Origin of the sequence: Metallosphaera javensis (ex Sakai et al. 2022), from assembly GCA_021654415.1 — an archaeon.
Classification (GTDB): Archaea; Thermoproteota; Thermoprotei_A; order Sulfolobales; family Sulfolobaceae; genus Metallosphaera; species Metallosphaera javensis.
The window spans coordinates 112,461-169,120 of record AP024487.1; the positions used below are offsets into that span (position 1 = coordinate 112,461).

Annotated in this window: 58 protein-coding genes, 1 tRNA gene and 5 pseudogenes (2 of these 64 cut by a window edge); 42 read left to right on the forward strand and 22 right to left on the reverse strand. The window is 48.2% G+C overall.

Going from position 1 to position 56,660, the window contains the following annotated elements; genetic code table 11:
- A protein-coding gene (locus QVC96_RS00670; RefSeq protein WP_238027104.1) for an AAA family ATPase crosses the window boundary here: on the reverse strand, window positions 1-768 show its 5' portion. It extends 366 nt beyond the left edge of the window; the window shows 768 of its 1,134 coding nt (coding positions 1-768); it begins with the start codon at window positions 766-768; the stop codon falls past the left edge of the window.
- A 63-nt stretch (window positions 769-831) separates the two neighbouring features.
- Between QVC96_RS00670 and QVC96_RS00675 the strand changes: the two are divergent.
- Window positions 832-1,086 (forward strand): annotated as a pseudogene (locus QVC96_RS00675) (transposase); the annotation flags it as partial.
- Between the two features lie 226 nt (window positions 1,087-1,312).
- Here the strand turns inward: QVC96_RS00675 and QVC96_RS00680 are convergent.
- Both QVC96_RS00680 and QVC96_RS00685 read right to left on the reverse strand, forming a co-directional pair.
- A pseudogene (locus QVC96_RS00680) lies at window positions 1,313-1,606 on the reverse strand (hypothetical protein).
- Between the two features lie 174 nt (window positions 1,607-1,780).
- Window positions 1,781-2,133: pseudogene (locus QVC96_RS00685) on the reverse strand (IS1/IS1595 family N-terminal zinc-binding domain-containing protein); the annotation flags it as partial.
- A gap of 201 nt (window positions 2,134-2,334) precedes the next feature.
- On the opposite strand from QVC96_RS00685, the gene QVC96_RS00690 reads away from it, so the two are divergent.
- The 4 genes and pseudogenes from QVC96_RS00690 to QVC96_RS00705 all read left to right on the forward strand — a co-directional run bounded on the left by QVC96_RS00690 (window position 2,335) and on the right by QVC96_RS00705 (window position 4,982).
- Window positions 2,335-2,694: a PaREP1 family protein gene (locus tag QVC96_RS00690; protein ID WP_238027105.1), complete on the forward strand. Its 360-nt coding sequence runs from the start codon at window positions 2,335-2,337 to the stop codon at window positions 2,692-2,694.
- Complete coding sequence (locus QVC96_RS00695) at window positions 2,660-3,085, forward strand: PaREP1 family protein (RefSeq protein WP_287689668.1); 426 nt, start codon at window positions 2,660-2,662, stop codon at window positions 3,083-3,085. The genes QVC96_RS00690 and QVC96_RS00695 overlap by 35 nt, the downstream gene beginning before the upstream one ends.
- Before the next feature lie 65 nt (window positions 3,086-3,150).
- A pseudogene (locus QVC96_RS00700) lies at window positions 3,151-3,730 on the forward strand (IS607 family transposase).
- Window positions 3,708-4,982, forward strand: coding sequence for an RNA-guided endonuclease InsQ/TnpB family protein (locus QVC96_RS00705; protein ID WP_287689669.1), 1,275 nt, complete (start codon window positions 3,708-3,710; stop codon window positions 4,980-4,982). Before QVC96_RS00700 ends, QVC96_RS00705 begins: the two are co-directional and overlap by 23 nt.
- 145 nt (window positions 4,983-5,127) lie before the next feature.
- Here the strand turns inward: QVC96_RS00705 and QVC96_RS00710 are convergent.
- The 6 genes and pseudogenes from QVC96_RS00710 to QVC96_RS00735 form a co-directional block, all read right to left on the reverse strand.
- Window positions 5,128-6,163 (reverse strand): annotated as a pseudogene (locus QVC96_RS00710) (ISH3 family transposase).
- A gap of 416 nt (window positions 6,164-6,579) precedes the next feature.
- On the reverse strand, window positions 6,580-7,962 hold the full coding sequence (locus QVC96_RS00715; protein WP_287689670.1) for a hypothetical protein: 1,383 nt from the start codon (window positions 7,960-7,962) through the stop codon (window positions 6,580-6,582).
- 32 nt (window positions 7,963-7,994) lie between these two features.
- Entirely contained in the window at window positions 7,995-9,065 is a 1,071-nt protein-coding gene (locus QVC96_RS00720) for a transposase (protein ID WP_287689671.1), read from the reverse strand.
- Window positions 9,066-9,138: 73 nt separating this feature from the next.
- On the reverse strand, window positions 9,139-9,525 hold the full coding sequence (locus QVC96_RS00725) for a hypothetical protein (RefSeq protein ID WP_287689672.1): 387 nt from the start codon (window positions 9,523-9,525) through the stop codon (window positions 9,139-9,141).
- A gap of 92 nt (window positions 9,526-9,617) precedes the next feature.
- On the reverse strand, window positions 9,618-10,154 hold the full coding sequence (locus QVC96_RS00730; protein WP_287688834.1) for an IS630 family transposase: 537 nt from the start codon (window positions 10,152-10,154) through the stop codon (window positions 9,618-9,620).
- Window positions 10,126-10,614: a helix-turn-helix domain-containing protein gene (locus QVC96_RS00735; RefSeq protein ID WP_238027283.1), complete on the reverse strand. Its 489-nt coding sequence runs from the start codon at window positions 10,612-10,614 to the stop codon at window positions 10,126-10,128. Before QVC96_RS00735 ends, QVC96_RS00730 begins: the two co-directional genes overlap by 29 nt.
- Window positions 10,615-10,772: 158 nt before the next feature.
- On the opposite strand from QVC96_RS00735, the gene QVC96_RS13860 reads away from it, so the two are divergent.
- From QVC96_RS13860 to QVC96_RS00755, 6 genes are all read left to right on the forward strand, one after another.
- Window positions 10,773-11,000: a hypothetical protein gene (locus QVC96_RS13860; protein ID WP_425597967.1), complete on the forward strand. Its 228-nt coding sequence runs from the start codon at window positions 10,773-10,775 to the stop codon at window positions 10,998-11,000.
- A 30-nt stretch (window positions 11,001-11,030) separates the two neighbouring features.
- On the forward strand, window positions 11,031-11,441 hold the full coding sequence (locus tag QVC96_RS13865) for a hypothetical protein (RefSeq protein WP_425597968.1): 411 nt from the start codon (window positions 11,031-11,033) through the stop codon (window positions 11,439-11,441).
- Window positions 11,363-11,818 carry a hypothetical protein gene (locus QVC96_RS13870; protein WP_425597969.1) on the forward strand — a complete coding sequence of 152 codons (456 nt, stop codon included), beginning with the start codon at window positions 11,363-11,365 and terminating at the stop codon, window positions 11,816-11,818. The genes QVC96_RS13865 and QVC96_RS13870 overlap by 79 nt, the downstream gene beginning before the upstream one ends.
- 610 nt (window positions 11,819-12,428) lie before the next feature.
- On the forward strand, window positions 12,429-13,061 hold the full coding sequence (locus QVC96_RS00745) for a superoxide dismutase (RefSeq protein WP_238025861.1): 633 nt from the start codon (window positions 12,429-12,431) through the stop codon (window positions 13,059-13,061).
- 38 nt (window positions 13,062-13,099) lie between these two features.
- Complete coding sequence (locus QVC96_RS00750; protein ID WP_287689673.1) at window positions 13,100-14,173, forward strand: NDP-sugar synthase; 1,074 nt, start codon at window positions 13,100-13,102, stop codon at window positions 14,171-14,173.
- A complete protein-coding gene (locus QVC96_RS00755) occupies window positions 14,170-14,853 on the forward strand; it encodes a Rossmann-like domain-containing protein (protein ID WP_287689674.1) in 684 nt (227 codons plus the stop codon). The genes QVC96_RS00750 and QVC96_RS00755 overlap by 4 nt, the downstream gene beginning before the upstream one ends.
- On the opposite strand, the gene QVC96_RS00760 is transcribed toward QVC96_RS00755, so the two are convergent.
- Window positions 14,850-15,986 (reverse strand): hypothetical protein, encoded by a 1,137-nt coding sequence (locus tag QVC96_RS00760; protein ID WP_287689675.1) that lies wholly within the window; start codon window positions 15,984-15,986, stop codon window positions 14,850-14,852. The genes QVC96_RS00755 and QVC96_RS00760 overlap by 4 nt on opposite strands.
- A gap of 44 nt (window positions 15,987-16,030) precedes the next feature.
- Here QVC96_RS00760 and QVC96_RS00765 point away from each other — a divergent pair, with 44 nt between their 5' ends.
- From QVC96_RS00765 to QVC96_RS00830, 14 genes are all read left to right on the forward strand, one after another.
- A complete protein-coding gene (locus QVC96_RS00765; protein ID WP_238025855.1) occupies window positions 16,031-16,366 on the forward strand; it encodes a DUF2175 domain-containing protein in 336 nt (111 codons plus the stop codon).
- An 85-nt stretch (window positions 16,367-16,451) separates the two neighbouring features.
- A complete protein-coding gene (gene thyX / locus QVC96_RS00770; RefSeq protein WP_287689676.1) occupies window positions 16,452-17,216 on the forward strand; it encodes an FAD-dependent thymidylate synthase in 765 nt (254 codons plus the stop codon).
- Window positions 17,217-17,314: 98 nt separating this feature from the next.
- Window positions 17,315-17,704, forward strand: a complete 390-nt coding sequence (gene ndhC, locus QVC96_RS00775; RefSeq protein WP_287689677.1) for an NADH-quinone oxidoreductase subunit A — start codon at window positions 17,315-17,317, stop codon at window positions 17,702-17,704.
- Window positions 17,701-18,183 (forward strand): NADH-quinone oxidoreductase subunit C, encoded by a 483-nt coding sequence (locus tag QVC96_RS00780; protein ID WP_287689678.1) that lies wholly within the window; start codon window positions 17,701-17,703, stop codon window positions 18,181-18,183. The genes ndhC and QVC96_RS00780 overlap by 4 nt, the downstream gene beginning before the upstream one ends.
- Window positions 18,167-19,384 (forward strand): NADH-quinone oxidoreductase subunit D, encoded by a 1,218-nt coding sequence (locus QVC96_RS00785; protein WP_425597970.1) that lies wholly within the window; start codon window positions 18,167-18,169, stop codon window positions 19,382-19,384. Before QVC96_RS00780 ends, QVC96_RS00785 begins: the two co-directional genes overlap by 17 nt.
- Window positions 19,384-20,442, forward strand: coding sequence for an NADH-quinone oxidoreductase subunit NuoH (nuoH, locus tag QVC96_RS00790; protein ID WP_287689679.1), 1,059 nt, complete (start codon window positions 19,384-19,386; stop codon window positions 20,440-20,442). Before QVC96_RS00785 ends, nuoH begins: the two co-directional genes overlap by 1 nt.
- The gene (gene nuoI, locus QVC96_RS00795; protein WP_238025849.1) at window positions 20,430-20,939 is read left to right on the forward strand and encodes an NADH-quinone oxidoreductase subunit NuoI; all 510 of its coding nucleotides are present in this window, start codon (window positions 20,430-20,432) and stop codon (window positions 20,937-20,939) included. The genes nuoH and nuoI overlap by 13 nt, the downstream gene beginning before the upstream one ends.
- Window positions 20,920-21,420, forward strand: coding sequence for an NADH-quinone oxidoreductase subunit J family protein (locus QVC96_RS00800; protein WP_238025848.1), 501 nt, complete (start codon window positions 20,920-20,922; stop codon window positions 21,418-21,420). The genes nuoI and QVC96_RS00800 overlap by 20 nt, the downstream gene beginning before the upstream one ends.
- Before the next feature lies 1 nt (window position 21,421).
- Window positions 21,422-21,712: an NADH-quinone oxidoreductase subunit NuoK gene (nuoK, locus tag QVC96_RS00805; protein WP_238025847.1), complete on the forward strand. Its 291-nt coding sequence runs from the start codon at window positions 21,422-21,424 to the stop codon at window positions 21,710-21,712.
- Window positions 21,713-25,171 carry a proton-conducting transporter membrane subunit gene (locus tag QVC96_RS00810; protein WP_287689680.1) on the forward strand — a complete coding sequence of 1,153 codons (3,459 nt, stop codon included), beginning with the start codon at window positions 21,713-21,715 and terminating at the stop codon, window positions 25,169-25,171.
- A complete protein-coding gene (gene nuoN, locus QVC96_RS00815) occupies window positions 25,171-26,562 on the forward strand; it encodes an NADH-quinone oxidoreductase subunit NuoN (protein WP_287689681.1) in 1,392 nt (463 codons plus the stop codon). Before QVC96_RS00810 ends, nuoN begins: the two co-directional genes overlap by 1 nt.
- A complete protein-coding gene (locus QVC96_RS00820) occupies window positions 26,559-27,584 on the forward strand; it encodes an inositol-3-phosphate synthase (protein ID WP_287689682.1) in 1,026 nt (341 codons plus the stop codon). Before nuoN ends, QVC96_RS00820 begins: the two co-directional genes overlap by 4 nt.
- 148 nt (window positions 27,585-27,732) lie before the next feature.
- A complete protein-coding gene (locus QVC96_RS00825) occupies window positions 27,733-30,063 on the forward strand; it encodes a hypothetical protein (protein ID WP_287689683.1) in 2,331 nt (776 codons plus the stop codon).
- 122 nt (window positions 30,064-30,185) lie between these two features.
- On the forward strand, window positions 30,186-30,494 hold the full coding sequence (locus QVC96_RS00830; protein WP_287689684.1) for a GYD domain-containing protein: 309 nt from the start codon (window positions 30,186-30,188) through the stop codon (window positions 30,492-30,494).
- 141 nt (window positions 30,495-30,635) lie between these two features.
- On the opposite strand, the gene QVC96_RS00835 is transcribed toward QVC96_RS00830, so the two are convergent.
- Window positions 30,636-31,106: an STK_08120 family protein gene (locus QVC96_RS00835; RefSeq protein WP_287689685.1), complete on the reverse strand. Its 471-nt coding sequence runs from the start codon at window positions 31,104-31,106 to the stop codon at window positions 30,636-30,638.
- A gap of 419 nt (window positions 31,107-31,525) precedes the next feature.
- Here QVC96_RS00835 and QVC96_RS00840 point away from each other — a divergent pair.
- Together QVC96_RS00840 and QVC96_RS00845 are read left to right on the forward strand one after the other, a co-directional pair.
- Window positions 31,526-31,600 (forward strand) — tRNA-Arg (locus QVC96_RS00840).
- 173 nt (window positions 31,601-31,773) lie between these two features.
- Window positions 31,774-34,392 carry a DNA-directed DNA polymerase I gene (locus QVC96_RS00845; protein WP_287689686.1) on the forward strand — a complete coding sequence of 873 codons (2,619 nt, stop codon included), beginning with the start codon at window positions 31,774-31,776 and terminating at the stop codon, window positions 34,390-34,392.
- A gap of 76 nt (window positions 34,393-34,468) precedes the next feature.
- Here QVC96_RS00845 and QVC96_RS00850 read toward each other — a convergent pair whose 3' ends face one another.
- The 3 genes from QVC96_RS00850 to QVC96_RS00860 form a co-directional block, all read right to left on the reverse strand.
- A complete protein-coding gene (locus QVC96_RS00850; RefSeq protein WP_238025839.1) occupies window positions 34,469-34,912 on the reverse strand; it encodes a DUF2286 domain-containing protein in 444 nt (147 codons plus the stop codon).
- Window positions 34,909-35,337, reverse strand: coding sequence for a protein-lysine N-methyltransferase (locus tag QVC96_RS00855; protein ID WP_287690528.1), 429 nt, complete (start codon window positions 35,335-35,337; stop codon window positions 34,909-34,911). The genes QVC96_RS00850 and QVC96_RS00855 overlap by 4 nt, the downstream gene beginning before the upstream one ends.
- 89 nt (window positions 35,338-35,426) lie before the next feature.
- Window positions 35,427-35,741: a hypothetical protein gene (locus tag QVC96_RS00860; RefSeq protein ID WP_012021837.1), complete on the reverse strand. Its 315-nt coding sequence runs from the start codon at window positions 35,739-35,741 to the stop codon at window positions 35,427-35,429.
- A 48-nt stretch (window positions 35,742-35,789) separates the two neighbouring features.
- On the opposite strand from QVC96_RS00860, the gene pgsA reads away from it, so the two are divergent.
- The gene (pgsA, locus tag QVC96_RS00865) at window positions 35,790-36,365 is read left to right on the forward strand and encodes an archaetidylinositol phosphate synthase (RefSeq protein ID WP_287689687.1); all 576 of its coding nucleotides are present in this window, start codon (window positions 35,790-35,792) and stop codon (window positions 36,363-36,365) included.
- Here the strand turns inward: pgsA and priL are convergent.
- Window positions 36,338-37,261, reverse strand: coding sequence for a DNA primase regulatory subunit PriL (gene priL / locus QVC96_RS00870; protein ID WP_287690529.1), 924 nt, complete (start codon window positions 37,259-37,261; stop codon window positions 36,338-36,340). The genes pgsA and priL overlap by 28 nt on opposite strands.
- Before the next feature lie 66 nt (window positions 37,262-37,327).
- Between priL and metG the strand changes: the two genes are divergently transcribed.
- A complete protein-coding gene (gene metG / locus QVC96_RS00875; RefSeq protein ID WP_287689688.1) occupies window positions 37,328-39,034 on the forward strand; it encodes a methionine--tRNA ligase in 1,707 nt (568 codons plus the stop codon).
- Here the strand turns inward: metG and QVC96_RS00880 are convergent.
- Window positions 39,027-41,144, reverse strand: coding sequence for a V-type ATP synthase subunit I (locus tag QVC96_RS00880; RefSeq protein WP_287689689.1), 2,118 nt, complete (start codon window positions 41,142-41,144; stop codon window positions 39,027-39,029). The two genes, metG and QVC96_RS00880, sit on opposite strands and share 8 nt — an antisense overlap.
- Before the next feature lie 69 nt (window positions 41,145-41,213).
- Between QVC96_RS00880 and QVC96_RS00885 the strand changes: the two genes are divergently transcribed.
- From QVC96_RS00885 to QVC96_RS00940, 12 genes are read left to right on the forward strand one after another with little or no spacing between them, the layout of a single operon-like run.
- Window positions 41,214-41,516, forward strand: a complete 303-nt coding sequence (locus QVC96_RS00885; protein ID WP_238025834.1) for a V-type ATP synthase subunit F — start codon at window positions 41,214-41,216, stop codon at window positions 41,514-41,516.
- Window positions 41,517-41,520: 4 nt separating this feature from the next.
- A complete protein-coding gene (locus tag QVC96_RS00890) occupies window positions 41,521-42,099 on the forward strand; it encodes a V-type ATP synthase subunit E (protein WP_287689690.1) in 579 nt (192 codons plus the stop codon).
- Window position 42,100: 1 nt separating this feature from the next.
- Window positions 42,101-43,876 (forward strand): ATP synthase subunit A, encoded by a 1,776-nt coding sequence (locus QVC96_RS00895; protein WP_287689691.1) that lies wholly within the window; start codon window positions 42,101-42,103, stop codon window positions 43,874-43,876.
- Window positions 43,876-45,276, forward strand: coding sequence for a V-type ATP synthase subunit B (locus QVC96_RS00900; protein ID WP_238025830.1), 1,401 nt, complete (start codon window positions 43,876-43,878; stop codon window positions 45,274-45,276). Before QVC96_RS00895 ends, QVC96_RS00900 begins: the two co-directional genes overlap by 1 nt.
- Window positions 45,273-45,914 (forward strand): V-type ATP synthase subunit D, encoded by a 642-nt coding sequence (locus QVC96_RS00905; RefSeq protein WP_238025829.1) that lies wholly within the window; start codon window positions 45,273-45,275, stop codon window positions 45,912-45,914. Before QVC96_RS00900 ends, QVC96_RS00905 begins: the two co-directional genes overlap by 4 nt.
- Window positions 45,904-46,065 (forward strand): hypothetical protein, encoded by a 162-nt coding sequence (locus QVC96_RS00910; RefSeq protein ID WP_238025828.1) that lies wholly within the window; start codon window positions 45,904-45,906, stop codon window positions 46,063-46,065. The genes QVC96_RS00905 and QVC96_RS00910 overlap by 11 nt, the downstream gene beginning before the upstream one ends.
- A 35-nt stretch (window positions 46,066-46,100) precedes the next feature.
- The gene (locus QVC96_RS00915; RefSeq protein ID WP_425598005.1) at window positions 46,101-46,397 is read left to right on the forward strand and encodes a V-type ATP synthase subunit K; all 297 of its coding nucleotides are present in this window, start codon (window positions 46,101-46,103) and stop codon (window positions 46,395-46,397) included.
- 42 nt (window positions 46,398-46,439) lie between these two features.
- Window positions 46,440-47,882, forward strand: coding sequence for a proline--tRNA ligase (gene proS, locus QVC96_RS00920; RefSeq protein WP_287689692.1), 1,443 nt, complete (start codon window positions 46,440-46,442; stop codon window positions 47,880-47,882).
- Between the two features lie 34 nt (window positions 47,883-47,916).
- Entirely contained in the window at window positions 47,917-48,204 is a 288-nt protein-coding gene (locus tag QVC96_RS00925) for a 30S ribosomal protein S26e (RefSeq protein WP_012021849.1), read from the forward strand.
- A gap of 49 nt (window positions 48,205-48,253) precedes the next feature.
- Window positions 48,254-49,267 carry a pyridoxal 5'-phosphate synthase lyase subunit PdxS gene (gene pdxS / locus QVC96_RS00930; protein ID WP_238025825.1) on the forward strand — a complete coding sequence of 338 codons (1,014 nt, stop codon included), beginning with the start codon at window positions 48,254-48,256 and terminating at the stop codon, window positions 49,265-49,267.
- The gene (gene pdxT / locus QVC96_RS00935) at window positions 49,264-49,860 is read left to right on the forward strand and encodes a pyridoxal 5'-phosphate synthase glutaminase subunit PdxT (RefSeq protein ID WP_238025824.1); all 597 of its coding nucleotides are present in this window, start codon (window positions 49,264-49,266) and stop codon (window positions 49,858-49,860) included. The genes pdxS and pdxT overlap by 4 nt, the downstream gene beginning before the upstream one ends.
- Before the next feature lie 47 nt (window positions 49,861-49,907).
- Window positions 49,908-51,428 carry a PINc/VapC family ATPase gene (locus tag QVC96_RS00940; RefSeq protein WP_287689693.1) on the forward strand — a complete coding sequence of 507 codons (1,521 nt, stop codon included), beginning with the start codon at window positions 49,908-49,910 and terminating at the stop codon, window positions 51,426-51,428.
- Here the strand turns inward: QVC96_RS00940 and hjc are convergent.
- From hjc to QVC96_RS00970, 6 genes are all read right to left on the reverse strand, one after another.
- Window positions 51,425-51,859, reverse strand: coding sequence for a Holliday junction resolvase Hjc (gene hjc / locus QVC96_RS00945; RefSeq protein ID WP_238025821.1), 435 nt, complete (start codon window positions 51,857-51,859; stop codon window positions 51,425-51,427). The genes QVC96_RS00940 and hjc overlap by 4 nt on opposite strands.
- A gap of 18 nt (window positions 51,860-51,877) precedes the next feature.
- Window positions 51,878-52,885: a ketol-acid reductoisomerase gene (ilvC, locus tag QVC96_RS00950; protein WP_287689694.1), complete on the reverse strand. Its 1,008-nt coding sequence runs from the start codon at window positions 52,883-52,885 to the stop codon at window positions 51,878-51,880.
- Entirely contained in the window at window positions 52,854-53,240 is a 387-nt protein-coding gene (locus QVC96_RS00955; protein WP_238025819.1) for an ACT domain-containing protein, read from the reverse strand. Before QVC96_RS00955 ends, ilvC begins: the two co-directional genes overlap by 32 nt.
- Window positions 53,218-54,936, reverse strand: coding sequence for an acetolactate synthase large subunit (locus QVC96_RS00960; RefSeq protein WP_238025818.1), 1,719 nt, complete (start codon window positions 54,934-54,936; stop codon window positions 53,218-53,220). The genes QVC96_RS00955 and QVC96_RS00960 overlap by 23 nt, the downstream gene beginning before the upstream one ends.
- Before the next feature lie 195 nt (window positions 54,937-55,131).
- Window positions 55,132-55,626, reverse strand: a complete 495-nt coding sequence (locus QVC96_RS00965) for a magnesium-dependent phosphatase-1 (RefSeq protein WP_238025817.1) — start codon at window positions 55,624-55,626, stop codon at window positions 55,132-55,134.
- The gene (locus QVC96_RS00970) at window positions 55,604-56,401 is read right to left on the reverse strand and encodes a GTPase (protein ID WP_238025816.1); all 798 of its coding nucleotides are present in this window, start codon (window positions 56,399-56,401) and stop codon (window positions 55,604-55,606) included. The genes QVC96_RS00965 and QVC96_RS00970 overlap by 23 nt, the downstream gene beginning before the upstream one ends.
- A 33-nt stretch (window positions 56,402-56,434) precedes the next feature.
- Here QVC96_RS00970 and QVC96_RS00975 point away from each other — a divergent pair, with 33 nt between their 5' ends.
- Window positions 56,435-56,660: the beginning of a hypothetical protein gene (locus QVC96_RS00975; protein WP_287689695.1), read on the forward strand. 737 nt of this gene lie beyond the right edge of the window; only the first 226 of its 963 coding nucleotides appear in the window; its start codon is at window positions 56,435-56,437; its stop codon lies off the right edge, out of view.

A 56,660-nucleotide genomic window follows, 5' to 3' on the forward strand; every position in this document is an offset into this window, starting at 1 on the left:
CCTGCTATCCTTGAATACCTTGAGATCCTTGTGAGGAAAGTCATCAAAAACCACCTTGTGGCCAAACACATCAAACTCTCCGGTGATTGAGTATCTGAGTAAGTCTAAGATCAGAGGTTTCAGCGGTGATGGGTGTAGGGGTGAAAATACGGCGTAATTGATGAGTGGGAGAAGCTGGGCGAAGGCTATCCTTTCGGTACTAAGGAATAACGTGGGAATCCAATCATCAAGTTGAAAGTACCTAGAAACTGCATAGGAGGCTACCTCATTTCTGATCCTCTCCTTGTTACCAATTGCCCTTATGATGTTACCCTCAAAGGAGATGGCGGAGGAGGAGTGGTCTCCTTTAACGTAATCTATTTTCAGCTTGATCTTACCAGAGCCCTTTACCTCCACATCCTTATCCTTACCTAGAACAAGCCTGAACTTATCGGATGAAATTTTCACTACATCTCCAAAAGATCGCTCGTCAAGGATTCTCTTGATGTTAGCCTCAAGTGTTTTAACCACCTCTTCCTTGTTTAATTCCACGATATGTCTAACATCCAGTTCCACCTCTCCCTCTAGATCTACGTCCGCATCTAGTTTAGCCTCTAGTTTGCTTCCAGGAACAGGGAAAAGGTTAATGAAAAACGGATCGATCAAGAAGTAGAAAGCGGAAGAGAGTGTGGTCTTCCCAGACGCGTTAGGGCCAACTATCACCACCGAATCTCTTAGCTCAAGTTCAGCACTGATGATGGGGCCTAAATCCTTTATCTCAATCTTCACACTAATATTCAAACGTAAACGATTAAAAACATTAGTAGCACTTCCTCAGCTGAGAGCTCCGTCTTCTGCGGTCTGGATCCCGTGGTGGAGCGGATCGAGGACCACGTCCAGGGGAATATCCAAACGTGGTGATCGCTACCTCAGGAAGGCGCTCTACATTGCGCTGGCCATGATAGCCAACAGGAACAACCCCGTCACCAGGTTCTACGACGAGCACAGGGACAGGCTTCGCGGTAAGAAGATGGTGATTGCCTGCACCAGGAAGCTCGCAAGGTGTGGAGCGTGGGCTACCACAACAGGCCCTTCGAGGTCAGGTAGGGGACGTGACGTCCCGCTTTCGTGGGTAGTCAGGGCTATGCACGATTTTCAGGTCGAAAGGTTTATTAGAATAGTACTTTCCTGAAAATCCCTTCAAGTCCATTTTACCTAAAAGTCCTTCAGTTCTGTCCCAATTATCTTCCAATTAAATTTCACTTTTAAGGTAAATGTCATCGCTCATCTATGAACGATTTTCATTTCAATACGAGCTTTATTGAAGAATATCTCACCACGTTAAAATCCGTAAAGCACTATTAGAACACTTCTCCAGGCCCAGAGCCTTCAACTCCCTTATCACCACCTCCACGTCCCACCTGTTCTTCCACGCGGTATCTCCTCAGGGGACATGGAGGGGTCGGTGGAGAAGAGGTATCTCCTGCCGGAAACCCTTATAGTCCTCCAGTACCACTATTTTCACGGGGACTCCCAGGTACGTGACGTGGTGCTCTCCCTCGGGGAGGAGTCCAACGGGCACGGACCTGTCACCCTCGAGAGAGCGTCCGGACTGAGAAAAATTCAACGAGAAACTGTTTGAGTTTCTAGGTCTTCGCAGAATCAGAGTAATACTTTAGTTTAACATGTCAAGAATCACGTAAAGTCATTCCTGGAACTTTTAATGGAATTAAGGTCTCACTAATTCACTCGTTTATCTATATTTTCCTATCAAAATAAGTTGAATTTTATGCGTTCTGGACACGCTCTCCACGACCTTCACGCCATCCAGCCCCTTAGCTCTCCTCCACAGCTTCACGAGCTCTGCGCACTCTTCCCTCCGTACCTCTTGATCCACGTGAAGACTGTGCCCAGTGGGACCTGAAGTACCCTGGAGATGGCCCTCATGCTCATCCCGTTCGCGTACATCCTGAGGGCCCTCTCCCTCACGCTCCTATCGTAACGATGTTTAGCTCCCTCCACGAACTTCCTCCCGCACTCCCTGCACAGGTAGAACTGTCTCCCCGTCACCTTCCCGTTCTTAACCACATGATTACTCCCACAAGAGGGACACGATATATCCCTATAAACAGGTTTCCTTCCCCTCTTAGCCATAAGTAATACTCCCTTCACAAATATTTATGCCTTGATGATAACATTATAGTCACACTCACTTTTTATACACGTTAAAAATTAATTAGTTAGTTTGATTAAATAAAGATTTGCTTCTAACCTGAACCTTCACACCCCTTACCTTATCCTCGCTCTACTTCGTTGTAATTAAGATTTTTAACTTATAGATAAAGAATAAATGTTGTGAGATTACTTACCGCATCCGATGTATATTTACTTGAGGCTGACGAGTTGTTGGAGAAAGGAGACATAGTCCAAGCAAGCGAAAAATACTACAAAGCAGCAGAAGAAACGATAAAACTGCTAGCAATAAAACACGATCTAAAGGATATAATACAAAAAGTTAATGAAAGAGGAGAATGGGACATAAAGGATTTCTTCGATGTCGTTTATAGGTTAAAAGAGGCGTACGAAAATATAACTAAATATTGGGACTGCGCAATTGCGTTACAAACAGTTACATTAGAAGAAAACGCATTGAGGAAATGTGTTGAAAGTGTGAGAAAACTTGTCGAACTTGGAGATAAGGTCGCTAATAACTAGTTGGATTAAGGAGGCTGACGAGTTGTTGGAGAAAGGAGACATAGTCCAAGCAAGCGAAAAATACTACAAAGCAGCAGAAGAAACGATAAAACTGCTAGCAATAAAACACGATCTAAAGGATATAATACAAAAAGTTAAGGTTAAAAGACGATGGGAATCAAGGTTGCTTTTTGATGTTGCAAGCAAAATATCTGATGAAATATATTACTGTTGGACCTCAGCGTGGACCTTACATGTTTATGGTTTTCATGAAATGAAGCTTAATCTCGATCAGGTTAGAGATAAAGGATACGAAGTCAAAAAAATTAATAAGGCTTTTATAAATAAGATTCCAGTACAAAATAGTTTTTCTTTCACAATTTACTATATACTTCTAGACCATTTTAACTAGCGCCGTGGAAAACAGTTTCCATGAAAGCGTGAAGTTTCAATACTTTGTATATAAATTACAATACAATGCTAAGACCTAAAGAAGTATGCCAAAGATTAGGAATCTCCTACAGAACATTACAAGAATATGTAAAGAAGGGTATAATAACACCAGTAAGATTACCATCTGGAAAAATGAGGTTCAGAGAAGAGGATGTAGAGAAACTTGAGGGAATAATAAGAAAAAAGAAAATAGTACTCTACGCCAGAGTATCATCAAACACGCAAAAAGATGACTTAGTAAACCAAGTAAACTACTTAAAGGAAAAAGTACCAGAACATCATTATAACAGACATAGGATCTGGGCTGAATATGAAAAGAAAAGGATTCCAAAAACTACTTAGAATGTTACTAAACAACGAAGTAAGCAAAATAGTAATAGCTTATCCAGATAGACTAGTAAGATTCGGATTCGAAATACTAGAGGAAGTATGCAAAACACACGGTTGTGAGATAATAATACTCGAAAAAGAAGACAAAACACCAGAACAAGAACTAATTGAAGACCTAATTAGCATCTTAGTCTCATTCTCTGGAAAGTTATATGGAATGAGGAGTCATAAATATGAAAGGGTGAAAAAATGTGTTGAAGAACTTAAGAATTAAAACATTTACAACACCAGAGAAAGAATACATCCACCTAACGTATGCAATAGAGAATAATGAGGAAAGAAGCAAAGAACTAATCCACGCTTACGTAAACTTACTAAACAAAGGAATAAAATACGTATTTAACAAAATTAAAGTGAAGAATGGAAGAGTAGAATTACCAAAAAAGAAGGAAATATACAAAGAGTTAAGAGATTATCTAATTACTCAAAACGTCAAAGGATTAGCAAAACACTACATAGACCAAGCAATTCATGATGTGTATTCGATCCTTGAATCTTGGAGAAGAAGATTTGAAAAGGGAAGAAGTGAATTCAAACCACCATTAGTTAAGAAGGGTTATGTAAGAGTAAAAACAACGCTAAGGAAAGTCCTCGGGAAGAGCGTTAGAATAACTGTAAAGCCACATGAGTATATCACGTATTCTTGGGATAGAACATGGTTTTCTAATAGGGTTGAAGGAATGGAATTAACAGAACCAGTTATCAAGGAGGATAAAGTATACTTAGTGTTTAGAAAAGAATTACCAATGACAGCTCCCCTTGATGTAGTAGCATTTGACTCTAATCTCTTCTCACTTGACGGTTATGATGGTGAAAAGTTTGTCACGATCTCTCTAAAACAACTTTACTCCTTGAAGTACACTATGCAGATGAAGAGGGCTAAGGTACAGTCTGTAGCTTCAAAAAAGTTGAAGAGTGGCAAGAGGTTGATGGAGAAATACTCTCATCGTGAGAGGAATAGGGTTAACGATTTAATTCATAAGTTAGCTAACCTCATTCTGGAGATGTATAATAATCATGTCTTGGTTTTCGAAAAGTTGAATAAGGAGAGAATGTTTGGTGATGCTAGTGAGTCCTTGTCACGTAAGCTTTCAAGGACTGTTTGGAGGAAGTTAGTTAACGTGTTAAGATACAAAGCTTCTATATACGGTTGTAGGGTAGTGGAAGTTAACCCACACCTCACATCTAGGTCTTGCCCCAGATGTGGATGGGTAAATTCCCGAATGGTTGGTAAGACCTTTAGGTGTGAGAGGTGTGGGTTCACCCTTGATAGGCAATTCAATGCTTCATTAAATATTATGAAGAGGTTCTTATCTAAGTTTAATCTTAGGATGTGGGGGTTTCCTCACCGTAAGGTGAGTGGGGTTATCCCCCTAATGGGAGTGAGAAGGATGAACGGGTTAATCCGCGACTTCGGTGAACTCCAAGGGTCGAGAATTGAATACAAAATATATGAAATTCGATGAGACCCAAACCCCTTTAACCACGACAAATTACGAGCATTAACTCGTGAGAGAATAGTCGTTAGTTTTAATTCAAAGTAATAATCTGTAACATGTGAAAATTAATGTTTTTTGTGAACTACCCCGCCCTGAACGGTACTCCCCAAAATCACCCCCTTAAAAATAAATCAAAATAAATAAAAAGCGGTTCTATACTTTTAATCAATCGTGATAAGAACTTATTTTGTATTTCATCTATAAAAAGCAAATGAAGGAGAAGCTTGAAGTCAGTCCTCTTAACTTCCCCCTTGAGGAACAAGAACAGCGAGTAAAGGAACGTGGCCAAAACGAAGACGAGAAGGCGGAAGACCCAGCTCCTGGAACAGGTGAAGGGGAGGAAGCCCTTCACCTCCCTGTAGGAAGTCTCGATGGGGTTCCTGATCCTGTCGTAAAGCCTCAAGACCTTGTCCTTGGGCAGGTCGAGGTTGGTCGCCCTGGCGAAGTACTCGACGTGGGACCTCCTTCTAGTCACTTCACGACCGTGGACGATCAACCTGAAGCTGACTTGATCAGTCCTCTTGCTCGCGGTGGTGTAAGGGCCGTCATACTCCTCGTAAACCTTGACGTCGCCCACCGGGACGCCCACAATGTACCTAAACTGGGAGAGGAACTTTATGACCTCTACTGTGTAGAAGCCTGCGTCCAGCGCTATTATCCCAATCTTAAATCCCAGGGAGAGGACCTGCTCCACGAGGATTTTCACCACTTCGTCCTTGCTCATCCCGTTGTAGCGCGTGAAGGCTAGGATTACGGTTTTGCCGTTGTAATCCGTAGTAGCTGTGGCGTAGTTCCACTGGTATCCCTTATCCCCGCTTCCCAGCCCCTCCACCCTCTCTCCCCAGTACTTCACCCCCGTCCAGTCTACGCTCACGTCCACCTCCTCCACCCCCTTCAACACCTCCCTCGCCACTTCCTGTACCTCCTGGAGCAGGCGGTCCGCTACTTCTATCCCCTGTTCCTCCACGTAGTTCCTCACGGTCTGTGGGGATATATCGTAGCTTCTCGACCTGTTCTCCACCGAGTCTCTCCACAGGCAGGCCGAGACCAACGTCTTCGCTACCTCTTCCTTCCTTGAAGTTTAGCGAGGAAAGGGTTATATATCCTAGCTTCTGGATGTTTACGTTGTGGGAGAGTAGGGTGATCATGGGTAATATCACCATCCTAGTATTACCCACTCTCCCACAAATTTCTTTCTCCAGCAGAGTTCAGTTTGTTTCATGAGTTTTAATTCACATCCTCTCCTCCAGTCTAAAATAAAGCTCTAGTGATTTTTTCATAAACTGAATTTGGGGAGTACCGTGAAGGGCGAGGTTTTCCGAACCTTTATAATCTATCACTAGAATCAGATTTGTCACGAGCCCAGGCGCCACCTCGCAAGCGATTTTCTCAAAAATTACAAACCATGAAACGGTATTGCGTGGAGTATCTTTTAAGTTACCTCTTCGATTCTCTTTCAATTTGAGATCTCGCAGAAACCTAGAGGTCTTTGATTACAGTAACTCCATGCGTCAATGAAACGATGTCTAAACTGTATAAAATTTTAAACTGTAACAAAGAAAAATCATCTCTCGGCACAAACGTTATTTTCTTTCATCACTGCGTTTATACCCATCCCCTTAAGCCAGCTTACTACGAAACGACCATATTTAACATCAATGCCCACCTCATCTAAGCCGATACATCCCTCCTCGGTCACTTTTACCACTATTACATCCTTAAGACCTTCAAGCAACTGGAAAAGTGCTGAGACAGACTGAATGTCCGCCACTATTTCATCTATGTCGTTAATTACGCTGATGAAAGAGTACACTCGTCTTACTATCTCACATACTGGAAGGTTTCCGTTCACCGTAAAAGTCAGGTCCTCTATAACTTTGACGTACTCCCTGGATTCCGGTAGTCCGATTTTCCTCAGTTCGTCCTTCTTCGAAGATAGATACTCGAAATACTTTTTCAGAAGGGTAACGTTCTCGTTGGACAGGCTCACTATCTGATTTAGCTTGTCCATGGAGAAGGTTTCTATAATAACCTGGTTCAGCTTCCGTGAAAGTGCGATCTTATTATCGCTAAACGGGCTCATCCTTAACTCCCTCACCGCGTCCGCCTGCATGGCTAGGCATTCCTCCGCGCTCCTCTTGATGGCCTCATCTCCAATAACTTGAGAGATCTTCTCCAGGGACTTGAAATCAGTGACCAGTAGCCTCGTGTATTTCCCTCCCAAAGTTTTCTCCAAACCTTCCACGATCTGGTTAATTCTACTGGTGGTGAGATACACGTTCCTGTCAATCGTATTCAATATTCTGACAATGGTATTAGCGTCCTGCTCCGTAAGCTTCAAAGATGGTGGTATCTGGATCTCCTCTGCGTTAACTCCAAGCTTCCTGATTCCGTTTACCACGTTGTTGTAATCTATTACTATCTTGAATACTGCCTCATTGAGGGCCTTATCCACGTTTTCTGAGACCTCTCTGAAGTTTTGATAGGTCTCAGTAATGCATTCCGATGTGGAACAGGAGTTGATCTTGGCCAGTTCCGACTTGAGCTGGGACTCTATATCGCTGAGAACCGTGACCAGTTCCACGGGAAGATTTGCGGAACCTCCCTTTATGTTATTTATTAACATGATCTTCTGTTCCACCTGTGAAATAACTTCGTTCTTCTCCTTCTGAATTAGACTCTTGCTCTGAGATGCGGATCTAAAATTATTTATTGTGGCTGGAAGAGCGTTCACAATAAGGCCCAGAACTGAGGCTACTATCGTGTTTATTGAAAGCAGTCCATACCCCAGAGCCAAGGCCACTCCTGGATATAGGGGAATAACTCCCAGAACGCTGAGTAGACTTCCCCTGGTAAATACTATTGAAGCCACGACAAGGAGAACGAAACCGGTGACTGGAAAAACCAGGGATAACGGGTTTGATAGTATCCCAGCAGGGTTCTCCACAATCTTGAGTACAGGATAGCACTTTTCGGAACTTACCTTAGACTGAACAGTTTCTTGACATCACCAACCTCGAGGTAAAGAGTTTTAAGCAGGCGGGAGAGCCGTACGACTCCCAGGCTCTCCCCAAGGACGTATCTCAGGGAGAGGAGGAAGTTCAACGTGATCGAGATGAGCTTGACGTAACCAAGGTTCTTACTCCACGTCCTGAACGAACCATTCTCCAGGCCCAGAGCCTTCAGTTCCCTTATCACCACCTCCACGTCCCACCTGTTCTCCCAAGCCGTGAGTATCTCCTCAGGGGACATGGAGAGGTCGGTGGAGAAGAGGTATCTCCTGCCGTAACCCTTATAGTCTTCCAGTACAACTACCTTCACGGGGACTCCCAGGTACGTGACGTGGTGTTCTCCCTCGGGGAGGAGTCCAACGGGCACGGACCTGTCACCCTCGACGACCCGTGCGCTGGACTTGAGGGAGGACACCACGTCGGAGAGGAGGGTCCTCCTGTTCACGTACCAGGAGTCGAAGGTTATGACCTGGACGTTGAGCTCCCTCCTCAACCTGTCCAGGACCTGGAGGGTCATGTCCACCTTCGTGGAGAAGTTCAGGTCCTGTCCCACGGCCTTGGCAAGCTCTGCCACCTTCCTGGCCACGTATGCGTCTATGTGGACCAGGTACACCTCGCCCGTTACCAGGTCCCTCACCGTGACCACGAGGAGCTGGATGGCGGGTATGAAGGCCCCCTTCACCCTGGAGTAGAAGAACATGGCCAGGTTCCTGGACACGGGCATGGCCCTGGCGTAGGCCTTCTCGTCGAAGGTGTCGTCCACCGCCACCTGCACTGGATGATCTCCAACTAGGAGCTTCACAGGTGGGAGCAGGTCAACGTCAGCCAGCTCGTCAAGCTTGCCCAGCACGCTCTCGTAGTCGAAACCCAGGGCCTCGGCCCTACCCGCCAGACTTCCCCTCTCCGCGATCACGGCAAGGAGCAGCTTCCTCACAACGTCAGCCCTGAACTTCCTTAGCGCATCCCTCAGCGCGTTCAGGTAATCCCTCCTCCACCTTAGCGCCTCCTTCAGTTTCCTCAGCCACTTACCCCTTCTCATTATTCAAAACGCGTATTACCCTGGTAAAAAACTTTTCAAGGGCCGAGGCACTGACGTCAAGTTCAGGGAAATGCTATACAGGAAAATACAAAACAGGTATGACAGAGATTAGGTTGCTTTTGGTATCCCTACCCTTTTCTGATAGACCAGTGGCTACAAGGAAAGGTGAGATGAAAACTCCCAGTAGAGACTCTGACGTCAGAAAGCCCTGTAGGGACGTGAACTTTATCTCTACAAGTATGGGTGCCACGAACAGTAGGACTAGCATTATGGCGAACGTCTCTATCATGCTGGGGGTGACTGTGCTACTCTGCCCGAGGATGAGCGTACCAAAGTTGTAACTCACCACATATAGCAAGGTCATGGCGGGGGCCAGGATGTAGGGCAGAAGTGCAGATAGTATGATAACAATACCCTCCTCAAAATAGAAGAATGAGTGAAGATTTAGTATGTTAGACACAAGATAGAATACAAACGTGTTCAGGATTGTTATACCTATTTTCTCAACTATGTCGTTAAAAGTTACAGTGCGGTAGTACTTTGTGGAAGTTTTTATCCATTGTTTTCTACCTCTATTTCATCTAAATCCAGATATTGGACCACATCAAGATTAAACTGATCGTGATGTTCCTCGAAGAACCTCCTCACCTCCTCCCTTGCCTCCTCCACGTTGTTGAAGAACCTGTTCGCAAGGTGGAACTTCAGGTCCTTGAAGATCCTCTCCACAGGGTTTAGCTCTGGCGAGTACTTTGGGGTGAAAACGGGTCTCACTCCCCTTCTCCTGAACAGGTCCAGGATAGCCCCCGTCTTGTGGGAGGAGTGGTTGTCAAGGACGAGGTACTTGGTCTCCCTGCCCCACTTCCTCTCCATCCTGTAAACGAAGCTCTTCATGTTCTTGCTGGAGAGGGAGTTGTAGAGGGTGTACAGCACCTTCCTTGAAATGGCGTCAAGGGCGAGGAAGACGTAGAAGTGCTGGAAGCCCAGGTTCACCCTGATCCTGGGCCTGGAACCCCTCCTGGCGAGGCACCTCCTCACCGTGGTGCCCACCACCACCCTTGTCTCATCGAAGAACGCTATCCTGCGTCCCATCAGTTCCTTCACTTTTTTTAAAATCGCGGTGCTTCTCCACCTCGGCCCTGGCGTTCACCGGCCTGGGCGTCACGAAACCGTACCCCAGCTGGTGCACTACCCTGTAAAGGTGATACCTATTGTAAACTATCCCCCTCTTCCTCAGCTCAGCGTTCAGCGCCCTCATGGTCCACCCCTCCAGGTTGTATCCCAGCTCCCTGGGACTTGTCTCCAGCACCTTCTTCACCTCCTCGCTGGAGTACTTCCTGGGCCTACCCGACCTTGGCCTATCCCTCAACGCTCCGACCCCTCCCCTCTTGTACTTCGCGACCCACTTCTTCACCGTTGAGTACGAAACCCCGAGGACCTCGGCCACCCTGTACTCCCTGAACCCGTCCACGAGGTACATCTTCACCCCCAGTATTCTCTGCCTTATCCTAGCATTCTTTTCCTCCCTGTAAGCCTTCTCTAATTCCTCCACATTCTATATTAGTAATACCAAGATAAAAACTTTACCTAAGTACTAGGGCGATTCAGGTTTCCATTGCGAATTGTAATTAGTTAATCTACGTGGGATGATCAAAATCAATCTATCATTTTTCAGTAATACTTTAAGGGGGCCGAACACGATGTCATACCATGAGCAAACTAACTATCGAACCCGCGTACCAACTCCAGGAGGAGTTGGTACACATCGTGTTCGACCCCGTATTTCCTAAGCACTGGCTCATAAATAAACCTGTTGAGGAGGTGGAGAAGCTAGCGATGAGGGAGGCGGAGGAGGTAAGCCCGAGGTACGCGAGGGGGAAGAGGATCAAGAGGAGGGGATACGCGAGGTACAGGTTCTTGAAGGTTTCTCGGTGGTGATGAAGCAGGAGGATTGACAGGCTCAGGTGGATGAGCGTGAGGTTGCCCGTGATGTACGACGGGAAGGGGAGGGTGAGGACGGGGGTTGAGAGGGAGTTGCTGAGGGAGGAGGAAGATGTGCTCAGGAAGCTGCTCACGTTCTACTCAGTGCTGGGAGGGAAGATGAACGCGAGGCTCTGGACCCCTGAGCTTGAGGTTGAGGGAGACTTCCAGTACGTGATAGTTGACGGGAAGTGGGTCAAGCTCAGGGGAGGGAAGGGAGTCCTCCTGGTGACAGGCGTCACGCGCGAGGGTAGGAAGGCTGTGCTGGACTTCCTCCTGGCTAAGGAGGAGGACGCGAGGAGTTACTGGAGGTTGCAAGGGTGTGGAGGAAGTTCAACTTCAAGCTCGTGGTTGCGGACATGGTCAGGTCCGTGGACTTACTTGAGCTCTCGGAAATAGACGCGAAGAGGCAGCTCTGCCTCAACCACGTCAAGAGGCGCTTAGACCGCGACGAAAGGAAGGAGGTCGACCTCCTGCTCTCTGGCCTACTCCAGTTCCCCAACAGGATCAAGGAACTGGTGGAACGCGGTCTCCTCTCCTTCACTTCCCTTCCTCAAGAACTTCAGCGCCTCCTCTCCACCAACAACCTGGTGGAGTCCTTCAACTCCCTGGTGGAGAGGAGAAGATTCGGCAAGTGCCACACGCCCCACAGGCTACTCCAGATCGTCTGGGCCATCGCCGATAACTACAACATTTTGGATAATTTTTTGCAGAAATGGAATAATATTCATATACTTTTCGTTTTCTTTACGATCGAGACGTCATCACTCAATTAATCCTACATTGAATAATGAGAAATGAAGGAACTAGAATTCAATTCGCAATGGAGACCTGAATGGCCCTACAGTGCTAAGTCCTAGAATTCTAAACATAAACCATTCATTCTTTGCTAATAGTCATCGATATAAATTTATTATGTGTGTCAAGATCACGTCCGCGAAGGGATTGGAACTCCCCGATATTATCCATGGATTCTCCCATGTAAAGCTAGTGAGATGAAGTGAACAGCCCCATCTCACGAACGGGCTTCTTGGTTCATTGACCATGCTCGATCACCCCCATTCACAGCGTCGAATGGAACCCACCCTTGACGCCCCGTGTGGGAGGGTTACGGAGGCATTGGTTTCCGCAAGCTTGAGTTCGGTTTCATCCCTGAGTGTACATCCCAAGTGATCGCACGATGGGGTTCAGCAGGCCACGATAGACGTATATAATCATTTGAGACCTTCATTTGGGCTATCCATCTCCACCTCACCAAGGGATCTTTCGCTCCCTTAAACCCCCAAACAGATGACTTTATCGAACATGTAAAATGAATTTTCCTGCTGGAAGACCTGGCATCCTACATAAGGAAAAAATAAAAGTGATTAGCAAGTAAGTATTGCTATGAGTTCTTCCATATCTTTCAAAAAATTCGAATTGCCTCCACTACCCTATAAGATAGACGCGCTGGAACCATATATCAGCAAGGACATCATAGACGTTCATTACAACGGCCATCACAAGGGATATGTGACTGGTGCTAACACGTTTATGGAAAGGTTCAACAAGATGATCAAGGGAGAGCTCCAGAGCGGTCAATACGACGTTCAGGGGCTAATGAGAGGGATAGTGTTCAACATAAATGGTCACAAACTTCACGCTCTGTACTGGGACAACATGGCCCCAGCGGGAAAGGGAGGAGGTCAGCCCGGTGGGGCACTGGCGGACCTCATAGTGAAGCAGTATGGCAGTTACGACAGGTTTAAGCAAGTGTTCACGGAGACAGCCAACTCATTGCCGGGTACAGGGTGGACGGTCCTTTATTACGACACTGAGAATGGGAACTTGGAGATCATGACCTTTGAGAACCACTTCATGAACCATATTGCTGAGCTTCCAATCCTTCTTATCCTAGACGAGTTTGAACATGCCTACTACCTTCAGTATAAGAACAAGAGGGCTGACTACGTAACCAACTGGTGGAATGTGGTAAACTGGGACTACGCTGAGAAGAAGTTGCAGAAGTATCTAAAGTAAATCGATTCATTTATTCTCTCTCCTATATCAACAATATCATGGTTTCCGCAATTATTTTGGCTGGAGGATGGGCCACTAGGCTAAGGCCTTTGAGTTTGACCAAGCCGAAGCCCCTCTTTCCCGTTCTAGGGAAGCCCATAATCGACTATACTTTGGATGCTCTGGACAGAGCTAACATCCACGACGTGTACATCTCGTTAAGGGTTATGGCTGATAACATAATTAAACACGTAGAAAAAGGGGGAAGAAAGGTTACTTTCGTTGTGGAGGAGGAGCCACTTGGGGATCTGGGGCCCCTGAAGTACATCTCTGAGAAATATAATCTGGACGACGAGGTCTTGGTCATTTACGGTGACGTCTACATGGAGGTGAACTTCAACGAGATACTTTCCCTTCACAGGAGCACGGAGTGTGGGGCAACAGTCATGTCAGCGGAGGTGGAGGATCCCCAGAGATATGGGGTCCTTTACACTGAGGGAGATAGACTTATTCAGATTGTCGAGAAACCCTCTAACCCCCTGTCCAAGCAGATTAATGCGGGAGTTTACGTTTTCGACAAGAAGCTTTTCTCCATGATTAACGGCAAATCCATTGCCAGACACTTCCTTCCCAAGGTTTTACAGCAGAACTGTGTTTCAGTCTATAATTATCAGGGAGTGTGGGCCGATATCGGTATACCATCAGATTACCTCAGGTTGAACTTTGATCTCTTGAGAATAAAGTATCCCCGTGGTTTCGTCTCGGACAGGGCTAAAGTGAGCGAGAGGGCAGAGCTTAACCCTCCCTATTTCATTATGGATGAAGTTACGGTGGGGGACGCGTGCGTAGACTCCAACGCTATCCTGGGAAGGGGTTCCTCCATAGGCAATGGATCTTACGTGGGAGAGAGCTTGCTCATGGATAAGGTCAGGGTAGGAGAAAATTCTTTCTTGAAGAACGTGATCGTCGGCGATAATAGTAAAATAGGGAAGTGGAACCACATAAGGGAAAGAACCATCCTTGGAGAGGAAGTGGTGACAGGGGATGGGGTGCTTCTCAATAGGGGAACAATTATCTTGCCATATAAGGAAGTTTCGGAACCAGTTTACAGGGAGGGGAAGATAATCCTATGATATTGAACGAAATGTTAAACGAACTCTCGTACGAGCTAAAGAGGAGGAGGGTTGTAAACCTTTGCGTTGGTCCCTCCTATACCGGCGTTCTACTCGATGATCAGAGTATGGGCATCTCTATCACCCTCACCGACGGAGAGGTGGAGGAGGCAGGAGAATTGCAGGGCAAGAACGCCTACGACGTGGCGAACAACTTCGACTCGCCCATGAGGAGGAGCATTTCCACGGCAGTAATGAATGCCTTAACCCCAGGAGAGGTGAGAAATGGAGATCCGCTCCAGTTATTCCAGGGAGGGAAACTTTGCATGTTTGGTTACTCTCCTCAGGTCAAGGTTGAGGGCTTCACTGAGGTCGTGTCATATGACTTCTCACCCCAACCAGTTCAGGGAAGCAGGCCCTTCTCTGAGTTCAGGAGCGAAATGTGCACTGTTGCTGTGATCTTTGGCTCTTCCCTTGTTCTGAACAACATAGAGAAGATCATCAAGAACGTTAAGGCGGATCACCTCATCATGAACGGTGCCTCCTCAGTTATGACAATGGGAACCCTTAAGAAGTATGGATTTGAGGCAGTTGGGAAGCTGGTTCCAGTGGACAGGAACAGGGCCTTTAGGACAATCTGCGAGGGGGGAAATGCGAGGCAATTGGGAAGGTTCCTGGAGAGGGTTCACATCACCCTCTAATCCTCTAGCCCAAGACCGCTAAACTCTTCAAGTTTTTCAGCGCACTTATCTCCTTGCTTAAAACTGCAGTTAACTCCCTTGTTTAGCATTACCCTCACGTCCCCGTAGTTGCCAGGAGTCGAGGTCAGTATCCCGTGGTTAAGTCTGAGAAGGGCGTGTGCAATCCTGGCGTTTATCCCAAGGAAGTCGCTCCTCACACTGGCTACTCCGAGGGCTTTCATCGCCATTTTCTTGGTCTCCTCGTCTCCAGTAGCCTGCCATAGCGCTGAGAGGAAGACCGCAACTTCAGCGTTGGCTAGAGGTTCCAGATAGGTTATTGAAGTTAGGGGATCCTTGGGAACAGTATCCCTGAACCCCTTCTCAGTCTCCAGTTCCCTCTTCACAAAATCCCTTATCCTGACGGCCTGCTCAAGATATTCGTCCTTTCCTTCCCTGAGGTATCTAACCAGAAATGCATAACCCGCAATGGCCTCGTCGATCAGGAGACCCCAGTTTTCCCTCTTGGAACTTCTGAAAACCTTTCCATCAACGACGTATTCCTCTAGTTTCGAGGGATCTCCCTTGATTATCTTCACGGCTTCGTAGATGGCAAAACCCCCTCCTAACTCTCCTCTTCCCAGGACGTAGGACGCAACCTCATCCATTGGCGAAAGGAACTTCTCCACAGTGGAGTACCTCCTCTCCACCTTGGAGATTGTCTTGATCAGCTCTATAACCCTAAAATCGGCTTTCTGCTGATCTATAACCTTGTTAACTGTATCGAAAATTGAGGCCTCTGAGGGCTCCTGTGGTTCAGGGACGTACTCAGGTATCTTGACTGGTCTGATCTTCTTGGTTTCGAATGAATTGAGCATGTCCTTCAGAGAGGTTATCACGTAATCTGGATTGTTGGATTCTATTATCCCAACCAGCTCCATGTTAGGCGTCAGAACGGAGAGACAGGGTATAACTCCCCGTGTAACCCTGATGAGGTAGTCCGGATACTCCTCTGGGTCGGCCTTGAGCAACATGACCCTTCTCTCAATCGTTGTCCCCTTGATTTTCCCTGAAATTGTGTCCTCCTTGTCCAGAAGAACCCCAATCAACTTGCTGTAAAACTTGGCATCCGAGAGCAACCTATCGTTTAACATCATGACCTACCGTAACTTTTATTTTAATTTAAAATGTATCTATGAAGATGAGCAGACCCGAAACCAAATGGACGTGTGATATTTGTAAAAACAAGATATATTGGGACGAGCTTTTTACCTTCACAGGCAAGAAAACAGTGGTCCATTACACCTGTTTCAGGGACAAGGCTTCAAAGACAGCTAAGATAGAGCCGGCACAACTTGAGATCGTTCTGGACATGCTTGAGGACGAGCTCAGGGACATTACAATCTACAAGCAGAAGATAAACGTGATCAAGGAGGAGGAGATAAAGAAGGTATTGGAACAGGCTGAAAAGGATGCGGAGAAGAACTCTGCATTGCTCACCAGGGTTGTGGAGAAGTTTAGTGGAGTTAGTGAATAGGTAGAAAGTTACACAAGTGGGTTCTTGGTATTACGTAATATTAAGGAGTAAGTTTCTATTTATCTTCTCGATAAATATTATGTAGATGATAAGTAAGGTTCTTCCGTTTAAAGTGAAGCTCGTGGCCTATAACCCGCAGGGAGAGAGAGTCGTGGCCATAGCAGCCAAGATGAGCCGATCCAGGCATGGCTGGGATCACCACGTGGATATGCCCCAGGAGGAGGTGGAGACATGGATAAGGGACTCCATCATACACGGCTACTGGTCAGTCCTGGAGCATTCCGTCTACACCTTTTCCGTGGAGGGGATATCCAGGGTGGCCTCACACCAACTGGTGAGGCACAGGATCGCCTCATATACCCAGATGTCTCACCGCTTCGCCAAGCCCAAGGACGAGTTCTACAGACCTGTGGTACCACCAAGCTTCAAGGATTCATCGGCGTTTGAGAGAGTGTATCAAGAGTATTTGCGTGTCCTAGAATCGGGAGTTCCGGAGGAGGACGCCAGATACGTTCTCCCCAACGGTGTTAACACGAACCTTGTGGTGACCATGAACGCCAGGGAACTCTACAACTTCTTCGGGCTAAGGCTCTGTTCCAGGGCACAGTGGGAGATAAGGGCAGTGGCCTGGCTCATGCTAGACGAGGTGAAGAAGGTTCACCCACTTCTCTTCAAGTTCGCCGGGCCAAACTGCATCCTACACGAGAACTTCGTAAGGCCTGAGGAAGACCCCATCACCCTCGATCAGGAGAAGGAACTGGTGTCCTCCCGTTGCATAGAAGGTGTTCCAAAAAGCGGAATCTGGAAGTGTATAAGAAACTCTCGCATGATTCTAGAAAAAATAAAGTAAACCTACATCTGCACAATTCTAGTTTTTTAAAATATATAAGCACTGTTCGATTGTCAAAAGCAAATATTTTATACTCCTTCTAGTCTATCTAACACTGCATGACGTACACTCAGGCAATATTATCCTTTGGTTTGCCCTTCATATTGGTCCTGTTAGGGGCCTACGGTACATACAAGCTTCTCGAGTTAGTTATGCCCAGGAATCCTAACCCGTTGAAGACTGCCAGGTTCGAGGCGGGTAACATTCCCACAGGAGAGGGAAGATTATGGTTTCCTCTTCAGTACTATGGTTACCTTCTAGTTTATACCACACTTGAGCCCATAGTGGTTCTGCTCTTTGTTGCTGCCGCAGTCCCATTCTACAACAACTTTACCCTGTTCAGGAACCTCCTTATCGTTGTGGGCTCATTTCTGGTTCTCATGTATCCTATTCTCTACTATGCCGTCAGGCAGATCAACGTAATTGCCTACTGGGGGTTGAGGAGATGAGCGAGAAACCCATAGACGTGGTGGCGAAGCTACTTCAGGAGAGGAAGATTCCCCTAAAAGTTGAGGGAGATACCAGGGGGTCCATAGAGGTGGATAAGTCAAAGCTTGTGGAGACTGCGAGGATCTTGAAGGAGATTGGTTTCGATCACGTCAAGACCGTGACCGGGATTGATTACCCTGACCAGTCCAAGTTTCAGATCGTTTATCACGTTTCGTCCTTTGATCTTCAGCTGTCCAGGGTTATCCTTGCGCTCAAGACGTGGACCTCGTATAAGGAACCGGTAGTGCCAAGCCTTCTCTCCGTGTGGGGAAGCGTGTGGACGGGGGAGAGGGAGACATATGAAATGCTGGGGATAACCTTCGAGGGTAACCCAGATATGAGAAGGTTATTCTTACCCGAGGATTTTGAGGGGGTATATCCCCTGAGAAAGAGTTTCAAGGTTAAGACGGAGGGGTTGTTCGTTGACAAGTCAAGTTGATGATCTGATGAAAAGTGGCGGGATGGAGCTGGATATTGTTCCCGTTTCGGGAGAGCTGAACGTTGGGCCACAGCACCCAGGATCCGGACACCTGAGGATATTCGTGAAGCTCAACGGTGACATAATAGAGGACGCTGAGATAGACCCCGGATATGTGCATAGGGCGGTGGAGAAACTGGGAGAGAACAGGAACTATATTCACCTGATTCCTCTGGTAGAGAGGCCTGCCATCCTTGACTCGGTGAACATGAATCTGGGATATATCCTTGCAGTTGAGAAGATACTTAATGTCGACGTACCTGAGAGGGCGCAATATCTGAGAAGTTTCGCAGCGGAGATCAGCAGGATAGCGAGCCACCTTTACGGAATGGGCATCCTCGCGATATTCATTGGTCATTCCACGGGTTTCATGTGGGGGTTCGGAGACAGGGAAGTGTGGGTTCAGATTCTTGAAGCTTTGACTGGAGCGAGGATAACCAACTCCTACATTATTCCTGGAGGAGTAAGAAGGGATCTCACTCCCGCGATCATAGAGATGACAAAGAAGGCTATCGCATTTCAACGTAAAAAGATAAAGGACTGGGAAAGGATTTTCCTCAATAACCCCAATATTAAGGCGAGGTTACAGGATGTTGGTGTTATGACAAGGGAACAGGCCATTGAGTGGGGAGCGGCTGGGCCAAATCTCAGGGGTTCCGGGGTGTATTATGATGCTAGAAAGTCTGAGCCATACGGTGCTTACTCCAAGTTGGACTTTGAAATACCTGTATACAAGGAGGGAGATGGTTACGCAAGGACGCTGGTCAGGTTTGAGGAAATTGAGCAGAGCCTGAGGATACTTGAGCAGGTAATAAAGGATATTCCTGAAGGGCAGATCCTTAGCGACAGGTTCTTCAAGCAGATACCCCCCACTAGGTTAAAGAAATGGTGGGAAGGACAAAGGAGGATAGTTATGCCGGGTTATTACGCCTCGTTCAGACCACCTAAGGGTGAGGCAATTTCCAGGGTTGAGGCAGGGAGAGGCGAGCTTGTGTATTACGTGGTAAGTGACGGTTCAGCTAAACCCTACAGGTTAAGGATGATAACTCCGTCATATAGGTCAATCTACGTAATGAAGAACCTTCTCAAGGGAGCTAGATACGCGGATCTGGTCTCCATTTATGGTAGTCTGGATTATTTCCCACCGGAGGCTGACAGATAATGAACATTCTATTTGATATCAGATATTATATTCTCTACCCTTCATTTTTCGCCCCAATTATCCTTCCTGGACTGATATTCACAGCTATACTCCTCCTCACAACTATCTGGTTTGAGAGGAAAGCCGCTGCTAGAGTTCAAATGAGAGTTGGACCCTATTACGCTTCCAAGAGGCTGGGAGGATATCTTCAACTGGTTGCAGATGCCCTCAAGTTCGTGTTCTCGGAGGTCATTGTGCCAGACGGCGTTAATCCTACCCTGTTTGCTCTCACTCCAGTGCTAGTTGTGGCCATGTCCTTCCTCCCCCTTGCCGTCATACCAGTGTCAGTGATTCCACCCTCAGGTTCAATTTTCTCCATCTATTTCTATGACTTCTATGATCCCAACGTTGGGCTGGGGGTACTGGTTGGCCTGTTTACACAGTACAACATGTTACTGATTCTTGCCATAGAATCCATTTACCCGGCAATGATCATACTGATGGCCTGGAGTACCAACAACAGATTTGCCATAGTCGGTGCCGTGAGGGAGTCCTACCTTTCCGTTTCCTACGACGTCCTCCTCCTGATGTCAACCATATCCATGGCCTTGGAATATCACACGCTTGATCTGGTGAAGATAGTGCAGTCCGGGGTTCCCGGGATACTGGCAAACCCCCTGGCAGCAGTTACTTTCTTCATTGCAATGATAATAGGAAGCGCCAGGTTCCCCTTTGATATAGCTGAGGCGGATACTGAACTGGTCCTTGGACCCGCGACGGAGTATAGCGGTCTCCTCTTCGTGTTGACCATGGCTGGCTCATATGTGGGCAACTTCGTGTATGCCTTGGTTTTCACCGACATGTTCCTGTGGGGCTGGTACCCATTGTCAGGGTTCCCTGGAGCCCTCCTCACTGTGATCAAGGCATCCATTCTCGTGTTTTTCTCGGTGTTTCTCAGGTCTGTGTACGGGAGGTACAGGTTAGATCAGGCCCTTAGGGGTAGCTGGAAATACATATTCCCCTTGGCCATTGCCTCCATGTTTCTAGGTTTGGTGGTGGGTTATCTATGGATTCAGTAAAAATTAAGGAATACAAAAAGGGAGAATCTCCTTTTAATGTGGTCTCTGGACATCTTCAGGCCGTTGGGGCTGGAATAAAGTATTTCGTGAAGCCCCAACGTATTACCCTGAAGTATCCAGACGAGTCGATGTCACTTCCCACGGGTTACAGGGGAATGATCAGGCTCTACAAGGACGTTTGTATAGGTTGTACCCTATGTGCCATGGTTTGTCCAGCCGACGCTATGAAGATGGTCACAGATCAGGGTAAGAAATTCCCCACAATTAACTACGGAAGGTGCGTTTTCTGCGCCTTCTGTGTGGATATTTGCCCAGTGGATGCACTCAAGGAAACCGGCGTACATGACGCAGCTTTCTCCAACAGGAGGGAACTCATATTTAATCCCGAAAAGTTCGATCAGGACTTCGATCAGCCACCCTTGCGTCCCGTGGTTAGGAAGGTAAAGGCGGTAATAGATGAGGATAAGGGGATAAAGTATGTACCTGACACCGAGTGACCTTCAGATTGGGATATTCTTCCTTTTCTCCATTTTTGCGTTAGCCACCGCTCTCTTCATAGTAAATTCCAAGAACGTATTCTATTCCGCAGTGTCCTTGGCCTTCCTAGGAATATCTGTGGCGGTGTTAATAGCAGACCTGGATCCTGAGGCTTACTCCCTGTACTCGGCCTTCCATCTCCTTCTGTACGTGGGGGCAACGGTAGTTTTCCTTTCAATCTCTCTCGTTATGTTCAGGGGACTGGAGGTGAAGGAGGTGAGAACTCCCTGGGCACCTGCAATGGCCCTTCTCTCTGCCGTGGCCTTCTTCGCAGTTCTGGTTCTCTCCACAAGCTCTATCACCCCGGTGCAAGTTCAACCCCTTAACCTGGCAGTGATTGGCGAGAAGATAGTGTCCCAGTACTGGTTCCCCGCGGTGGTCCTCGTGATAGCCCTGCTCACCACAATGATCGAGGCCCTATCCTTGGCAAGGAGGGATTAAAATGAACCCCATAGTTGTGGATACGGCACTGGTCGTGGCAAGCCTTCTGGTGGCCATAGGGATCTATGGGCTACTGAACAGCAAGAACGTGATAAGGGTGCTCCTGTCCTCTGAGATTATCCTTAACGCTTCAATCCTTCTGATCTTCTCCATGTCCTCCCTGGCGGGAAAGTCCTATACCCCGCTGATTTTTTCCGTGTTCGCCATAGGTATGGCCCTGACTGAGGTGGTGGTGGCGTTCGCTTCCGTGATCCTGTATTATAGGCAAAAGGGTACTCTGGAGGTGGAGTGAATGTTGGGCATCTATCTTCTGGTGGTTTCCCTTGCGCTCTCGTCACTGGTGTTTTTCGTCAGGGAGAAGAGATCCTCAGCTGTCTTGACGGGAGTGGCAATAGCGCTCAACGTATACTTCCTGTTCAGGAAAGGATTGTTTGAGAACTTCTTCGTGGCGAAGACCATTGGTTCCTTTGGATTGACCGTGACGGACCTGAACTTTCCCTTCGTGATCACCATTCTTGCGGTAACCATTCTCACCATCCCCTATTCCCTGAGATACATGGAGGAAAGGTTCCACGAACTGGGCTCTGGCAACTGGGGCCTGTTCTTCGGGCTCTACTCCCTCTTCTCGGTCTCAATGCTCTACACGGTGCTGTCCACCAACCTCCTGGAGATTTACATTTTCCTGGAGATTTCCCTGATAACTTCCTTCCTACTAATCATGCTCTACGGTTACGGAGATAGGAGGAGGATAAGTCTACTCTACTTCATCTGGACTCACGTGGGTACAGTGCTGTTGCTCGCGTCAATAATTGTGATAGGACTGGAGATAGGTTCCATGGACGTTTACTCTGCCCTGAACCTGTTCCACGACTACTCCACTGTGGGTTACGCTGTGGCCATCTTCCTTCTGGCAGTGGTGGGAATGATGGTCAAGGGAGCACAGGCTGGAGTGAACGTCTGGTTACCCTACGCTCACGGTGAGGCTCCAACTCCCATTTCCGTGCTACTTAGCCCCAACATGGTGGGACTGGGCGTATTCGTGGTCATCCTCTATTTCTACATGTTCCCAGGGATGCAGTTCCTCGCTCCCATCTTTGTGGGATGGGCTCTCCTCACCATGATATACGGTGGAATTAATGCGTTAGCCCAGAGGGACTTCAAGAGGTTCCTGGCGTACTCCAGCGTCTCACAAATGGGGTATATGATGCTTGGAGCTGGGGTTGCGTTCCTGATGGGATTGACCTTAAGCTTGAACAGTCTTCCCCTTGGGATAATAGCTTCTGTCCTAATTTACGTGTCCCATGGCTTTGGAAAGGCGCTTCTCTTCATGAGCGCTGGGGCCAATATAACTGAGGCCCACGAGAGGGATATAGAGAAGCTGGGTGGGTTATATCAGACTTCGCCTCTTCACACCACCCTTTCGTTCTTCGGGCTGTTGAACATACTGGGTCTACCTCCTACGGTGGGATTGATAAGCGAGGTACTCCTCCTCTTTGCCACAGGGGAGCTGGTGCAGAGGGTGGGCATTTCCTGGTTCTTGGTTGTGGCCATAGGACTGTTCATAGCCATAGGCCTTTCCTCAGCCTACGCCACCTACCTCTTCAAGAAGGTGTATGCGGGAAAACCCCAGAACCCGGTGTCTCTGGACAAAATAGCGGAGTATAGCGTGCCCATGCTTATCCTGGCAGGACTCAGCGTTGTCCTCTTCTTCTTCCCGCAGGTTAGTGTGGAGTCACTCGTTAACTTCATACAGTTCGTCTCTGGACAGGACCTTTACCTACCCCTGATAGTCTTCCTTCCAGCACTGGGTTCCCTCCTGGCATTGATCACCACATCTAAGCTGAGCAGGGACGTGAGGGGGTGGATGGTTAACATCACGCTGGGCATTAGCATGATCCTAGCCTGGCTGAACCTGGGATCTACGCTGATTTTGAACAGAACGTTCTTCGTTCCTTCCCAGTTCTACACCATGTTTGGCTACCTCTCCTTCAGCTCCTCACTGCTCCAGTCAATTCTAGCGGTCTTCGTCTCAACCCTCTCCTTCTTCATAGGAATCTACAGCGTGGGTTACATGAGGGAGGACAACGTACTGAGGAGGTACTGGGGATTCTTCGGATTCTTCGTATCCTCCATGTTAGCTGTGGTCCTCTCCAATAACGTTCTTCTCTTCATTGCCGGCTGGGAGGGAACTAGCTTGGCCTCATACGGCCTAATCAGTTACTGGTTAGATGACAACGAGAAGAACGTGGTCGGGGACAAGGGCAGGTTCGTGTTCAACGTGGAGTTCCTATCCAAACCCACGACCTCCGGGATAAGGGCCATGATATTCACCAGGGTTGGGGACGTGGGCTTACTGCTGGGCTTGGGATATCTCGTTTACCTGACGTCTACCTCCACCCTAAGCGGGTCCACCCTTCTTTTCACGCAGATTGGAAACCTGCCTGGAGTGTTCCAGGTGCTGGGTGAGATGGCTACTCTCCCCTTTGGGTTGGTTATGTTGATCCTTCTTTTCCTGGGAGGTCTATCAAAGAGTGCACAGTTCCCCTTCACACAGTGGCTGGTTACGGCCATGACGGGTCCAACCCCAGTTAGCGCCCTGATCCACGCTGCCACCATGGTGAATCTGGGGGCCATGTTCACCTTCCTCACTTACCCCTACCTCGCCTTCCAGGCCAACAACCTGGATGTGACCACCCTCCTGACCTTCTTCTCCATCATGGCCGGGATATCGCTTTTCACTGCCCTCTACACCAGCTTCAACGCCCTGGTCTCCAATGAGCAGAAGGTGGTTTTAGCCAACTCAACTGCAGATCAGATCTCCCTCATGATTTTCGCCTCCTCCATGGGAGGTGTTCTAGCAATTCTTGACGGTAATCTAATACTCCTTTTCTCCGGCATAGCCATTGGTCTAATCCAGATGATTGCACACGGAATATACAAGGCTAGCCTGTTCATGAACGCGGGTAGTGTGATCCATTATACGGAGTCGAGGTACATGGGAACGGCATCAGGGCTTTACAGGGAATTGAAGTGGGTCTTTATCCTTCAGTTAATAGCTGCACTTAACCTTGCCAACGTGCCTCCCCTGATAGGATTCTGGGCACACTCCTACATTTCCTCATTGACCTCTGTCAGTCCGCCTCTCAACGTGTTCTATCTCTTCCTAGAATTTCTGGGGGCGATATACATCATAAGGTATGTGATGAAGACCTTCCTGTGGAGAGGAGAGTCCCACGAGGAGGAAAGGGGACACGTTTACCCTGAAATGCTGGTCTCTCCAACGGTTCTAGTGCTGGCGTCCATAGGGCTGGGCGCATCAATCTCCCTTCTCACTGGGTTCATGGCATCCCACTTCTTCGCTGTGGGATTCGGGCTGGACCTGGTGGAACTTGGACTTTCCCTTGTGGGGATAGCCATAGCTGTCGCAGTGTACCTGTCCCCAAGGGACTTTGCCAAGTACGCTGGATTGAGACCCCTCATTAACTTCCTCTACTACGGATGGTACATCTACCCAGCCCTCGATAGGCTAGGCATCTCCCTGTATAGGGGTGCACTGGCCACGTACAGGGCGCTGGAGTACGGTACCATTGATATGGGCCTCAATGTGAAGCTTCCCTCCGTGTTAATCTCAGCCGGCAACAAGTACTTCAAGGACATTCAAACAGGGCTACTGAGGGACTATGTTGGCCTTTACGTGGGTGGTCTGATCCTCTTGATGGTTATAGTTCTCCTAGTGTTCGGGGTGATCTAATGAACCTAGCTCCATATCTTCCAGTCGTTATCCCTTCAATCCTCATCCTTTTCTCCTCCATTACAGTTCTCTTCATGGATAAGGATGATAGGGGATATCAGGGCGCCTTGGGGTTAACTGCAGGAACCCTGCTGGCTTCACTTGTGGTTCTTGGCGTCTCCCTGATTCTCAGGATGTATGGCTACTCCATTTTCACTGGCTCCCTGTACCTAGACGTCCCCGGTTACCTTCTTTCCATGGTTACGTTGGTGGGTACCCTGATAGCCCTTGCAGGACTGGGAGGACATATGAGGGATTGGAAGACAAGGTCCTCCATGCTCTCCCTAATGATGTTAACGGACTTGGGTGTAATCTACATGTCCTTTGCCTATGACGTTCTCATAATACTCACGGGCTGGGCGATCTCCTCTGCAGCCACCTACGCAATCACCATGTTAAGGAAGGACAGGAAATCAGTGGACGCAGGTATGAAGTATCTGATCCTGGGCCTTGTTTCGTCCTCCTTCATGATACTGGGCTTCGCTGCATACGTTGTTGCCACTGGAACCCTATCGCTGGCGTATTCGTCTCTGAGTTACCCTGACCTTCTGATCCTGGGCATAGCCCTGCTTTCAATGTCCTTCCTGTTCAAGATAGGGGCCTTTCCCTTCCAGGGTTGGTTACCGGACGTTTACACCATGGCCGATAGGGGCTCCATCTCCTTCGTGTCCAGCGTGGGTAAGCTGGTGGGTATTGTACCCCTTCTCAGGATTCTCACATTGGGCGATCCCAGCTATGAGGAGGAAATAGCAGTGATAGCGCTGTTTGTGACGATCTCGATCCTCAGTATGGTTGTGGGGAACATAGTTGCCTTCTCCAGGAATGACGTCGCCTCCATCCTTTCCTTCAGCAGTATCGCCCAGGTCGGTTTCATACTCATAGGCTTCGCCGTGATTCAGGTTAACACAGCGCTGGCGGAGGCAGGAATATTCACTCAAATTCTAGCCTATGTTATCGCCCAGGCAGGTCTGTTCAACTTCCTAGGTCACTTGGAGAAACTGACAGGCACCACAAATCTGGAGGGCCTCAGGGGTCTAGCTAAGGGTGATAGAGCCCTAGCTGCCTCATCCACGATACTCCTTCTAAGCTTACTGGGAATACCCCCTATCCTAGGTTTCTGGGGGAAACTGTTCCTGTTCGAGTCTGCCTATTCTCTTCCGTGGTTAGTGGTTATAGCCGTGATTAACAGTGCAGCGTCTGCGGGTTACTATATACCTGTTATCAGGGAGATGTTCAGGGAGGGTTCAGTGAAGGTTGTAAGGTCCGGCGAGAGGAACAGTGTTATAATTGCTGCAGTTCTCAGTATTGTAGTGGGAATATTGGCTCCCCTGGTGCTGGTGGTGTTCAGTTGATAAGAGTTGGTCTAGTGGGCGTAGGGAACGTAGCGTCGTCTCTAGTTCAGGGTGTGGAATACGTTAAGCAGGGCGGAGTTATACCAGGAATACTCGACCTTGAATACAAACCTGAGGACATAGAGATAGTTACTGCGTTTGACATTGACGAGAGAAAGGTGGGCAAGAGACTATCTCAGGCCATCTTCGAGAAGCCCAACGTCGTGGGAAAGTATGTGGACGTGAATTCAGATGTGATTGTGTTGAGGGGACCTACCCTCGATGGAGTCGAAGGAATTCTGGGAAAGGTAATAGAGGAGTCCAAGGAGAAACCGGTTGACGTTAAGTCAGTTCTTAAGGAGAACAGGGTCGATGTAGTGGTTAACCTTTTACCAACAGGAGTTGAGAGGGCAAGTGAGTATTACGCCACCACTTCGTTGGAGGCAGGCTCTTCCCTGGTTAACGCTTCCCCAGCTCCCCTGGTGGAACTATTTGGAGAGAAGTTCAGGTCCGCAGGGTTACCGCTTCTCGGGGACGATCTAATAAGTCAGATAGGTGGAACTGCTCTACACGCTGGGATAATCAACTTCCTCACAGAGAGGGGAGTTAAGGTTACCAGATCCTATCAGATAGATATCTCGGGTACCACGGAGACCCTTGTTACCCTTGAGGACTCAAGAAAGGAGCTCAAGAAGAGGATTAAATCCTCCTACATATCCAGCCAACAGGACGGTGTGGAGGTGGTAGCTGGAACCTCGGATTACGTAGAGTTCCTTGGGGACAGAAGGGTGAGTTACATGGTGATTGAGGGAGAGTACGCCCTGGGTGCGAAGGTGAGAATAGATGTCTCCATGAAGAGCCTTGACGGCCCCAACGCTGTGGCTCCCCTCTTAGACCTGATAAGGCTGGCCAAGATACTGAAGGAGAAGGGAATAGGAGGATCTCCACCTCAGGTATGCTCCCATTACTTTAAGGGGTATAACGGTAAAGTGAGTGGAGATACTAGGGCTCGCCTCATCAGTTTCCTTCAAGCCCTGAAGTGATGAGTGAACCCCGGCCTGATATGTGATGGTTTCCGTGTGAGGTCTGATCTCCTGACAGACTTTTCTATTCAGGTTTTTCACAATGAGGAAAAACGAGATTTGGGTAAATCCTTTTTAAGCCTTTTCAAGACGTGCAGTTAGATCTAATATGGATGGTAAAATTGTAGGATTCTCCATAGCCATAATAGTCCTCCTCATAGCTTCAGTGGTCGGTTTTTACGAATACTCAACTGCATCGGGATCTCTAGCCTCTCTTCAAAGTTCCTACTCATCTCTCCAGAGCACGGTAAGTCAACAGAACAAGACCATCTCCTCCCTTTCCTCAGAGATAGCGTCCCTCAACTCATCCCTGCAGACTTACAAGACACAGCTCGCCTCCGCTGAGCAAAATGCCTCAAAGTACGCTAACCTCTACATGATGTATCTCTCCATGTTCAACCAGGCGGAGAGCAATTACACCATGTACAAGCAAATGTATCAACAACTTCTATCTCAGATAAGTACAGGCGGTGCCTCCTACAAGGAGGGAGCGGCGCTGGATACGGCATTCAAATTCTGGGATGGAATAGCCATTGAGAGCTTTGCTGACGTAACTCCCTACTTGGCCACCAACTTCTCCGCCACTATAATGGGTACACCCTTCCCCGGAACCTACTCCTACAGCTCCTTCAATCAGACATGGTTGAGCTCCTTCTTCAGCAACTACGAGACTGTCTACTTCTACACCACCGCTCTGCCCACCATAACTCCCATGAACAATAACACCTACCAGATATCTACCGTGATACAGTACTTCGTCGCTCCCACCAACGATCCAATCTATCTGCAGGTGTTCAATGCGTCAATAACTCTCACTGTCCAGTACATACAGGGAACTCCCCTGATCACCAAGTTAACGTGGATGGGAAATGAAGTACCGCCCTCCACCGTGATAGCGGGTTATCCATCCCAGCACGCCCTAGCCCAGTGGACCGCCCTCTCAGAGGTGCTATCTGAGATTAACGGTTTGGGAGCGGAGTTCCCAGGTCAAGTCACGGCCCAGTACTTCTCACCTGGCGCTACCCTCACCATCACAGGCCAACTGCCTCTAGGTCTCAAGAACGGAACATACTCTGGCCTCTCCTCAATAGAGAACTTCTTTAACACATGGGACAGCTACTCCATATTCGTGATGGAGTACTCCCAGAACCTACTGCCCAATGGTACTGCAATTCCTCTGCAAGTTCACGTGATACTTAACTCCACCAATCCAGGAATGGCAGAGGTCGTAGCCAACGACACACCGTTCATGCTGTTCGTGAATCAGGGACAGCCTGGATTCCCTGGAATATATGACATCCATGTGAATATGGTATCCTATCTCATGTACAACTCCACTGCTGGTGAATGGCAGATAGTGAAGCAGACATGGACTGTAACACAAGTACCAACAATGAGTGATACCGTATACTACAACCTCAATACTCCCACGTTCAACGTGATAGGTGAGCAAACGGTTACAGTCAACGCTACTCAGGGGGCAATTCTCAAGGTTGGACCTGTGATGACCATAGTCAAGCCCGGAACTTACGCTCTACTGCCCAATGGAAATATGTCGAGCCTTTACAACTTCTCACTCATTCTACTCAGCACCCAGGCAGTACTACCTCCAGCACCGGACTACAACAACCTAACCCCAACCTACGCGTTTGCCTTTGCAATCAACGGGCGAATATCCCCAGCGTACTCCCTGGTGAACAGCACTAAAGGACCAGATCCAGCAATAACCGTGGTGTACGCACCAAACACGTGGACAAGTTGGACTTGGTTCGGTGGCAAATTTAACGGTACCACTTACGTCGGAGGGTCATACAAGTTCGCGGATCACTGGATATACGGTAACGGCGTAATGGTTAACATCCAGTTCTTCAAGCCTGTAATATGGATATTCGAGGCTGGCGAGACACCACAGGGACCAGTGGCACCTCAGTCCTCTGTGAAGGTATCCACGGTTTACGGTCTCACGCCCATTAATGCTTATACTGAGGTTATCAACTCCCAGCAGGGAGGAGTCATAGTTGCAGGGAATATAATCACCGTGGTTCAGCCCGGTACCACAATAAATACACCTGTGGGACAGCTCAGTAACTATAACTTCTCAGTTGTGTTCTATGATCCACAGAACGTTACCTCACCCGAGTCCGGACAGGTACCTTCACTGGTATTTGCATATGCGGTAAATGGTAACGTGACGTTCTCTTACACAGCGTCAAAGCCCTTCATTACCATCATCACTACTCCAAGTATGGGAGCGCAGATGTGGACATGGGGTTCCAAGAACGGAATGAACACTTACATATTCCACGACCCACTACTAGTTGGTAACGGAGTGGTAGTGAATCTGTCCTTCGTTAAGCCAGTGCCTTGGGTATTAACATTGCCAGAGCTAGTATCGAGCTCAACTATGAGTTCCTCAGGAAGTTCAGGCTATTATTACTAAAATATCTTTATGTGATATATTTCTTTTTTGATTCAAAATACTCAATCTTTTATTGGCTTTTACTATTTTACTGGATTAATATGAATAGTTTATATTCTTCCACAGTTTACATTATCATAGCAATGATATTCGTAGTTATTTCAAACCTTACGGAGAAAGGTGCTGAAACTATTGCAGAGAGACCTGAAAGGATTAAGATGCTAAATGAGGAATTGATGAAGGTAGGTGCTAAGGTTAAAGAACAGTACCTATTGTTTGGTGATATAGACTTCATAAATATCGTCGAGGTAGAAGATGCTGAGAAATTTCTAAAAGCAATGATAGAGCTTAACAGTAGAGGTACAGTGAAGACACGATCATACCTTGCTATTCCTGTGGATAGAGCTATTGATGTAATCAAAGGTTTACCATCTATAGGACATCCACATTAATCTAGTTTTCTTTCAAAACTTAAGTTTTTTTTTAACAAATCTCTATATTGGCTGTAGATGAGCCTACTACCATTAATACATTCATTGTTAGGATAATCATGGATAAGCCATTTAAAAAGAAAGAAGTCCTTAAGTTAACTTTTACATATGTCTGGACACTCTTTCCTTCCAAATAATATCGTCAATGTTCTTTATCGACTTAAATTTTTTAGCGAGTGAATTAACTATCGTCTTTTCCCTCTCTCCCTCATAGTCGAATTCAATATTGATTGAGGAACCTGTTTTGTTCACGGTAATCTTACCATTACCCTTTGGTGGAGTAGGTTTGAAGGATCTATCAAGTTCCTTTCCAGGCGGTAACTTAACTAGTCCAGGAGCCACGCTAAGAACATAAATAACCCCAGCATTGGAAACATACCTAGTAACTTTAGCTTCTATGTCAACAAGCGAGAGAAGTGAAGTTAGCTCTCCGTAAATGAAGAAGTTGTTTTGATTTTCAAACCCCATTATTTTGAATTGTAGAAGCGTTTCAAAGAAGAACTTTGGGTCAGAAAACAACGCCACTATTATATCTGGTTCATGTTTGCTCTGAACTGGAAACGAAATTCTCACAAGTATGTCTTATAAAGTAATCTTTTAAATTTTCCCTTTATTGGTTCAAGAAAATATATTAAGTTCAGTAATTGGGTATGACACGGTATTAAGGTTGAGTCACACTCATGGTGCCGTGATAACAGTCCTTGGTTTAATTGAGAGTGTACCGATTCAGGTAAGGCTACTTCGCATTGCTATCGTTCTTAAATCACTGAAACGTAAACGTTAATTGATACATACTTGGCTTAGAAATGAAGGGAGATAAAAATCATGACATGATCTTTCGCGAGAGAAAATAGAGGTACAACGTTTATGTTTAAGAGATATGAACAGTGAGGGAAAAGGGTATCTCACTTCCTTAATTGGCATGGTAAACTTTTATCTTTCTGCAAGGAGAAATGGGGATGTGGGGACAGAGCCCCCACAGTGGAAGGAAAGGACCCGTGGCTCAGCCAGGACAGAGCGAAGGCCTGCGGAGCCTTAGGTCCCGGGTTCAAATCCCGGCGGGTCCGCTGAGGATAACCTCCTTACCCTTCATTGGATCTCTGCCCTTGTGGTCATGGAATCACTTTCTAGAGTTTTCCAAATCAGCTGAAAACAGGATTACCCTAAGACGGATCTCCCTTTTTCCTCTAGTCCCTCTTAACCTCTAAGGTTTAAAGAACTTTGACCCGATATAATTATAATGGCTAGACAGCTCACCCTTACTGACTTCTCGACAACCGGAAGGGAGGAACCCGTCAAGCAAGAGGAAAAACAGGAGGAGAGGGTCCTGGAGAGGCCAGCCAGAATCAGGCAGGAAGCAGTCAAACAGGCTCAGGAGGAGAGGAGATACTTCCTTCTATCTGTGGACTATGACGGTAAAGTGGGTAAGGCATTGTGCAAGCTTTATGATCCTGAGACGGGTGAGCTACACGTTCTTTACGATAATACGGGTCACAAATCGTACTTCCTTGTGGACTTAGAACCTGATCAGATTCAGAAAATACCCAAGATCGTGAAGGATGAATCATTTGTTAGAATAGAAAGGATCACCAAGATAGATCCCTACACTTGGAAACCCATCAACCTGACCAAGATTGTGGTGAACGATCCACTTGCCGTCAGACGGCTGAGGGATCACGTTCCAAGGGCTTATGAGGCACATATTAAGTATTTTAACAATTACATTTACGATTTCAGCCTTATACCGGGGATGCCCTACGTGGTAAAGAAGGGGAGGCTTGTTCCCCTTAAGCCAGAGGTTGACGCCAGGGAAGTGAAAGAGGCATTCAAGGACGCAGATCAGATAGCCCAGGAGATGGCGCTAGACTGGGCCCCACTTTTCGAGTCCGAGATTCCGTCAGTGAAGAGGGTAGCGTTGGATATAGAAGTATATACTCCCATGATGGGTAGGGTGCCCGACCCAACCAAGGCTGAGTACCCAGTGATAAGCGTGGCACTTGCGGGGAGCGACGGCCTTAAGCTGGTTCTGGTGCTGGATAGGGGAGAGGGCCCCATACAGAACCAGGAGGTGAAAGTCGAGGTTTTCAACACTGAGAAGGAGCTTCTCTCCAAGTTGTTTGAGGTCCTCAAGGACTATCCCATGGTTCTTACCTTCAACGGCGACGACTTCGATGTCCCCTATCTCATATTTAGAGGTTTGAAGCTCGGGCTCTTTCCGGAGGAAATTCCCTTTGAGATTTCGGGTTTTGGGAAGAAACCCGATGCCAAGTTCAGGTATGGATTTCACATAGATCTGTACAGGTTCTTCTTCAATAAGGCAGTCAGGAACTATGCATTCGAGGGGAGGTACTCGGAATACAACCTTGACACGGTGGCGCAAGCCCTTCTGGGGCTCTCCAAGGTTAAGCTGGACGAGTCCATCAGCGACCTCAATGCGTCTAAACTCGTGGAGTATAACTACAGGGACTCGGAAATCACACTGAAACTGACCACGTTCAATAACGAACTGGTGTGGAAGCTCATTGTCCTGTTCTCTAGGATATCCAAACTGGGCATTGAGGAGCTGACCAGAACTGAAATATCAGCTTGGGTTAAGAACCTCTATTACTGGGAGCACAGGAAGAGGAACTGGTTGATCCCCCTCAAGGAGGAAATCCTCGAGCGTTCCTCTGGGCTCAAGACGGCTGCAATTATCAAGGGTAAGGGGTACAAGGGAGCGGTGGTGATAGATCCACCTGTGGGAGTTTACTTTGACGTTGTGGTTCTGGACTTCGCCTCACTGTATCCCTCAATTATCAGGAACTGGAACCTGAGTTACGAAACCGTTGACGTGAAGGAATGTAATAAGAAGAGGGACATAAGGGACGAAAGTGGTGCCAAGATCCACGAGGTATGCGTGGATAGGCCAGGAATAACTGCAGTGGTCACGGGACTGCTTAGGGACTTTAGGGTAAAGATCTACAAGAAGAAGGGGAAGCAGAGTAATATTGACGAGGAAAGGAAGATGCTCTATGACGTGGTACAGAGGGGTATGAAGGTGTTCATCAATGCGACCTACGGCGTGTTCGGCGCAGAAACTTTCCCCCTTTATGCCCCTGCAGTTGCCGAGAGCGTTACAGCCCTTGGTAGGTATGTGATCACGTCCACAAAGGAAATGGCCAATAAACTGGGGCTTAAGGTCGTGTATGGGGACACCGATTCTCTCTTCATCCATCAGCCAGACAAGGAAAAACTGGATAAGCTGGTGGAGTGGACCAGACAAAACTTTGGCCTTGATCTTGAGGTGGACAAAACCTACAGGTTCATTGCTTTCTCCGGGCTGAAGAAGAACTATTTTGGTGTATTCAAGGATTCCAAGGTTGACATAAAGGGCATGCTGGCCAAGAAAAGGAACACCCCTGAGTTCCTGAAGCAGGCCTTTAATGAGGCTAAGGCTAGACTTGCCAAGGTCCAGACACAGGAGGAGCTGGAGAAGGCTATCCAGGACCTTACGGCTCAGGTCAAGGAAGTGTACAGAAAACTGAAGATGAAGGAGTATAACCTTGACGAGCTAGCTTTCAGGGTAATGCTATCCAGGGACGTGAAGTCATACGAGAAGAACACTCCGCAACACGTTAAGGCTGCAGCCCAGTTGGCGGAGATGAACGTACAGGTCATGTCAAGGGATATAATCAGTTTCGTGAAGGTGAAAACGAAGGAGGGAGTGAAACCTGTTCAGTTAGCCAAGCTTTCGGAAATTGACGTGGATAAATATTACGAGAGTGTGAGAAGCACCTTTGAGCAGTTGTTGAAGAGCTTCAATGTGAGCTGGGATAGGATCGAGTCAACAACGTCCATAGACGCGTTCTTCAAGACTTGAGGTGGAAGGTGCTAACGCAAGTCAACAGGATTTTACAATCACGTTGAGACCTGCAAGTTCAAAAACATCACCACTTTTACTCCTCTAAGTCCTCGTCCTCTTCTTCCATTTCTTCCTCTTTCTCCTCTTCCTCTGAAGTGACCTGCGCTGCGTAATCCGTCAATTCCTTTTTCAGTTCATCATTTATATAATAGGAGATGACGTACACCCTCTTATCCTGGAAGTTCTCCTCTTTCCACTGGTTCTCAAAGCTTATGATGAAAATTGGCAACTTTAGTATGGCAGAAGTCTTGTCCTTTCCCGTAAGGAAATTCTTCATCTTCTCATACATGTCAGGTTTAAGGGGTAATGGTATCCTGGCCTCCTGAGAATCTCTCATGATGATGAAGTCGGAGGTGAGCTCATTCCACTCCTTAAGTGCTCTCTCTGCTGTTTTCCTGACAACTTCACCTATTTCTCCTTCCTCAACACTGTCAGAGGTAACCTTTCCTGACTCGCTCTTAAGTACGAGGACCTTCACTGATGCTCACCTATTACGTAAAGGTAGACCAAGTGGTGCATGTTACCGTCCTCCACCTTGATGACCTCCTTTGGCTTCCAGCCCTTCATTTCAAATTCGTGGGAAACAACCCTCGTTCCAGGCTTGAGCTCCTTCTCAAACTTGGGTTTCAGCAGTTCGTTGGCATTGGTCAGGAGGAAGAGGGTAACCACAGTGGCGTTAGATACGTCCTCGTCTAGAAAGTTGTTCTTCCTCAACTCAATCTTATCCTTAACTCCGTTCTGAATGGCGTTCTGTTCCGCTTCCTTGAGTCTTTCGTCGCTTAAGTCAACTCCCACAGCCTTCTTGGCCCCAAAATTCTTGACCGCAGCAATGATTATCCTCCCATCACCGCATCCCAGGTCATAAACAATGTCTTCAGGACCTACCTTGGCAATTTCCAGCATTTTCAGCACTACCTTCTCTGGAGTTGGCACATATGGAACGTGTGGAATCTCCCTATGTGGTGTGCTCAATTATCTCACTAAGGTAATCTTCATGAGACGAGATTTTTAATTTTGTTAATTGCCTCTTGCCTTCCTGCCTCGGGATCCGGCTTTATGTCCTTGCCAATGGGCATTTGAGTCAGGATTGGATAGATCCTTCCGTCCTCCAGTTGAACCAGAAGTTGAGGTAACCAGCTCATCCCAAACTCGTCCTTCTCCCCGTAGTCTGAGAGAAATGCGTAGTCTTCCAACTTGGTTTCTAGTTCCAGGTTAAACTCCTTTGCTATGGACTCCGCTATGCTTAGAAAACCCTTGTGATTGGGGTGGGATTCAGATGTAACTAGGATCAGTTTTTTAGCTTTCATTGTGACCAACTCTCAACGTACTCCACAGCTTAAAACGGTAGTGGTACCATGATTACAAATCTGAGAAGTGCATCCAAGAAGGTTCTCAGGCCAATAGCTTCTGCCCTAGTAAAGGCAGGCTTCACAGGAAATCAGGTCACGACTATGGGGCTGGCCCTTTCCCTGGTTTATCTAGGGGTGATCTATTTCACCAGAAATCCCCTTCTTGGTCTAGTGACCTTAGCTATCTCTTCCCTGTTTGATGCCCTTGACGGAGAGGTGGCCAGAATGAGGGGCCTTGCGGGGCCAAAGGGTAGCTTTCTGGACTCCTCCTTTGACAGGCTTGAGGACACCGTGTTCATAGCCTCCCTTGTTCTGCTAGGTTTCCCTTCCATATTTACCGCACTGCTCGTGGGGATCTCCCTGACCATATCCTATCTGAGAGCCAAGGCAGAGTCACTGGGGATAAAGGCAGAGGGGAAGGGACTGATAGAGAGGGGGGAGAGGTTGATCCTGGTGGGATTAATTCTTCTCTTTCTCCCCCTAGTACCCGTAGTATCAACTGTGCTTTTTTACGGGTTGCTGGGGGCATCCCTGGTAACTTTGGGCCAGAGATTTCACTTGGTAATGTCGGCGCTCCCGTAATAGAACTGCAGGGGAGATCTAGTCTTACAGTCAGAAACGCACAACCCAAGCTCCTTCATTTTTGGACAGGAGTACACCACAATCTTTTCCCTGAAGATCTTCCTGACCTGTTCCATGGGGTTCTCGTCCCCGCTTTTCTCCAGGACCAGGGCTATGGAGTCTATGCTGGATCCCGTGTTGGCCATATAAACTGCCAGAACCAGGGCCTCCTGTGGGGTTCTTTCCCTCTTCTCCTGGAGTGCCCTTATACATGGGGGAGTTTTTCCACCCCTCATCATTATTATGTCCACGAGCGTTTCAGGGACTTCCTCCATGGGAATGGGCTTCACGGTTTCCCTTAACCTTCTCAGGAGGTTGAAACCCAACAACCTGAGGAGAGTGGGTCTATCCATGTACACGTATCCTCCGTGTACTATTCTCTGTGTCAGGGAGAGGTCCTTACTCCCCTTTATGGCCCTTAGATACTCCAGGAAATGGAGGGCGTAGTCCAGCTTCTTGGTCACCGTCCTGTCCCCCTTGACTCTCTCGTGATACTTCAGGGAGGAAAGCCTGACGTTAAGTCCTAACCACTTGAAGACAGCGAGAAGGTCCCCATCCTCCTCCTTCTGAAGGTCCTTCATGAAGAGCTCCACCTCCCTTCTCAGAACCCTCTCAGTGGTTCTCCTGTCGTTTAACACTCCTAGGACCAGGAGCTCTGCAAAGAACGTCAGCTGGGGAGAGGTGTACTCCTTTAGCCTCTTAACCTCCTTTCCCGTGACTATGTCCCTTATCCTGCTCTTGGCATCTCTTATGGCCCTTCCGTCCGTAGTGAGAAGGGTATAAAGGTCTACTGCGTTCTCCCTTTTTATTACCTCGTCCACAGAAACCATGAAGGGATACTTGTTGTAGTCAAGCACCAATTCAATGGAGTATTTGTGAATTCCTTTAATAAGTGAACTAGGTGAATCTGTTAGGGTGATTACTTGAAGATTCTAGTGGCATCGGCCTGGCCCTACGTTCAGTCAGTTCCCCATCTTGGCAACCTCATAGGCTCAATCCTTTCAGCGGACGTCTTCGCCCGTTACGCCAGACTTAAGTACGGAAAGGAGAACGTGGTTTTCGTGAGCGGGAGTGACGAGCATGGAACTCCCATAGAGATTGAGGCAATAAAGAGGGGAGTAAGTCCCAAGTCCCTCACTGATCAGGCTCACGAGTATGATACTGAACTGTTTCTCAAGACCTGGAACATTAGCTTTGACAACTACACAAGGACAGAGTCAGAGGTTCATAAGAGCTTCGTGAAGGAGTTCCTTCTGGGAGTTAGCAAGTATATCAAGGTGGAAGAGGAGGAACTTCCCTACTGTGAAAAGGATAAGCTATTTCTTCCAGACAGGTTCGTGAAGGGAACCTGCCCCTACTGCGGTTTTGAGGACGCCAGGGGGGATCAGTGTGACCGTTGCGGTAGATTGTTGACCCCATCCCTTCTCATTAATCCAAGGTGTGCCATCTGCGGAACTCCTCCCGTGAACAGGAAGACCAAACACTGGTTCTTTGACCTTAGGCCCTTCTCCGAGTCCATCAGGGAGTGGATAACCTCCTCTCCCGATATGCCGGAGAACGTGAAGGGTACTGCGCTCAGCTGGGTGAACGAGGGATTGAAACCCAGAAGCCTGACCAGGGACAACTCGTGGGGAATTCCCGCTCCCTTCCCCGGTGCAGAGGGAAAGACCATTTACGTGTGGTTTGAGGCCCTTCTGGGCTATCTCTCTGCTACCCTGGAGTACTTCCAGAGGAGAGGCGAGACGGAGAGGTGGAGGGAATTTTGGGAGAACGGGAAGGTGAGAAGTTACTACTTCATTGGTAAGGACAACATCCCATTTCACGCCGTGATTCTACCAGCCATGTTGCTCGCTTCAGAGAAGAATTATGCCCTTCCCACGGTGATAGCTGCCACGGAGTATCTCATGTACGAGGGACAGAAGTTCAGCAAAAGTAGGAAGATAGGAATCTGGATAGACGAGGCTCCCCTTATCATGGAAGTCGATTATTGGAGATTTCTTCTCATCAGGATGAGACCGGAGGAGAAGGACATGAACTTCACTTGGACTGAGGCGACAAGGATAGTGAATAGCGAACTCAATGACGATGTTGGTAACCTCGTGAACAGGGTGATAACAATGGTGAACAGATACTTCCAGGGGAAGATACCTGAACCCAGGAACCTGGGGGAGGTAGACAGGAAATTGCTTTCCAGGATAGGGCAGACCTTGGATAACGTTAGTTCCATGTTTGAGAAGGGAAAACTGAAGGGCGGAACAGAGCTTGTTCTGGAGCTAGCCAGGGAAACCAACGCTTACCTCAACGAGAAGGCCCCATGGGATAAGATAAAGACGGACGTGGAGGATGCCTCCAATACCCTTTTCGTGGCAAGCTCTGCAATCAGGGCAATAGCCCTCATGCTATACCCAGTTATCCCCGAGAAGGCCAAGATGATTTACGACCAGCTGGGGCTTGATATCACACAGGAAAGCTGGGACAACGCCAAGGAACCCCTTAAACCCGGTCACATTGTTGGAAAACCAACGCCGGTGTTCAAGAAGCTTCCACCCGAGTTTGAAAAGAACCTTAACGAGATTCTGGAAAAAGTGAGAAAGGAAGTAGAAAAAAGAAGACCTGCTCTTCTTAAGTAGCCAGCTCCACCGATGCCACTAGTGGCTCAAACTTTTTCCCTCTTCCCTCATAGAACTTGCTGAACATTTCGTAGAAGTGAAGCCTCATATCTTGTATGAACACCACCAGTCCTTCCAGTCCAATTGCCAGAAGGTTACCTATTATCAGAATGATTATTGAAGCGGGGTTGGTGCCCAGCGCGAAGAGGCTTGGATGTCCCACCACTAGGTATGCCATGTAGGAGAAGGCGTAGAGAAGGTAATAGTGAGCCAATGCGAACACTAGAATTCTTATGAAGGATATTGTGTTTGATAACAGGAGAATGGCAGCCTCAAAGCCTCCCTCAATGAATCCCATGGCGAGGGCGCTCCCTGTGGACGCATGATCGTGTCTCTTCAGGACTATTGCCTTGGCGATCCAGTTGTAGATAAGACCTATCTCAACCCACACTATCAGCCCGTAAGCTAGGGCAGAGGTGGGGTTGCTCAGGTTGGGATGTATACCGCTCAGCAGGTTCTGCAGGATGTCGCCAAGAAGCACTCCAACGGTACTGAAATAGTGGGAAGGATCGGTCACACCATACCCGAATATCACCAGAGGTACTGTGTAAAGCACCAGGAGGGGTAGTTTCTCAAACACGAGGAATTCAGGGTCCCTCTTCTTCACGGCGTTTACTACTCCCAGGAGAGAGCTAACGAAGAGAGCTATTGCTCCCAGCAGTATGGAGAGGATTATCGTGTGTTCGATTGAGGTGCTGGTGCTGTACTCACCGAAGGGAAGCAGAGGTGAGAGTGCCTCAGTTACGCTCACTGGAACTGGCCACACACTGTCCAGGGGACCGCTCACGTTGGCTATACCCATCTCCTTGAGACCGCCCACGGGTAGAGGACCGAAGAAGTCCCTCGCCAGGAAACCTGTTATCATGGCAACCACGGAGGAGTAACCTAGGATAAGGGAAAGGTTCTTGATATTGTTGCTTCCCTTCTTAACGCCGTATCTGTGGAAGAAGATCGCAAAGATCAGAAGTACAAGGGCATTTCCCACATCCGGGAACATCAAACCGAACAGGAGGGGGAAGGTTATGACTAGGAACACCAGCGGAGAGATCTCCCAGTATGAAGGTGTACCGTAAATTTCCACGACAGACTCTATTGCCGAAATGCTCTTGGGAAGACGGATATACGTGGGAGGTTCCTCCTCCTCTCCAAACCTCCTTGGATTGGCGCTCTCAGTCAACGCAACCTGATCCAGTGACGACTTAAGTTTTTTCCAGTCCCTCTCAGGAACGTAACCTTCTACCTGGAAGAAATGTTCCGATACTCTCCCCTTGGAAAGCAGGGTGAGCGCATCTCTCACTGTGAGAAGTTTTCCATATAGCTCACTGAACTCCCTCTCGTTTTCCCTAATCTTCTTAATTAGACTACTTCTGGTCTCCTCCAGAATTTTCCTCAGTTCCCCTATCCTCTCGCTTATAACCTTGTATACCTCGTAGGGGGATTTCCCCTCACCTGTTTCAAATCTTCTAACTCCTAGCTCCTTCAATACCTGATCAAGGGATATCACATTCCTCCTAGAGATGAGAACGCAAGCGTACTTACCATCCTTTAGTGAGGATGTCTCCACTGCTATGTCCTTGTTCTGTCTCACCTTGTTAAGCTGTTCAGGCGTCAGAACGGCTAGGGCCACATCCAACGTCTCCAGCGAGTAAAGGGTGGAAAGGTCAGTGGCAATTCCGCTGAAAGGCTCCAGTTCCCTGAGCTGTGCCTGATACAGGTCGATCTCGCCCTTGAGTTTTCCTATCTCCTCCAGTAGTTCCTTATATCTGAACTCCTCCAGAGACGCCTCCTCTGAAAGCTTCTTGGCCACGTCAGTCCAGGACGAGTCCACCTTCATCCTTCCCCTGGGCTCCAGGGGAGTACCCGCTATCTCCATGATTAACCTGATCTTATTGACGTGTTCCTGAACTGCCGTTAGTTCCCTTCTGGCGTCCTCGAACCTCACGTTTGAGATAGGGTGGGCTGGCTCTATTACCTCTATTTTCCCGAACTTTAGGATCTCTGTGGCTACCTTATCTTTTTGGTCAACTGGTGATATAATTTCTACTTTTACCATGTTTTCAGGAAAGATCAATACACTATCGGGAGTAGTATGAGCTATATCTTAAAAATATTTAATCTTCATAGCAAATGAGAGCACGTCATGGGTAAAATATTGCTGCTTGGAGACAGGTATACGGTTTCTCTTTTTAAAATGATGGGAACGGAAGGGGAAGTGATTGAGGATCCCCTTAACTTGGAGAAGGAGATTGATTCCGTGAAGAAGAGGGACGACGTGGACCTTGTGTTAATAACCAGGGATGTGTACGAGCCAGTCAAGGAGAAGGTGGACTCAATGATTTCAAATCTCACTAAACCACTGGTAACTATCATACCCTCTCCGTTCTCGGAATCCAAACCTATTGACGTCAAGAAGATGGTTTTAAAGGCTCTGGGATTCGGGTGATGGTATGGTCTCTGTAGAGGAATTGATGGAACAGGTGATCGACACGGAAATGCAGGTCATAAGCAAGGAATTAAGTAAGGCCCTTGAGGAGGCACTTAACATGATAAAGCAAAAGAGAGACAGTGTAGAAAAAACGTACACTGCCAAGATCCAGGACATGGTGACAAAGGCCAAGGAGGAGATAGAGGGGGAGAGGGCTAGGCTGGATATTGAGGTTAAGAGGGCAGTTCTTAGCGAGAAGAACTACTGGCTGAACAAGGTTTATGAGGGCACAGTCAAGTCCCTGGGGAAGGTTAAGAGTTCCCAGGGGTATAGACAGGGCATAGAGTCTGTTCTCAGAAGGGAGGCGAGGGACGGCTCCATTATTTACTGCTCTCAGGATGAAGTGGATCAGGTCCAGAAGATAGTGAAGGGATTGAAGGTTAAGGCCGAGGTCAAGTCAGACCCAAAGATCATGGGAGGAGTCAAGATACAGTACCCAGACGTTGGGCTAGTGAGGGATTACTCCCTAAACCTGATACTGGATCAAGTTTTTGAGTCACTAAAACCTAAGATAGCTGAGATTCTATTCGGTGAGATGTAAGATGGCACAGGGTAAAGTTGCTAGGGTGAACGGGCCACTGGTTGTGGCCGAGGGTATGAAGGATGCCCAGATGTTTGAAGTTGTTGAGGTTGGTGAACCCAGACTGGTGGGCGAAATCACAAGGATTGAAGGGGACAGGGCCTACATTCAGGTATATGAGGATACAAGCGGTATAAGGCCTGGAGAGCCAGTTGTGGGAAGCGGGGCTCCGCTTTCCGTGGAGCTAGGTCCTGGCCTTCTGGGGCAACTTTTTGACGGATTGCTTAGACCCCTGGGAGAAATAAAGGAGGTTACCAAGTCACCCTTCATCAAGAGGGGAATAAAGTTACCCACGCTGAACAGGGAAAAGAAGTGGCACTTCGTTCCCAAGATTAAGAAGGGCGATAAGGTTGAACCAGGTGATATCCTGGGAACAGTGCAGGAGACTGGGCTGGTGGAGCACAGGATACTGGTTCCTCCTTACGTTCACGGAAAGTTAAAGGAAATTGTCACAGAGGGCGACTACAGGGTAGAGGATAACGTGGCCATTGTGGACATGAATGGCGACGAAGTTCCAGTGAAAATGATGCAGAAATGGCCTGTCAGAGTTCCCAGGCCATTCAAGGAGAAACTGGATCCCACTCAACCACTGCTCACTGGTGTCAGAATCCTAGATACCATATTTCCCATGGCTAAGGGAGGTACTGCAGCCATTCCAGGACCCTTCGGGAGTGGGAAAACGGTAACCCTGCAGAGCCTTTCCAAATGGAGCGAGGCAAAAATTGTAATTTACGTTGGATGCGGAGAGAGAGGTAACGAGATGACCGACGAACTGAGAAGCTTCCCCAAGCTCAAGGACCCATGGACAGGGAGGCCCCTTCTGGAAAGGACAGTCCTTGTGGCAAACACCAGTAACATGCCCGTTGCTGCCAGGGAAGCAAGCATTTACGTTGGGGTGACCTTGGCTGAGTATTTCAGGGACCAGGGATATGACGTGCTCACGGTTGCCGACTCTACCTCCAGATGGGCTGAAGCCCTTAGGGATCTGGGAGGTAGAATGGAGGAGATGCCGGCGGAGGAGGGATTCCCAAGCTATCTTTCCTCCAGAATTGCCGAGTACTACGAGAGGGCAGGAAGGGTTAGAGCGCTTGGTAACCCGGAGAGGTTCGGCTCAGTTACCTTGGCTTCTGCCGTTTCACCGCCTGGAGGAGACTTCACCGAGCCAGTTACCAGCACTACACTAAGATTCGTCAGGGTATTCTGGCCATTGGACGTGTCCCTGGCTCAGGCCAGGCATTATCCGGCAGTTAACTGGCTCCAGGGTTTCTCGTCCTATGTGGACCTAGTGTCTGACTGGTGGATTAAGAACGTTGATCCAGACTGGAGGATAATGAGGGACTTCATGGTGAGGACCCTTCTTCGAGAGGATGAGCTGAAGCAAATCGTTAGGCTGGTGGGTCCAGAGTCCCTCGCGGAGAAGGATAAGCTGACCCTAGAGGTAGCCAGACTCATCAAGGAAGCTTTCCTGAAGCAGAATGCCTATGACGACATTGACGCTTTCTCTTCGCCTCAGAAGCAGGCCAGGATTATGAAACTGATCTATCACTATAACCAGTACGCCACCAACGCTGTGGAGAGAGGGATACCAGTGAAGAAGATCGCTGACAAAATAACTGTAGTCCCTGACATAATTAGATCAAAGGCCACCATAAAGAACGACGAACTTCAGAAATATGACGAACTAGAGAACAAGTTAAAAGCTCAGTTCGATGAACTCTTGAAGGAGGCTGGTGCTTAATGGAGTCTTCCATGAATGTGAGGGAGTACTCAAATATTTCCATGATTAAGGGTCCTCTGGTAATGGTTCAGGGCGTTGCTGACTCCGCCTATAACGAGCTAGTTGAGGTTGAGATGCCCAATGGCGAGAAGAGAAGAGGAATTGTCGTAGATAGTCAGAAGGGAATTTCCGTAGTGCAGGTCTTTGAGGGAACCAGGGGAATATCTCCAGTTGGAACCACTGTGAGATTCCTGGGTAGGGGACTTGAGGTAAAGATATCGGAGGAGATGCTGGGAAGGATTTTCAACCCCCTGGGTGATCCTCTGGATAATGGCCCCATGGTGATAAAGGGCGAAAAGAGGGACATCAACGGCGAACCGCTGAACCCTGCAGTCAGGGACTATCCTGAGGAGTTCATACAGACCGGTATCTCCGCGATTGATGGCCTGAACTCACTGCTCAGAGGTCAGAAGCTTCCAATCTTCAGCGGGAGCGGTCTGCCTGCAAACATTCTCGCAGCGCAAATAGCCAAGCAGGCAACGGTTAGGGGAGAGGAGAGCAACTTCGCTGTGGTCTTCGGTGCCATTGGAGTGAGATATGACGAGGCACTGTTTTTCAGGAAGTTCTTTGAAGAGACAGGGGCAATAAACAGGGTAGCCCTGATCATGAGTCTGGCAAACGAGCCTCCAGTTATGAAGACGCTCACCCCCAAGACCGCCCTCACCCTTGCGGAGTATCTAGCCTTTGAACAGGACATGCACGTCTTGGCAATTCTGATTGACATGACCAACTACTGCGAAGCGCTCAGGGAGATAAGTGCCTCAAAGGAGGAAGTACCTGGTAGAGGTGGCTATCCCGGTTACATGTACACCGATCTAGCCCAGACATACGAGAGGGCTGGGAAGGTCGTGGGAAAGAAGGGATCCATAACCCAGATGCCTATCCTGACAATGCCAAACGATGACATAACTCATCCAATTCCAGACCTGACAGGTTACATCACCGAGGGTCAGATTACCTTGGACAGGAGCCTGTATAACAAGGGAATCTATCCACCAATCAATGTTCTCATGAGCCTGTCAAGGCTCGCCAAGGATGGAATAGGTGAGGGGAAGACCAGGGATGACCACAAGGACGTGTCCAACCAGTTGTTTGCGGCCTATGCAAAGGCCGTTGACACAAGAGGGCTTGCAGCGATCATTGGAGAGGATAGCCTTTCTGACACAGACAAGAAGTATCTAATGTTCGGTGATGCCTTTGAAAGGAAATTCGTAAGTCAAGGGGTTAACGAAAACAGGGATATAGAGACCACTCTAGATATTGGATGGGAGGTCCTCTCCATTCTGCCAGAGAGGGAGCTCACAAACGTGAAGGTGGACTTTATCAAGAAGTATCATCCAGCCTACCGTGGTAAGAAATGAGCTCTAGGAGGGTACTCCCCACAAAGATAAACCTCATCAGCATGAGGAATCAGCTCAAGCTCATCAGAGTAATCAAGAGGCTATTGGAGAACAAGAGGGAAGTTCTTCTCATTTATCTGAGGACTTACGTAAACGAGTACGAGAAGATCTACAACGAGGTTAACGAGGCTTTGAAGGTAGTCTATGACAGCTACATGAAGGCCGTTGTTGATGAAGGTATTGGGAACATAGAGACCATAGCCAATTCTCAGACCAGTTCACTTCAGTTAAAAAGCTCCACTAAGGTCATCTTCGGAGTCAAGATTCCCATCACCGAACTTAGTGAAACCAGCATTCCCCCAAAACCCTTCAGCGAAGTTGAAACCTCTCCCTACCTTTCCGAGGCTTACGACAGGATGAGGGAGACCATGATTAAGGTCATCAAACTTGTGGAGCTTGAGTCAACCATCAGATCGCTTGTTGCCGAGCTCAGAAGAACCCAGCGCCTAATCAACGCCATAGACACCTCAATACTTCCCTTCTACAACAACTCGGTGAAATACATTAGATCAATTCTAAATGACAGGAGCAGGGAGGAATTCGTTAGGCTTAAAGTCACAAGAAGGATCTTACAGAGGAGGAGAGGAGATGGACGCTAATCCCTTTATTTCAAATCTTAACAAGAGACTTGATGAAAAAATGAAGGAGATTCAGGACCAGCTGAACAAGGAGTATTCCTCGATACTGGAATCTAAACGAAAGGCCATGGAGGAAATAAGGAGAAAGGCTTTAAAGGAACTGCCAAAGTAAACAGTGGTGGATTTAACATGGAATATTCAAAGAGAATGAAATATGTAATACTCCTTCTACCGCTCCTTATGGGGTCTGCTGTGGCATTTGCTCAGTCTCCTGCAGAGACTTCAACTGGTTTTTCAGGGATTAACATTGGTGCAGGACTAGCTGTGGGTCTTGCAGCAATTGGCGCTGGCATGGCCGTGGGTATGGCTGCTGCAGCTGGTATAGGTGTACTAACAGAGAGAAGGGACATGTTCGGTACCGTGCTGATCTTCGTGGCCATAGGGGAAGGAATAGCAGTATACGGTATACTGTTCGCAGTGCTAATGTTGTTCGGTAAGTTCTAAAAACCCCCAAACTTTTTAGGTCAAGTTTTTTGGATTCCTCCCATGAAGATATCAAGGGAAAAATGGTCCTCTAATTTTAGCGAGTGGTTTGATTGGGTCATCTCTCAGGCAGAAATATATGACTACGGGAGGTATCCTGTTAAGGGTTCTGGCGTTTGGATGCCCTACGGCTTCAAGATTAGACAGAACGTTACCAATCTCATTAGGAAGTTGCTTGACGACACCGGTCACGAGGAGGTTCTCTTCCCCCTCCTCATCCCAGAGGGACTTCTCAAGAAGGAGGGCGAGCATATCAAGGGTTTCGAGAAGGAGGTTTTCTGGGTCACCCACGGAGGAGAAGAGGAACTAGAGGAGAAATTCGCCCTCAGACCAACGTCGGAGGTTGCCATAACCCTCATGGAATCTCTTTGGATAAAGGGCTACACTCAATTACCCAGGAAGTTTTACCAGATAGTTAGCGTCTTCAGATATGAGACCAAGGCCACAAGGCCCATGATCAGGGTTAGGGAACTGACCACGTTCAAGGAGGCTCACACGGTTCACGAGACATTTGAGGACGCCGCTAAACAGGTGGATGAGGCTGTGGAGATATACAGTAGGTTCTTTGACATTCTGGGCATACCCTATCTCATCTCCAGAAGGCCCGAGTGGGATAAGTTCGCCGGGGCGGAGTACACAATTGCCCTTGATACAATTATGCCGGATGGAAGGGCCCTGCAGATTGGAACGGCCCATCACCTAGGTCAGCACTTCACCAAGGCCATGGATTACAAGGTGCAGAGGGCTGACGGTTCCCACGTTCATCCGCATCAGACCAGTTACGGAATATCTGACAGGGTGATAGCCACTCTCATATCCATAAACGGCGACGATCATGGCCCCATCCTACCTCCCGTGGTGGCTCCCTTTGAGGCAGTGATCATACCAATACCCGGGAAGACCGACGAGGACACGGAGAAGATCAACAGGTATGCTGGGGAAATAGAATCAACCCTGAAGACCAATGGTATCCGCGTTACCTTGGATGCCTCAGAGGACAAGACCCCTGGGGAGAAGTACTATATCTGGGAGTTAAAGGGAGTGCCCATAAGGATAGAGGTGGGAACCAGGGAGCTGAACGCAGGCACAGTGTTCCTGAAGAGGAGGGATACGCTCGAGGGTAAGGCAGTGAAAAAGGATGATTTGATCAAGGAGTTTAGAAACCTTGAGGATCAAATCTCCGCCGACCTAAGAAAGAGGGCATGGGAGCAGTTCAGGGAGAGAGTGAAGAGGTTCCAGAATCTGGACGAGGCTAAAAAATTCCTTGACAACAGGGGAGGTATAGCTGAGGTTCCGTGGTGTGGACAGGACTCGTGCGGTCTGAAAATAGAGGAGGAGGTTCAGGCCAGGGTTCTGGGTGCTCCCCTGAAACCGGAGCCTAGCGGTAACTGCGTTGTATGTGGAAAACCTTCAACCAACATCCTTCGAATAGCAAAAACTTATTAGAGGTCATAATGAAAAGAGGAGAGGTGCTAAAGTATTGCCCAAAAAGAGGGAGAACAGAGGCAGAAGGAAAGGAGATAAAGGTCACGTAGGGTATGTCATGTGCGATAACTGTGGAGCAAGGGTACCGGAAGACAAGGCCGTGTGTGTTACAAGGACCTACAGTCCCGTGGACGCTTCCCTGGCTAACGAACTGGAGAAGAAGGGTGCCATAATCACCAGGTACCCGGTCACCAAGTGCTACTGCGTCAACTGTGCGGTTCACTTTGGTCTAATCAAGATAAGGGCTGAGAACGAGAGGAAGTCTAGGGCAAGACTCTTCTAGGAAGGATCAGAAATCTAAGTTTTTAACCTCACTTCACCTCTATTTGCTTATGAGGCTATACGAGCTCTCATTTGATGAGGTAGAGAGATTCTTCTACAAGTTAGCTGAGTTAAGGGATACGGTGAAGGATTCGGGATTAATGTCTTACCTTCCTGAATCCCCTTCCTTCACGGGTCAGATTCAGGGAACCACTAGGGTAAAGCACGCCTTTCCAATCTTCCAGAAGGGAGGCGTGGTCATGGATGTGACCAGCGTGGAACAGGCAGGGATAGCGGAGGAAGCTGGTGCAGTCTCAGTTATGGTATTGGACAAGCTCCCCTATGACGTGAGAAAGGCTGGCGGAGTTGCCAGGATGGCAGACCCCAAGATCATAGAGGAAGTCATGAATTCCATCACTATTCCAGTGATGGCAAAGGTGAGAATTGGGCATTATTATGAGGCCAAGGTTCTGGAGGCCTTGGGAGTGGACATGATTGACGAAAGCGAAGTTCTGACTCCAGCTGATGAGGAGCATCACATCAATAAGTGGGAATTCAAGATTCCATTCGTGAACGGGGCCAGAAGTTTGGGCGAGGCCCTCAGGAGGATTTCAGAGGGAGCTTCAATGATCAGGACCAAGGGTGAACCGGGCACAGGAAACGTGAGTGAGGCTGTGAAACACATAAAGATAGTTAACCAGGAGTTGAGGGCTCTGCTCAGCATGGCTGAGGAGGACAGGGTAAAGAAGTCTAGGGAGTTGCAGGTTCCCTACGAACTGGTGGAATTGACCGTGAAGTACGCTAGATTACCAGTGGTCAACTTCGCCGCTGGCGGGATAGCAACCCCAGCCGACGCTGCCCTGATGATGTGGCTGGGCACAGATGGTATCTTCGTGGGTTCGGGAATTTTCAAGAGCGAGGATCCGCTGGAGAGGGCCAAGGCTATTGTTTTGGCCACCGCAGGCTGGGAGGATCCGGAGATAGTTCTGGAGGCACAGAAGATGATAAGTGAGCACAAGGCCATGATGGGTATTGACATAAAGACCTTGAAGCCTGAGGAACTCATGCAGGTGAGGGGAGCATGAAGATAGGAGTGGTTGCATATCAGGGAAGCTTTGAGGAGCATGCACTCTCCGTGAAGAGAGTGTTTGACAAGATAGGAAAGGGAGAAGTTATTCCAGTCAAGAAGCCAAAGGACCTTGACGTGGACGGCATAATCATCCCGGGAGGAGAGAGCACAACAATTGGCCAGGTAGCCCTAAGGCTGGGCCTTCTGGATCCCCTAAAGGAGAAGATAAATCAGGGAATCCCAGTGCTGGGAACGTGTGCTGGTGCCATCATGCTATCCAAGGAGGTAACGGATGCCAAGGTTGGAAAGAAGGGCCAGCCCCTGATAGGGGTGATGGATGCCTCAGTGATCAGGAACTATTATGGCAGACAAAGAGAGAGCTTTGAGGCCATAGTGGACCTGGAGGAGATAGAGGGAGGAAAGGAGAAGTTCGTGTTCATAAGGGCTCCAGCAATCTCCAAGGTATGGGGGAAAGCAAAGGCCCTCGCCACTCTGAACGACGTGATAGTAATGGCCCAGGAGGATCAGATTCTCACAACCACCTTCCACCCGGAGCTGTCAGGGACAACGTCAATTCATGAGTACTTCCTCAGGATGATCAAGAGATAGTGTTTTATTTTACTACTCAAAACTAGGATTAAACGGGGAATAATCTTTTGCCGAATGAGTTTTTGGTTGATAAGAGCTCGCTGCTTCAGGGCGTTACTAGGTATATAGAGAAGAACCTGATCAACGGAACGTTCCTGATACACAGGGCCCTACTCAGGCAACTGGAACAGGAATCCAAGCAGGGGCTTGTCACCAGCGACATTGCGCTTGAGGAGATTGAGAAGCTAAAGGATCTATCAGAGAGGTACCTATTTGCTGTGGAACTGGTGGGAAAGGAGAGCGGAGATGCGGAACAGGAGTTGAGGAATTACTGCGCGGAGAGAGGATGTAGCTTACTCACAGCAGATGAACTTACCAAGAAAATGGCGGAACTTCTGGGAATTGGGGTAACGTTTCTGGAACCCCTGCCTGAACCACTGTCCATAGAGACCTTCTTTGACGAGTCCACAATGAGCGTTCACCTCAAGGAGGACGCTGTTCCCAAGGCAAAAAAGGGGAAACCTGGGGATTGGGAATTTCACGTTCTAAGGGAGACTCCCTTGACTGGTGGGGAAATAAAGAAGATAGTTTCAGAGATACTGAACTCAATCAGGTGGACCAAGGGCTCTTTCATAGAGATTGAGAGGAAGGGCTCAACCATAGTTCAGTTGAGCACGTACAGGATAGTGATAACGAGACCTCCCCTGTCTGACGGCTGGGAACTCACAGCCACCAGACCGGTTGCAAGGAAGAGGCTGGAGGACTACGCTCTTAACCCTGAACTGGTGAACAGGCTTGAGCAGAGGGCGGAGGGCATCCTTATTGCCGGCTCTCCTGGAATGGGCAAGACAACCTTCGCTCAGGCACTGGCGGAGTATTACATGAAAATGGGCAAGATAGTTAAGACCATAGAGTCCCCCAGGGACATGCATCTCCCTGCGGATATAACCCAGTACTCCAAGAATTACGCGGAGATTGGGGAACTTCACGATATTCTACTCCTGAGCAGGCCCGACTACACCGTCTATGACGAGATGAGAAACGACGAGGACTTCAGGCTTTACATAGACCTCAGGCTTGCTGGAATAGGCATGATAGGAGTGGTACACGCAACGACGGCAATAGACGCCATACACAGGTTCCTGAACAGGGTTGACCTTGGAACCGTTCCGGGAATTCTGGACACGGTACTCTTCATAAATAAGGGCACGGTAGAGAAGGTTTACAGCTTGGAGATGACTGTAAAGGTTCCAGAGGGGTTAAGGGAGGCTGACCTAGCCAGGCCTGTAGTTCAGATCAAGGACTTCCTCAATGACAGGGTGGAGTACGAGATTTACGTGTTCGGCGAACAGACCATGATAGTTCCTGTGGGTAGACTTAACCTAAACACTATGGAGAACAGGATAACTAGGGCCATATCTGGGGTTATCCCTGACGCGAAGGTCAAGAAGGAGAACGGGGAGTACGTGGTGGAGATTCCAAGGGAGGGCATATCCAGCTTCAACAGGAAGATCAACACAAAGCTGAGGAAACTAGAGAAGAAGCATGGGATCAAGATAAGGATAAAGTTACAGGATAAGGAGTCCTAAAGGAAGGTATCCAGTGTTTTACTAAACTTGGATTCAACGTATCTGGCAAGGCCGTCAATGTCCACTCCCTTTTCTATAGCCTCCTGAGTTGCAACGTAGTTTCCACCGTCAGTCTTCTTGAGATCCTGAAACCTAATGAACTTGAGGAGTTTGGGATTTTTCACAGCCAAGAATAACTCGCCTCCGCTCCTTCTCGAGAACTCAAGTATTCCATCAGCCTGTTCCCTTGTAATGTACACATTTCCCTCCTTTTTCCTGCTCTTCACCTCTATCAGCAGGATTACTCCCATTTTGAGTGCCACGATGTCTGGGGCTGGGTCCTTTCTCTTGCTCCCGCTAGCTGGTGATCTTATGACCGCGAAGCCCCTGTCCCTCAGAAGCGAAAGAATATATCTCTCGACGTTAGAACCTCGAGCTTTCCTTTGGTTCACAAGTTTATAAAAAGAGATCTAGGATTTAGGCCTTCCTCTCTCTATGAGCTCTTTGAGCCTTCTGCCGGTCTGTTCCTCAAGGCTCTTATCCATTTCCTCCATGCCCTTACTTAGGGTTGGGCTACCCCTACCGTACTCCTCTATCCACTCCTCTGCAAACTTCCCTGACCTAACCTTCTCAGCAGCCTCCCTTATCCTTCTCCTTGTCTCCTCGTTTATCACCTGCTTGCCCACAGTGAATCCACCATACTTGGCTGTGTCTGAGACTGCCCTGAGCATTCCCATGAATCCCTTATCGTATATCAGGTCAACGATCATCTTGAGCTCATTTATGGTCTCAAAGTAGGCCACCTCGGGCTGGTAACCCATTTCCACGAGGGTCTCAAACGCGGCTTTCATGAGCTCCATCACGCCTCCTACCAGGATGGTCTGCTCCCCAATGAGGTCCGTTTCGGTCTCTTCCTTGAACGTTGTCTCTATTGCCCCTGCTCTGGTACCTCCCAGGGCCTTGGCTATGGCCAGCGCTTTCTCCAGGGCCTTTCCGGAGTGGTTTTGATGAACTGCAACTAGAACTGGGACTCCTCCTCCCTTTACGTAGAAATCCCTGACTATGGGACCTGGGCCCTTGGGTGCAACCATATAAACATCAACGTTGCTTGGAGGTTCTATGAGCCTGTAGTGGATGTTGAATCCGTGGGCGAACACAAGGTCCATTCCCTCCTTGAGGTAGGGTCGAACCCTTTCCCTGTAAACCAGTCTCTGAGCCATATCAGGAACTAAGAAGATCACCACATCGGCATCCTTCACGGCATCCTCAGTCTTCTTGGGCGTAAATCCGTCTGCCTTTGCCTGTTCCCAGCTCTTCCCTTCCCTTTCCAGACCCACTGTGACCTGAAGGCCAGAGTCTCTGAGATTGAGAGCCCAGGCCCTGCCTTGACTACCGTAACCTAGTACGGCTATTCTCTTTCCCTTCATGGGATCGAGAGTTGTGTCCTTATCCGTGTAGATCTTTGCTATACGACTCACCCCAACTGTAGCCTGTTATCTTAGAGTAAACTGGTACATAAACTATCATCTTTTCCTCATCGGGATTATCACTTATCTCGCCCTTGTTGTTAAAGGAGTATGAAACAACCTTACCCTCTTCCAGAACCTCCACCTTCTCCACATCCACCATCTTGCTCAGGTTCAGAATCGCAAGGTTTGTGTTCTTTCCTTCCTTAACCTCCATATAGATCTCATATAACCCGTCTTCGTTCACTTTCCTTGCGTTAATCCATTCCACATCCACCCACAGTTTCCTCAGGGTCCCCATTACCCTCTCCAGGAACCCTGGATCCCTATAGTAACCTGTTACCCTAAGTAGCCTTCCTTGGGTCACGCACTATCACCTGTTTCAGTTTTCCTCCAGGAGGTAGAGTGGGGAGTGCCAGTTCCTCCTTATCTATTGGGACCCTGATCACCGCCGGGATGTTCTCCTTTATGGCCGTCTTTATTGATCTTTCTATCTCGTCATAACTTGTGGCGTTGAAACCAAGGGCACCAAAAGCCTCCGCGAACTTCACGAAATCAGGGGAGGGACCATAATCAACCCCCACTACCCTTCTGCTCTGGAAGAGGTCTTGGACCTGCCTCACCAGGCCTAGGGTTCTGTTATCGAAGATCACTGAGATGATAGGAATGTGTTCATCCACAGCTGTGGCCAAGTTATTGGCCGTCATGAGGAAGGAACCATCTCCATCCAGGTCCACGACTACCTTATCAGGCCTGGCCATCTTGGCACCCATGGCCGCAGGCAGGCCAAAACCCATTGTTCCCATTCCAGTGGAGGAGAGGAACGTTCTGGGCTCCAGCACCTCCCAGAAGACCTCTGACCACATCTGGTGCTGTCCCACACCTGTGGTAACTATTGAGTCCCTGGGTATGGAGTTCCTTATGGTCTTAAGGATCTTCCATGGTTTCAGCTTCCCGTCCTCCTCGTGATAGTAGAACTGTGCGTAATAGTCCCTTAGCTCCTTGACCCTCTTCACCCAAGCTGAGTTGTCCCTCTTTCTTCCCAGCTCCCTCACTGCCTTAATTATCTCCCTCAAAAGGATCTTGGCATCTCCATACAATGGGACGTCTATTTTGAATGCCCTTTCCGAGTCCGTGGGATCAATGTTTATCATAATGAACTTCTTCCTTGTTTCAATCATTTCGTCGTAGGAGGTGAACGTTCTATCACTTAATCTAGCTCCAACCACCAGCATTGCGTCCGACTCAAGGGCGGCCATGGAGGCCTCCGCCCTTCCATAGTAGCCCATTGCCCCCAGGAAGAGAGGATGATCATGTGGAATTGCTGACTTTCCAGGCAGGGTGGAGACCATGGGAATAGCCAATATCTCGGAGAGTTCGAGGATTTCCGGGGTAGCATTGGACCAAACTGCACCAGTTCCCGCGAGGATGATTGGCTTCTCTGCCTCGACCAGAATCTCCGCTGCCTTTTTGATCTTGACCGGATCAATCACTGTCTTGAAAGGTCTATAACCCTTGACATCCGGTCTTTCAGGCCACTTAACGTCCTCTATCTTTTCCAGCTGAATGTCCCTGGGAATATCAACCACCACAGGGCCTGGCCTCCCTGTGGATGCTATGTAGAAGGCATTTTTTATCCAGATGGGAATCTCGTAGATGTTCTTGAGTTGCACGACGTATTTGGCTGCATTGGCAAAAATCCCAGGAGTGTCAGCCTCCTGGAAGGCCATCTTTCCTATAACCGGTCTAACCACCTGACCTGTGAGAGCCACTACTGGAGAGCTGTCCCAGTAAGCTGTAACCATTCCCGTTACGAGGTTCGTGGCGCCCGGTCCTGAAGTGGCTGTGCACACTCCAGGTCTCCCTGACGCCCTGGCAAACCCGTCAGCTGCATGAACTGCTGCCTGTTCATGTCTCATCAACACGTGCCGTAGCTCTCCATTCTGAAGGTCCTCGAGAAAGGCGTCATAGATGGGCATGTTGGTTAGACCAGGTATTCCAAAAATTACCTTGACTCCCTCCCTTTTGAGAGAATCAACTACTAACCTAGCACCTGAGGGCATACAAAATCACCTTTATACATAATTCTACATCTAAACAACCTTGAGAAAACGACAATCTTGAGAAAACGTTTAGACTTGGAGGGTATAACCACCGATCATCCTTATCACGACCATATAGCAGAGAATCAAGGTTTTTAAACTTTATTATCATGTATTAACTTTAACAAGATTAGATTTTGTTTACTAAACAATTGCTCATGTATAACGATTTTCCAATTTTGAGATTATTTCCAGGTGATCATTTATGTCTTTCCACATTTCGAGGCACTGAATTCTTCCTAGGTAAAGCCAAACATTACCGAAATGTGCCCTCCTGTCGTCCACGAAAAGAACCTCCTCTGGTTTGAAATGAAATCCCCTTTCCGCAAACTTTCTGAGAATCTCCGTAATCATTATGAACTTGAAGGGGAAATCCCTCGATACAATGACGTCGAAATAATTGTCCAGTTCAAGTGCCCTCAGAACCTTTTCCGTCTTATGGGGATAGTTCCAGGTAGCCATGGCTATCTTCACCTCCTTCCTTTTCAGCTCATCCAGCGTTCTCCTGACGTTAGGGAAGAGCTTGAGGGTTCTTCCAGCGCTATCCCTCAACACATCCTTCCCTGGTAGTTGGAAAGGCTCCTCAAACTCTGAGATATTATAGTGATCCCAGAGAGTTTTATCCGCATCAAATATCACTAGTTTTATCATGTTTTAAACCCGGAGGTTTGGTATAGTAAGTTATCTTACCCTCATGATAGTCCCTTATAAGTTGAACTGAAGCCTGATCTATGTTGGGTTCCCTGTCGCTCTTGTATATCCAGCCCCTCTTTAGGGCGAGCTTCTCCAGAAAGTCCAGGGGAGATGAGAACTCTATCCTGTAGGCTAGGGTCAGGGAATTTGGATTGAACTTCACTATTCTCTCCACGAGCCTTATTGCCACCTTCACAGGGTCTTCCAGGTCCTCAGGTCTGCTTCCACGCAGGACCCTCTCGAATGGATCCCCATCGGGAGGTATCACGCCAGGGGAGTCTATGGCGTAGATCCTCGAATCTATCCTTACCAGCTGAAGGGACTTGGTGTAACCCGTTGACATGGGAATGGAAGACGTGGAGGCAGCATGTTTACCCTTGAGCGCATTTATCACCGAGGACTTACCGGTTTTTGGGTAACCTACCACTCCCACTATCCCCTCCTTACCCCTCAGCAATTCCTTCACCGAGTTTCTGAGGATCCTTGTCCCCTGATGTTCCCTTGAGGAAACAAAGACAGAACGGAGACCCCTCTCCTCAAAGTACTCCTTCCACTCTTTCAGAATCTCCAGGGGAACAAGGTCCGCCTTGTTGATCACGAGGAGGAGTTCTTTACCAGATTTCAGGATCATGTCCTCCACCCTTCTGGACCTGGTGAGCTCCGGCTCCCTGGAATCTAGAACTTCCATAACCACGTCTGACCTAGATATCACTGATTTTAGCACCTTCAGCATTTGCTTTATTTTGGATGTCCCCCATTATAACGTATGCCAGTGAACTTTGCGCCTTTTGACGAGGGTGAGATTACCGGTTACCTTGACTATCAGAGCTCCACTAAATCTACCACTCTGGGGAATACTCTCAAGGACTACTCCTTTTCCTTCTATGTTGAGGAGAAACCGGAGAAGGGATACCTCTTGGTGATTACGGAGTCTCCACCGGACTACGTTAAGTGGAGACTTTGGGTGAATAATTTCTCGCTAACAAAAGAGT

What these genes read in the sequence shown, in the direction of transcription:
- QVC96_RS00720 (WP_287689671.1), bottom strand. Translation starts at nt 9,065, where the DNA reads ATGAGAAGGGGTAAGTGGCTGAGGAAACTGAAGGAGGCGCTAAGGTGG.
- QVC96_RS00730 (WP_287688834.1), bottom strand. Translation starts at nt 10,154, where the DNA reads ATGGGACGCAGGATAGCGTTCTTCGATGAGACAAGGGTGGTGGTGGGC.
- QVC96_RS13860 (WP_425597967.1), top strand. Translation starts at nt 10,773, where the DNA reads ATGAGCAAACTAACTATCGAACCCGCGTACCAACTCCAGGAGGAGTTG.
- QVC96_RS13865 (WP_425597968.1), top strand. Translation starts at nt 11,031, where the DNA reads ATGAGCGTGAGGTTGCCCGTGATGTACGACGGGAAGGGGAGGGTGAGG.
- QVC96_RS00745 (WP_238025861.1), top strand. Translation starts at nt 12,429, where the DNA reads ATGAGTTCTTCCATATCTTTCAAAAAATTCGAATTGCCTCCACTACCC.
- QVC96_RS00750 (WP_287689673.1), top strand. Translation starts at nt 13,100, where the DNA reads ATGGTTTCCGCAATTATTTTGGCTGGAGGATGGGCCACTAGGCTAAGG.
- QVC96_RS00755 (WP_287689674.1), top strand. Translation starts at nt 14,170, where the DNA reads ATGATATTGAACGAAATGTTAAACGAACTCTCGTACGAGCTAAAGAGG.
- QVC96_RS00760 (WP_287689675.1), bottom strand. Translation starts at nt 15,986, where the DNA reads ATGATGTTAAACGATAGGTTGCTCTCGGATGCCAAGTTTTACAGCAAG.
- QVC96_RS00765 (WP_238025855.1), top strand. Translation starts at nt 16,031, where the DNA reads ATGAGCAGACCCGAAACCAAATGGACGTGTGATATTTGTAAAAACAAG.
- thyX (WP_287689676.1), top strand. Translation starts at nt 16,452, where the DNA reads ATGATAAGTAAGGTTCTTCCGTTTAAAGTGAAGCTCGTGGCCTATAAC.
- ndhC (WP_287689677.1), top strand. Translation starts at nt 17,315, where the DNA reads ATGACGTACACTCAGGCAATATTATCCTTTGGTTTGCCCTTCATATTG.
- QVC96_RS00780 (WP_287689678.1), top strand. Translation starts at nt 17,701, where the DNA reads ATGAGCGAGAAACCCATAGACGTGGTGGCGAAGCTACTTCAGGAGAGG.
- nuoH (WP_287689679.1), top strand. Translation starts at nt 19,384, where the DNA reads ATGAACATTCTATTTGATATCAGATATTATATTCTCTACCCTTCATTT.
- nuoI (WP_238025849.1), top strand. Translation starts at nt 20,430, where the DNA reads ATGGATTCAGTAAAAATTAAGGAATACAAAAAGGGAGAATCTCCTTTT.
- QVC96_RS00800 (WP_238025848.1), top strand. Translation starts at nt 20,920, where the DNA reads ATGTACCTGACACCGAGTGACCTTCAGATTGGGATATTCTTCCTTTTC.
- nuoK (WP_238025847.1), top strand. Translation starts at nt 21,422, where the DNA reads ATGAACCCCATAGTTGTGGATACGGCACTGGTCGTGGCAAGCCTTCTG.
- QVC96_RS00810 (WP_287689680.1), top strand. Translation starts at nt 21,713, where the DNA reads ATGTTGGGCATCTATCTTCTGGTGGTTTCCCTTGCGCTCTCGTCACTG.
- nuoN (WP_287689681.1), top strand. Translation starts at nt 25,171, where the DNA reads ATGAACCTAGCTCCATATCTTCCAGTCGTTATCCCTTCAATCCTCATC.
- QVC96_RS00825 (WP_287689683.1), top strand. Translation starts at nt 27,733, where the DNA reads ATGGATGGTAAAATTGTAGGATTCTCCATAGCCATAATAGTCCTCCTC.
- QVC96_RS00830 (WP_287689684.1), top strand. Translation starts at nt 30,186, where the DNA reads ATGATATTCGTAGTTATTTCAAACCTTACGGAGAAAGGTGCTGAAACT.
- QVC96_RS00845 (WP_287689686.1), top strand. Translation starts at nt 31,774, where the DNA reads ATGGCTAGACAGCTCACCCTTACTGACTTCTCGACAACCGGAAGGGAG.
- QVC96_RS00855 (WP_287690528.1), bottom strand. Translation starts at nt 35,337, where the DNA reads ATGCTGGAAATTGCCAAGGTAGGTCCTGAAGACATTGTTTATGACCTG.
- QVC96_RS00860 (WP_012021837.1), bottom strand. Translation starts at nt 35,741, where the DNA reads ATGAAAGCTAAAAAACTGATCCTAGTTACATCTGAATCCCACCCCAAT.
- pgsA (WP_287689687.1), top strand. Translation starts at nt 35,790, where the DNA reads ATGATTACAAATCTGAGAAGTGCATCCAAGAAGGTTCTCAGGCCAATA.
- QVC96_RS00885 (WP_238025834.1), top strand. Translation starts at nt 41,214, where the DNA reads ATGGGTAAAATATTGCTGCTTGGAGACAGGTATACGGTTTCTCTTTTT.
- QVC96_RS00890 (WP_287689690.1), top strand. Translation starts at nt 41,521, where the DNA reads ATGGTCTCTGTAGAGGAATTGATGGAACAGGTGATCGACACGGAAATG.
- QVC96_RS00895 (WP_287689691.1), top strand. Translation starts at nt 42,101, where the DNA reads ATGGCACAGGGTAAAGTTGCTAGGGTGAACGGGCCACTGGTTGTGGCC.
- QVC96_RS00900 (WP_238025830.1), top strand. Translation starts at nt 43,876, where the DNA reads ATGGAGTCTTCCATGAATGTGAGGGAGTACTCAAATATTTCCATGATT.
- QVC96_RS00905 (WP_238025829.1), top strand. Translation starts at nt 45,273, where the DNA reads ATGAGCTCTAGGAGGGTACTCCCCACAAAGATAAACCTCATCAGCATG.
- QVC96_RS00910 (WP_238025828.1), top strand. Translation starts at nt 45,904, where the DNA reads ATGGACGCTAATCCCTTTATTTCAAATCTTAACAAGAGACTTGATGAA.
- QVC96_RS00915 (WP_425598005.1), top strand. Translation starts at nt 46,101, where the DNA reads ATGAAATATGTAATACTCCTTCTACCGCTCCTTATGGGGTCTGCTGTG.
- proS (WP_287689692.1), top strand. Translation starts at nt 46,440, where the DNA reads ATGAAGATATCAAGGGAAAAATGGTCCTCTAATTTTAGCGAGTGGTTT.
- pdxS (WP_238025825.1), top strand. Translation starts at nt 48,254, where the DNA reads ATGAGGCTATACGAGCTCTCATTTGATGAGGTAGAGAGATTCTTCTAC.
- pdxT (WP_238025824.1), top strand. Translation starts at nt 49,264, where the DNA reads ATGAAGATAGGAGTGGTTGCATATCAGGGAAGCTTTGAGGAGCATGCA.
- QVC96_RS00960 (WP_238025818.1), bottom strand. Translation starts at nt 54,936, where the DNA reads ATGCCCTCAGGTGCTAGGTTAGTAGTTGATTCTCTCAAAAGGGAGGGA.
- QVC96_RS00965 (WP_238025817.1), bottom strand. Translation starts at nt 55,626, where the DNA reads ATGATAAAACTAGTGATATTTGATGCGGATAAAACTCTCTGGGATCAC.
- QVC96_RS00970 (WP_238025816.1), bottom strand. Translation starts at nt 56,401, where the DNA reads ATGCTGAAGGTGCTAAAATCAGTGATATCTAGGTCAGACGTGGTTATG.